This window comes from Nostoc sp., assembly GCF_036917155.1.
Classification (GTDB): Bacteria; Cyanobacteriota; Cyanobacteriia; order Cyanobacteriales; family Nostocaceae; genus Nostoc.
Genome location: NZ_JBALDZ010000176.1, coordinates 1 through 48,700, shown reverse-complemented (window position 1 = coordinate 48,700; position 48,700 = coordinate 1). Strand labels below are relative to the sequence as shown.

The window sequence follows — 48,700 nt, the reverse complement described above, 5'->3', positions numbered from 1 at the left end:
CGATGGCGAGGCAACTTTACTATCACTAATTTTTTACCGATGGTAGGTGTAATATCAGCTTACCTGCTTTGTATACCAATTAGATAGCTAGGGGTTAGAGCGTATTTCCGTGGAAATGGTGAAACGCCGTTTATATTTTTTCCATCGCGCACGATGCCTACGGCGGGCTACGCCTACGCACAATTCACAACTACAACTGATTCCTTGGCTAGTTGAGCATCAACGTTCTATGGGTCTTGTGAAAGCTGTTCGTCAGCGACACCGACGCAACGCCGCCAGGTCGCTTGACATTTGGGCTTCTGCCTTAACTTGACACCAATGATTACAGTTTCAGCCTTGTTTCGTCCACGAGGGACGAGGTTTTAAACCAATATTCATCCGCCAGTCGCACAGAATTCAATTCTGAATTCTGGCTCCTGACTTCTGAATTCTTCTTCATTGGCAACTGCGATCGCTGAGTTACAAGATTTCATAGCAGCTTGTCGTGATGCCCGTGAAGCAAGAAAAGCTTTGGCAGTTAAATTGATTGTGCCTTGATTATTTGTACGAAGAAATCCAAGCTATTCTAGATGTGTCTTTAGGCTCTATAACAGGCTGGAAACAAGCCTATGAGCAGGATGGAATTAATGGACTGTGCTTGAACTACACTCGTGAGAAAAAGCTACCTGAGTGCTGAACAGCGAGCTTCGAGTGATGGAGCGAAAACTGATACGATAGAGCCAGCACTGATCACATATACAACCAGGCGTTCGCCCCTGGCGTTGGCGTAGCCATCGCCCTAGACTAAGGAGTGCGTTCGCTTTTATTTTTTGACTATTACCTGTGGCTTCTTAGTAGTGAAAGCCCATGCAATTCTTAGTGCAGCAGTCGGATTGGAGTGAGGCATCACTATCAAACTATCAAACTATCAAACTCCCATAAATCCCTATCCGGTACAAACCTAGCTTTCATACCGATGTAATGGTGTTTAATCAGGTCTTCAGTTGTTGTATTGGGATTGTTATTTGGCGAGCCTAGAGAATCATGCCATAGCATAGGTACGTGTATAGACTAATATTGATGCCCGGATTATACGCAATACTTGTCGGGTTTTGGGTCAAAGGTTTTGGGAAAAGGGAAAGAAAAAACCTTTAACCCAACCCCAAAAACCTTTGACCCAAACCAAATTCTGAGTTCAAAATGCACAAAGCTAGTAGTATTGGGATTATACGGAATTGTTAATCCATTTTTTACGTGTTTCACCTGTTGAATTTTCGTCACAGGGAAATTTTTTATCTTGACGATGATGGTATTTGCTTCATTTGAGTTTCTAGCAGAAGTATTAAACTCCCAATTTCTACTTTTATATCCTTGATATGAAACACCATATCTTCCCATTTAAAATATGGTATATTCATTAACTCTTGGGCTTTCTGCATTAAAGCTGTAATTACTTCTATGGAAATTCCCCCTCCTTCAGTACAGTTAAAACTCTCCAGCATCGCGGGTTGTGAATGAGTCCGTGGACGTGCGATCGCAGTGTAACCGAAAGGGCGAGTATTTCCCATTTCCTTTAACAGCACTTTTCCCCTATATTCTATTTTGCCATCACCAGGTAAAAATACCTGAATTTGCTGCGGCTCAAAACTCACAATTTTGCCATTTACATTTAACTCCAAGTTTTGCATCTGGGTGCGAATAAAATCTGAGGACAAGGCGTGGTTAATATCTACTTCTGTGAGTATAATTCGAGCTATAGCATTTACCGGCTCATTGAGTTCTATTTGACCAAAAAGAGCGCTGAAGGGATTGATGGCAATACTATCGGTTTGCAGTTTTATTTCCTGTACGCGAATGCCTTCTTGGATAACTAATCCTTGGCCGGCAATTGAAACTCTATCCGCCTGTCCTTGAACTATTTTCAAGAAATCTGTTTGTACATCTATTTCTATTTTTTCGACTTCATCTAGCTTTTCGGATATTCTTTTTTCAGCTTCCTGGGATATAAATTTCTCTTCCAAACGATGCTCATCAGCCATGAATTATTAATCTCCTAAATTTCCTATCATTCTTTACTGTTAGGACTTACGCACACTCTATGAATTCTCGGCGCTCTTGGCGTCTTCTCTACGAGACGCTGCGCGTTGGCGTCAGCCTCTCGAAGAGAAGGCGGTTCGATAAATTAGGCTTTTTGGCGATTTTTGCGTAAGTCCTAACTGTAAAGGCTAATTTTGAAGAGTAAATCTATATTGGGATATATCTAAGTTGTGGAATTAAAGTAATTCGTAATTTGCAATATAGATATGTATGGCTCTTATATTTTTGTGACTAGTTTTTAGCCTTCGAGCGCCGAATTCAGCGGCGAATGCTGTTGTATAAAATAGAACGCTTGCAGGATTATGCCCAGTATACACAACAGAATCTTAAGGGGGGACAAAAAGGGCTAGGATGCAGATAAAATAAGCCTCATAGCTCTCTGCCCTTGTTGATAATACTTCCGCTTATTAGGAGCTAGTGTCATTAATTCAGCCACCAATTCATAAGAATTTTCCATAAAATTGACCCAGTTAGACCCATATAATCCAATATAAAAACTGCTATGACGGCGAACTGTCCTTAAGAATTCTTTGATTCGACCGACATATTTTTGAACACCCATACGTTTAATTTTTTGACCAGATATAGTTGCAGCGGTATAGGCAAGTGAGATTAATAATATTAGGGAAATTAGCCTTTGACCTTTCTTTCTTCTACTTTCAAAAAATATGGGGATAGGTAAAGCAGTAGCCAGTGCTTCAATGCTAACAGTTTTAATAGATTGTAATAAATTTATCAGGATTTTTAGTAATAAATATTCTGCACGTCCCAATTCTCGCTTGAGGTTTGTCTCGTAGAATTCTGGTAATATTATCATTAAATAGAGCTTGTTGCGAATGAAGACTCTTTTTGTTTTACCACAAATTGCTACACTCGTTGCCCTATATCTATTTCAGGATATTTTGTCCCCCCTCAAGGTACACAAGAAGTTTAGACTTTTCATCTCCATTCTAGCTTTTATTGATTTGTTGACACCATTCTCAACTACTGAGACGTTCGTTCTATCGCTATTGACTAAAAGAAAATTCATCTTTTGCGATCGCAAGAGAGCGGGTGCTTGCACCATCGCTCAATTGAGAGTATCCCCAAACAGGATCACCAAAAGTGGACAAGACCCTTAATCCTGGCTGACGCGCAATTATAGTTGCATTTAATCCTGGCTGAGAAATGTCTTGATTGCAGGTCTGAGCGATTAGCATTGCAGGTCGTTACAGCTAGAGAGTTTAGGCTTCATACCCTGGATGACATTAATTTGGCACAGCGACAAATAAAAAGTCACTGTACAACTTCATTGTAAATGCGTCTGACGGTGTATGTTTCAAAACACACCTTAGTTAGAGTCTCCATGCCAGATTACTGTGATAGGATACGGCTCATTCCTGTTGTTACTTGTAGGAGACAATTATGGAAATCAGTAGACGCAGCTTATTAAAAACTGCTTCTGCTTCGGGATTAGTGGCGGCAGGACTTGCAGTTTCGGAAGGATTAATGATAGTACAGCCATGAATCCAGCTTGGCTAGGGTAGATATTAATACTATCTTTAATCGTTTTATTTACGCAGCGATGTCACGGTGCGTGGTGCAAAAGCTGGGAAGCACATTTTGTGTGAGAAGCCAATGGCAACCACAGTAGAAGATTGTGAACAGATGATCGATATACCCCTGGTGAAGAAGGTTTGCAAGACCAAAAACTGACAGCGGTGATTTACGAAGCCGCACAAACAGGCAAAACCATCACTCTCCCTCGTGTATCAGGGTTAGATACCACTCGTGGCCCCGTTCCTCGAATGCTGAAGTAAATATGTGCATACCGCAGTCATGACAACCTCTGCTTGGAGTCCGCTCCGTAAATCTTTGTTTCGCGATCGCTGGATTGCCTCAATTGTCTCCAACATTGGTGGTTGGATGGAGGACACGGCGGCAACTTGGCTAATGACTTCTCTCACCACCTCTCCCCTATTGGTGGCACTTATGCAAACAGCCGCAACTTTGCCGGTGCTGCTGTTAGGATTACCAGCCGGAGCAACGGCAGATATTTTTGATCGCCGTCGGTTACTCCTGTTTTGGCAAGCCTGGATGCTGATTGCTGCACTCATCTTGAGTGGATTAATTTTTGCAGGTAGAATTACACCGTGGTCACTATTGGGGCTGACGTTTTTCCTCAACTTGGGAGCGGCAATGAATGGCCCAGCTTGGCAAGCTATTGTCCCAGAATTAGTACCGCGATCGGAACTCATGGCTGCCATTGCTTTAAATAGTGCTGGGTTTAATATTGCCCGAGCAATTGGCCCTGCGATCGCAGGTTTTATACTGGTGGCAGCCAATGCGGGAGTCGTCTTTTTGATTAATGCCCTCTCTTTTGTTGGGGTAATTATCATCCTTTATCGTTGGCAACGCAAACCATTTTACGAAAGTGCCCTCCCCGCAGAGCGAGTATTAGGTTCGATGCGGGCTGGTATACGCTATGTCCGTTTCTCTTCAGCCCTGCAAGCTGTGTTAATTCGAGGGGGTGTTTTAACTAGTTGTACCAGTGCTTTGTTTGCATTGTTGCCTTTAGTGGCACAGCAGGATTTGCAACAAGGAGCAGGTGGCTATGGTTTATTACTCGGTAGTTTTGGATTTGGGGCGATTATCGGTGCGATTTTGATGCCACAAGTGCGTCAACATCTTACAGCCGATGGAGTTGTGATTGTAGCAACTCTGGTGTTTGCGATCGCTATATTAATTCTGGCATTCATTCACAACGTACCTTTGGTGTTGCTAGCTTTGGTGGCGGCTGGAATTGCTTGGACAAGTATGACATCCAGCTTGAATATTACAGTGCAGCTTGCTGTTCCGGCTTGGGTGCAGGCACGGGCGTTAGGAACTTATCAAATGGTATTTCAAGGAGGTTCAGCAATTGGTAGCATTGTTTGGGGTGTAGCGGCAGAACATTGGGGAACGTCAAGTGCCTTATTCGTTGCTGCCCTTGGTTTAATTGGGGGAACTTTCACCGCGTGGCGTTACCCGTTGCTGTCAGGAAAACTTGATTTAGCTCCAGCATTACGACGAGCTGAACCACTAGTAGTAATTGAATTGCAACCAGAAGAAGGGCCAGTTTTAGTCACACTTGAATATTTTATTAACCCAGAGCAAGCAGAGGAATTTATAGCAGCAATTCATGTTTTGCGAGTGGTGCGGTTACGAGATGGTGCGATTCGCTGGGGCATCTTTCATGATACATCTGAGCCGAATCGCTACTTAGAGACATTTATCGTCGAGTCTTGGGTAGATCATTTACGTCAGTATGAACGCTTTACGGTAGCAGATCGAGAGATTCGCGAAAGGGTTTTTGCCTTTCATCAAGGCGAAGAACCTCCGATTATTTCTCACATGATTTATGCTCACCAATCCTAAGCAGCCGTCAACCACCCACTTTTTATTCTTATTTGGACGGGCAATTAGATAAATTTTGCCAATCGCATCGTGGGTACTTCTGCCGGGGCGGAATCCATAGCTGCTGCCCTCAAATTTGGATTCCCAGTACGGTTCCAGTGCGTTTTTAACAATCGCCTGTAGGCAACGGTCAATTATGCTAGGTATTCCTAAAGGGCGTTTTTAGAGATTATGGCATGGTGTGAATCTGAAACTGGAATTGATTATGTGTTTGGACTTCCTGAAAATAATCGCCTAACCCAACTATCTCAATCAATTAAGTATCGTGCATCCCAAGAATACTCAAGAAAGATTGAGCCTGTAGTTGAGTTTTTTGAAAGCTTATTTCCGGGAACACCGGATTTAAAAAAAGATGCGGCAGAATTTGTTGATAACTCAGTTTGGTATTGCTCTCTTGACTATCAGACTTTAGACAGTTGGAGCCGTAGTCGTCGTGTTGTTGCCAAGGTCGATTATAGTGATGAAGAAGTTAAGACTCGCTTTGTTGTGACTTCGCTCCCGATTAAGAAAATTCCTCCTGGGAAACTTTATACTCAAAAATACTGCCCACGAGGCAACATGGAAAATTGCCTCAAAGAACAAAAATTAGATTTACAAAGTGATAGAACTTTTTCCCCATACATTTGCAGGGAATCAATTGCGTTTATGGCTGGCAGCGATTGCATACATTTTAATGAATGCCATGCGAGAGAAATGTTTAGTCAATACAGAATTCAAAAATGCAACGATTGGAACTATACGCACAAAATTATTAAAGCTAGGGGCTGTGATTACAATTCTTCAACGACAAGTCTTAATTGAAATTAGTAGTGCTTGCCCTTACAAGGAAATTTTTGCAAAGATTTATGAGTTTTTATCTCGACTCCCTTGCCCCGGATAATGAGAAAATTTGTTTCATAAGTAATAGCTAATTCTGATTTTAAATAACTATTATTGGTGTTGTTTTGCTTAACTTAACCCAACAAATTGTCATGTCAATTTTTCTCAGTATTTTTTACATATTTAAGTAGGGGCTGCTCAAAATGTATTTTATGTATCTTTTCTATTTCGGTTTTTACTGCTGAATCCTTTTAACCTACGGGGAATTTAACAATGTATCAATTAATTTATCCTAAGTCTGGCTAATCCAGGTGTTTTTTTCTCCCTCGTGAGAAATCCGGGTTGTGACAATGCCAATAACTTGACCGCGACGTAGAGAGATTAGTTCTGGGATAACTACCCCCATCCCTTGGCAAAATTCTCTCGCTAGCTGGTACTCTTTCTTGGTACAGGTTTTTGCAGCGTGAATCAGAATGTCGCCGCGATAATTGATAGGCCAACCACGGTTTTCGATATCTTTGAGAGCATGCTTTATCACAATATAGTTAACTCTCATGAAATCGAATGTTAGCAACTTTTATTCGCTACCCCGACTTATTGAGCCGATACTTTATTTTGTCAATCTATAGCTTCAAAATCTTTATTTAAACGCTTGTTCTAATTCTTCAGGTGTCAGAGATTTTATTAAACTTAACGGTAGTGGCTGGTGACTAATTGTATTGACGTAATCTGTACTCAAATAAGGAAGGTAACTCGACTGTTCAGCAACATACGTTTCAAAAAAGGGAACACTCAAAGCTTTAACATAACGACGTGCCAAAGCAGGACTTGAGCCGATTACTTGTGTAGGAACAGGTACGGTTGCATTTGGTGATTCTGCAATAGTAGAAAAATGTGTACCGCCATTGATAAGTACTAAATATTTACTTGGAGTTGTTAACCAAGTAAAAGGCTGAATTTGTTCTGGTAAAGCCGGAGCAACTGTATCAGAACTGCCAGATACAATCATCGTCGGAATTTTGATTTGGCTGAGACTAGCTTGACCAAAAATACTACTATCAACAGGATCGATCGCAATTACTGCTCTTACCCTTGCGTCAGATAAGTTATATTTAGCATTTGGTAAATTGAGCGCTAAACACTGAAGTAAAAGCGAAACATTTAACGTATCTTCCAAAGCTGGACAGTCAGCTTTCAGTTGCTCAAAATTAATCTTTGCACCCGCCAACGCTAATGCTGTATATCCACCAAATGATTGCCCTACTACGCCAACTTTTTGTAAATCTAAACGTCCCCTAAATGTTGAATCAGACTGTGATAATCTAGTGAGTTCATCTAGTAAAAATTTAATATCTAAAGGTCTATCAATTAGTTCTCTAGGATTAGTAACTCTATCTGCTGTACCCGCTAATAATGCTTGTATTTGTTTTGAATTACTACCAGGATGTTCTGGAACAGCAACCACAAAACCATAAGATGCGAGATGTTCAGCTAGATATGCAAAACTGGTTCTATCAGAACCAAGTCCGTGTGAAATGACAATTATCGGACGAGGAGTTTGAGCAGTTGGGAGGTAAATATCAGCAGGAAATCTCCTCTGACGTGAGAGGTCATTAAGTGTAATAGTTTGCTTTGAGAAGCGAAAACTTCCGGTTTTTCCCAAGTCCATTAATGGAACAGTCTTAAGTGTAGAAGCTGTAGTTACCTTTTTTTGAGATTCTTGGTTAATAAGTGCTACTGCATTTTGAGTTTGATTTACTAAATTCTGTAATGACTCTGCTATTGCCAAACTCTGGCTTAAGTTAATGGAAATTGCGCTTGCTGGAAACTTACGTAATACATTTAAAAGTGTAAAGTTTTTTTGATCTGCGGCTGACAAAATCAGTGCTGCACGAATTGCATAGAACCCTGATAAGTGAGATTCTGTCTGAATAACTTTCCCCAAGTTTTCTAATAATCGCTCACCAATAGGTGTATAAAGAAATTGCGAAATTTCTACTTGATTTAAAGGAATAGGAGTTAGTAAAACCTGACGCAGTTGAGCTAGTTGTTTTTTGTCTACATAATGACTATATCCAGCTAAATCATTGTCTACTTTGCCTGTTTTAGCATAGGTTTCGAGCGAACTAATTGGGATAGAGCTTTCTAAAAGACCATAATTAAATTTTAGGCGCTCTGCACCGAAAGCGGGATAAGCAGTTAGTGTAGGTAGCAATCCTATACTAAAAATTCTCAAAGCCAATTTTAGCCAAACAGTTTTTTTATCTATCAAATGAGTCATGGTATGTCAGTTAAAATAGTACATTATGCAACAGTAAAATTAGCGGATAATAAAAGTTGATAGAGATTAATATCCCTTTCAACTAAGCAAGCATGACCGCTATAAGGTAAATTTATTATCTGAGAATTAAGGAAAATATGACTTAAATATTGTGCTTCTGCTTCTGAAGGTAAAAGTCGGTCATTTCTACTACCAATTAGTAAGACAGGTTGAGTAATTTGAGATAATTTATTCTCGTCAACATCAAATTCTCTCATCAGGGATAATCGCTGATTAGCAGTTTCTTGTGGTGCGGAACTAGTCGATTTTGAAAGAGCAAGGCTTGCAGTAGGTGAAATTCGACTTAAATTAGCTAGAAAGGGTAAAGATAAAAACGACGATATTTTATAAAAAAGTTGAGGTGTGTAAGGAAATAAAAGTGAACCTAAGTTTAACCAAGGTACTCGATGAAATGAAGAAGCAGAATTAATTAAAATAATCTTTGTAAATAACTGAGGAAACTTTTCTAATACTTTCAGTGCCAAACAACCACCGAATGATTCTCCACAAAGATAAACGTGCGATTGCGGTACTTTTTCTAGTTCTATCTTGGTTAAAGTTGCTACTTTTTCTGTCATTTCATCCCAACTTGTTAGAACATCAGGGGGAATGACAAAACAACGTACATCAAAAGCTGCTTCTAAACCTGCTGTTTGAATGTACATCAATTCCTTGCCAGTCTCATCCATTCCAGGTAGAAATACAAAGAGTGGATAATTAGAGTTAGATAATTCGGGAGTTAAAAAATAAGGATGACTATGAATTTTAGATGGCATAAAGAAACTAATTTACGAGAACAAGAGTGATAATTTCGATAAGTTAGTAAAAAATTTTTAGCTACGACTCAATTAACTCAGAACTCAAGCTGTTTTTATCTACATCTTTTTGGCTATTGACATCATCAGTAGTTGCTTGCAAAGAATCTTGATCTATTTGATCTACTAAACGTAAATTAAGCAGACTGGCGACCCAACCAGCCGTCAATCCTTGGAAAAAAACTGTCATCATTATTGTCAAAAATACTAAGGCTTTAATTGAATCACCGCCATTGATACCCTCTTTTGTAAGTGAAACTGCAAACAAAGAGGCTAAAGAAGCAGCTACAATTCCACGAGGAGCAACCCAAGATAAAAATAACTGCTGTTGCCAGTTAAAACCTTGATTCCACGTAGATATTAAAATATTAATAGGACGCACTATTAGCATCAGCGCTAGAACTGTCAGAATACTACCCCAACCTAAAGCAAAAACACTGGCAATTGATAAGTCTGCTGCTAACAAAATAAACAAAACCGAATTAGCTAAAATGCTCAACTGTTCATTAAATCGACGCAACAAAGATTCTGAAGGTAGGTTACTAGCTCTTAAAACTATCCCCATAACTACAACAACCACCAAACCAGACTCACTACGTAACACCTGTGCCAAACTAAATAAACCCCAGACACTAGCTAAAACGACTAGATTTTTTAACTCTTGGGATAAGAATTGATCCTGTTTGATAATTTGGGATAGTAACCAGCCTCCAGCAATACCAATAACTACGCCTATACCCAAACGCAAAACTAGACCCTTAATTAAAATGAGCGGCTCCACATTTCCACTCAAAACAAAGTGAAGCACAATCACAGCCAAAATTGCACCAATTGGATCGATAAAAACACCCTCTCCTTCTAAAAGTGTTGAGACTTTTTTTTCTACACCAATTTGTTTGAGGAGTGGATTAATTACTGTTGGGCCTGTCACAACTACTAAGGAGGCATAAAGAAAAGCAATTGACCAGGGAAATTCACTCAGCCAGTGTGCAGCCATTCCAGCACCAGTTAAGGTAATCAGCACTCCCAAAGTGACAAGATTACGAAGACTACTAGAAACCTCTTTTAACTCTCCTAACTGTAGATTTAAACCACCCTCGAATAAAATAAGTGCTACTGACAGCGAAACCACAACTTCTAAACCAACGCCCAATAAAGATGGATTTAAAAAATCAAAACCATCTCGTCCCAGAAGAATCCCAAACAGAAGTAGCAAGACTATACTAGGAATGTGAAAATAACCAGCTAGAACTTGAGCAGCAATACCAGCCACAACTGTTGCACTGATCAGAATAGTAATGGGCAAGGATTCTTCCATAGAAAAATTAAGTCGTGCTATACAACCTCCTATAACTGAATCTTCCTAAATTATGAGGTTTATATTTCAGGAAAAAATATAGCTATTTACGCTGTGCTGTACTAGCTTTTTAACAGGCTGATACTGGCGCGACAGGCGGGAGCATAGTTTACTTCACCAAAGGAGTATACTAACGCACTGCTAGCGATCGCCACTAACTCAATACGCTTGGGTTAAGGGCTACTGGCAACAATTTTGGGTTTTCGAGACGCGATAAATCGCCGTCTCTACAAATATTTTGTTGCTCATTCTGAACTGTATTGGCTACTAACTCACTTACCTAAATCTACAGGATTGCTCTATAGTCGGAGTCTCTTCAAATTGCACCATTATTAGAACAGCTGGTACATCGCCTACTGTTCCAGATAAGTGACCCTTATGACCTTGCGCGTCTGTTTTCGTACCCTGATCTTCTCCAAAGGAAATTTCGCCTTCCCCCATCTCGACTCGCTGTCCGTCCATAGTCTCCACAAACCAGCGTCCCGACAGTGGGATGATCCACTGGGGTTTCGGGTTCTCATGCCAGTTACCAACCCATCCCACGGGTAGCACAGTAAAGGTGATTGTAGCACCGGACTGTTTCAAATTAGAAAGCCACTGCGGTGAGGTATCCGGGGCTATGCCTTTTTCCATGAAGTCTTCAATTTGACAACGGGATTGGTGACTTATACCGTCGTTGTCAGTCCAGACGTGCCAGTATTCAATTGTTGGTTTGGGTGATGAGTTATTCGGCATAATAATGGCTCTTTTTGATCCGAAATGTATTGAAAGGCGATCGCTATTATTGGATAATTCCTGGTCTAACTCTTACTTCACCTGTACAAGGGTTAATTTTTTCAGGAAGAGTAAAGTGCTGGTAGGCGTTCGGCGGTGTGATTTCAATCTTCACAGAAGTGGGACAAAACTGACCTCTTTAATTTTTGACTCAGTAGCTACCAATTTACTGGATAAATGCTCACAAAGGCATCTAACTAAAGTGTCAAAACCTGACAATTAATCTACCTCCAATTTAATTGAAAACTACGATTTTTCAGGTAGATGTGCTTGATAGATCGGTCTATTTATTTCTCCAATTCGATTTAGAGGCCAAAAGCGCAAAATTGCTCTACCTACAATTTTATTACGAGGAACAAAGCCCCAATAGTGACTGTCATAGCTATTATTCCGATTATCTCCTAGAACTAAGTAAGAATCTGTTGTAACTATCACTGGGCCCCATTGATAATCTGGTTTAGCTTCAAGATAATTTTCTTTTAATGGCACATCGTTAATATATACCTTGCCATTTTTTACTGCCACTTTTTCACCTGGCAAACCAATTACACGTTTAATAAAAGCGTCGTGAAAATTTTCTAACGTGAATTTTTTAGTGGGATTAAAAACAATAATATCACCTCTCTTAGGAGAACTAAAATCATAGCTAATCTTATCTATAATTAATTTATCATTGATTTGGAGTGTAGGCTCCATTGAACCAGAAGGAATATAACGTGCTTCTGCAACAAAGGTGCGAATTCCTAAGGCAAGTATTAAACTCAAACTTATGGTTTTTAGTCCTTCAGTTAAAAAAGTATTTCTCGGTAAATCTTTTTTGGCTTTGTCTTTGGAGAAATTAAACATGATTTTCAATTGATAAAACAAAAATTAAATAATATTTAATTGTAGTCAAGAAGTAGCTGATTTATTACTATTTTTAAACCGCGTCTACTTGAAAAATGTAGTTCTTTGTCATGAGGGTAAAGCTCAGAACTCAAGCTATGACCTAATAATACACTCTCCTGAAAAACTCCAGGTTTCAAAATGTACATCGGTGAGAGGTTAAGATAATCTTCCTTTTGTCAATTAGAAATTATGCTGAAAATTTGGAAAAAGCAGAGGTATTAAGTTAACTCTTGTACTGAACTTATAGGTCAAGAATAAAGATGCGTATTCAGATTACGCGATCGCCCGCTCAAAAATTGTGTTTCCAACCCCAGTTTTCAGCCATATTTTGAGTACTCTTGCTTATTGACAAATGGTATCTGACCTTAACCTCTCACGAATGCAAAATGTATGAGGTTTATTAATAAATAAATTCCCAGCAGCATCATTCTGATAAACACAGTAAATATCAGGTGAATTCTCAAGTTTTCCTGTGAAGGCAAAAGTATTTAAACTTTGCTTACATTCATTTACTTTCGCAGATGTTACTAGATTTTTTTGTTGTAGAACTGCCCAATCATTGTTACCAAGCCCCTTCGGGGCGGGAACAGGGAAGAGGGAACAGGGAACAGTGCAAGAATTAGCCCCGAAGATTTAGGGTACAAGCCCCTAAATTTATTTATGAAAGAAATAAAAACATTTTTTAAGGGGACGCGTAGCGCAAGAAAAAATACGTCCTTGTACAAATCCCCTAATTTTAATTATGGGGATTTCCCTGTTCCCTGTTGCCCGTTCCCTGTTCCCTTTTAAGCAATACGCATCCAGGCTGCATCCTTGGCTGTGTCACATAGACTTTAAAGGGATTAAAAGTGACAAAAATATGAGCATCTGTAACTATTGCACTGGCTCCATACTGTACACAAATATCTGCATTAGGTGCAGCTATAGGGTAGGCAATGCTACCCACCCTACGAAAATCGCTAACTCAGGTGTGATAATCTGATAGATGAGCAACTGCAATCGTATAATTATGTAACCATTATTACCTCTACCTCCAACTTCCAGATGTGGCGCACACAAAGCGTATAGCTGAAGTTGGGAAATAAAATCGCTATTTCCTGTTAACTTTGTATGTTGTAAAATACAGGATAAATGCGGGTCAGCAATTACTTCTTTGATGACAGCATAACGCCCTTGTGGATCGGAATTAGTGATGCGATATCCTAAACCATGAGTCCACATCGGTTCAACTTTTGATTCGAGATGGCGTTTCTCTTCGTGAAAAAAGCTTTTTCCATCAGAAATTAGATACTGTAAATCCCGAACTTGGGGTTTATCTACTGTGGGATGGTAGATTTCAGTGACAACACCATTCCAAATAGTAAACCAAATGTTACTAGAGGTAGAGTAAGCTGTTCCGACTCCATCTTTGTTGGCATGAGTCCATCGAGGCTCGATACCCGGTGAGCCAAAAGCCTGTCCTTGACCAAGAATTTTTACCATAATTTGTTGTGCAGTTCAGAACTGTAGTTGATATTTAGGAAAAGCTTCACCAATTCCAGAACTAGCACCCGTCACAAGTGCTTTTTGACCTTTAAGTAGGTAAGGGGAATAACTCATAATACTTTTTCAGAATTTTTGCTATGTATTTTCATTTGCAAAGTTTGAGGATAGCTGATATTGAAAACTTATGATTGAATCCAAATTGAAGCAAGCTGTCCTACGTTGAAATTTTTATACTAATTACACATTTTGCTTATGTGTTTAATTTTTGACAGCTATTTTGATGATTCTGGCATTACTTTAGAGGTTTGCAAGAATGAACGCTTCTAGCTATTGGAATAATAAATATAGCAATCCTAAATGAGTTGTGAAAAATTACACATAACGATAAGCTGGATCTAATTAATATAGAAAATACACAACTCCCTATATGAAAGAATTGATAGATTTTATCCAAGGGAACCCAGATAAAAGAGAATTGAAACGAGCGCTGGCTGTACAAATGGTGATGGAAAGTTACACTCATTCTCAGATTACAGAAATTTTGCACGTATCTTTAGGCTTTGTCAATAAGTGGAAATATATTTTTGTGGAACAGGGGGTTGCAGGGTTAAAACTTAAATATCAAGGTTCGAGGGGTTATCTTGATAGCAAACAAAAACAAACAGTAATTGAATGGCTTAAACAAAAAGATTACTGGCATTTAAATGAACTAAAAGAGTACATAGAAGAGAGTTTCAATATAGCATTTGAGTCAAATCAAAGCTATTATGACCTATTTAAAGAAGCATCTATAAGTTGGAAAAAAACACAAAAAAAGAACCCACGCAAAGACGAGGAGTTAGTAGCAAAAAAAAACTAGAAATTACAGCATGGCTCAATGCACATCAAAGTGAGATTGTGTCTGGAGAAATGGTTGTATTTTTTGAGGATGAGTGTCATTTGTTGTGGGGAGACATCTGTGGTTATATTTGGGGTAATACTCAAGAAAGAATTGAAGTTCCAGTTCTTAACGAAAGACAAAGACAGACATACTTTGGCGCACTGAATTATTACACACAAGAATTTTTAATTAAGCCGTTCAAAAAAGGTGATTCTAAATCGGCAATTGCATTCGTAGAATACCTGCTTAGTCAATATCCTAAAAGCCGCATTAGTTTGATTTGGGATGGAGCTAGTTATCACCGTTCAGTTGAATTTCAAGATTATTTAAAATCTGTAAATCAGGGGCTAAACGAGAACGAATGGAAAGTTACTTGTATTCGCTTCGCTCCTAATGACCCGACACAAAACCCAGTGGAAGATATTTGGTTGTCTGCTAAAAAGTTTGTTAGAGAATTTTATCATCTATGTAAATCTTTTACTATTGTCAAGCGTTTATTTGAACTCGCTGTTCACCATGAAATATTTAATTTCCCAAAAATATTTATGTATGATTGATTTTCACAAATGATTTAGGATTGCTATATCTCTACCGAAAGAACTATAAAAATTTCATCACGATTTCATTATTGGATGAAATATTTAAAGGATGAAGTCAATGAAGAGGAAAAGGTCAGGGGGCAGGGGGAAAACCCCATAAATAAATTTATTAAAATTGGAAATTGGAGGAATTTAGCTAACAGGAAATCATAATTTATTTTTAGATAAGTCATCCCTAAGATAGTAGCTTTTTGCTCTATCTTTTAGGTATTGATTGTTAGGAATTCTAAATCTTGTCAGCATATGCAAAATTAAAAATCTCCAAACGGTCAATACTGAATCCTATTTTTACAAAATATCTAAGTAATCACGGCGCCTGATACCCCAAGGAAAAAGCGATGTCTGCCTTACCTCTCAATAGCCAGAATCTACCATACCCCGATCCTTTGCACCCAATTATCGTTCACTTTGTGATTGCGATGGTGTTTTTTCTTTTTTCTGTGATGTGGTGGGATATTTCACCCGAAATGCGCGTTTATTTGAGGTGAGTTTCTGGAATATGTTTGTTGCTGCGATCGCAATTTTCTTAGCGGTGATCTTTGGCTAGTTTGAAGCAGGACTAGCACAAGCCCTCAACCTGGCATTGCCAATGAAAGGAAGCAAAATAATGACACATGATTTTAGTCAAGAGATTACCGAGGATCGAGAATCGAAAAATTACCAGAACCAAGAGGGTAATACTTGGCGGCAATATTTCAGCTTCAACACCGATCATAAGGTGAATTTTAAGGAGTAATGTGATGAATCTATTCTTACAAGAAATATCACCGTCAGAACGCGCCCCAAAAACAATTCAAGAAACTCCAGCACCAAATCAAGATCCATTAATTGCACACGGGTTACAAAAAGAGCAATATGTTGGCATTATTGGACTAGCGATACCTTCTCTGCGAGACGCTGCGCGAACGGTAAGCTCCGCTAACGCTCTGATTGCTGCTGTCGGATTTTTTAGTCGCAGAGTTGAATACGCTATTGGATTTGCTGTGTTCCTCAGCGCTATTTTGATAGCTTTGTTTTTATTCATCTAGTAGAAGCTCTCATTAATCAAACATCCTGATTTAACAACATTTGTGAGGGATTTTATGAACAGCCCAGTTTATCAAACTGTGATTGTCGGCGGTGGTTTTGCAGGGCTATTTACAGCCTTACATTTATCTCACAAAAACTATCCTCGCTCTGTTATCTTGATTGATAAAGACGAGCGTTTTTGCTTTAAACCATTACTTTACGAATATTTCGATGGCGAAATGGATAGCTTTCAAGTCGTACCGCGCTTTTCGGAACTACTTAAAGGTAGTGGTGTCATCTTTGTTCAAGACACAGTACAATCAATAGACTTGCATCAATGGAAAGTTAAATTAGCTTCGGGAAACTCCTACAATTACAGCAATTTAGTATTAGCTTTGGGCAGTGTTGCTGGCTATCATCAAGTTGAGGGTGCTAGAGAAAATGCCTTTCCTTTCTGGACGCAAACAGATGCGATCGCTCTTGACCATCATTTACGTGACTGTTTGCAAAAAGCCATCCAAACTGAAGATGTAGAACAACGCAAAAAACTATTAACAGTAGTTATAGTTGGTGGTGGTGCAAGTGGTGTAGAAATGTCCGCTACTTTAGCTGATTTTCTCCCACATTGGTATAGCGCTTTGGGAGGAAATTCAAGTGAAATTCGTGTGGTACTACTCAATCATGGTCAAAAAATCCTTGATGGCGATATTAACGATCCACTGCGCTCAATTGCTGAGAAAGAATTACAAAAACGCACTATACCAATTGAAATCCTCACGGGAGCAGAAGCCACTGCTATTCACCCTAATACAATTGAATATAAGACCAATAATCAAGTTAACACACTGCCAACATACACCACAATTTGGACTGCTGGCACTTCCACTCATCCACTCATTCAAGACTTACCAATTCCCAAAGAGCATCGGGATCATCATAACCGTCCCCTAGTCACTCCCACGATGCAACTACTCGACTTTCCAGAAGTTTTTGCCGGCGGTGATTGTGCAGCAGTTCAGGATAGTTCACTACCACCTACGGCTCAAGTGGCTTATCAACAAGGAGCCAATATTGCCCAGAATTTGAAAGCGATCGCTCTAGGAGAAGACCTAAAGTCAGCAAAGGTAAATATACGCGGAACTCTCTTAAAATTGGGGTTAAATGATGCTGCTGCTAACCTTTTCAATGTTTTTGAAGTTGCAGGAGAATCTGGGCATTTAATCCGTCAAGGCACTTATTTAACGCTATTACCAACACCAATTCATGACTTTAAAGCAACAACGGAATGGGTGGATGAAGAGATTTTCCATCATCACCTTAACCCTCAAGATGTAGGTAAAAAAATCGTGCAAGCAGTGGAAGTCGTTGGTGCAGGAGTTGTAGGTGTTTTAATTGCCAGAAAATTATTAAAAATGTTGGGAGACGAGGAAAAAATAAATAAGTAGTGGGGAGTGGAAACAAGCTTTTAACCTTGACATAATCTCCTTTAATAAGCAGATTTAAATTAATACAAATATTTTGTAGACGTATACTTAATATCGTGCAACCAACTGAGTACGCCACGGCGAAAATAGAGCAACCATTTAAAACCCCTAAAAAGCTGATTCCATAATACTTTTGACTTTTGACCCTTCTCTGCGAGACGCTACGCGTAGCTTGCTTCCACGAAGTGGTACGACTGCGCTCAGGATCAAGACTGAGCGAAGCCGTTGGCGCAGCCTCTCGCAGAGAAGCCTTGACTTTTGACTTCCGGCTTGCGGTACTGAGTGTAAAATTTCTAGCTATTTTCATCAGTTACTAAATATAATATTGAAGCTAGTTATTATAAAACTAACAGCCTTAATTCGATTGCGGGAGCGAGATTTTGAAAGGGTAATTCATAAAGGAGGAATTTCTCCAGAATGGCCTTTAAAGTACTCAGATTTTGAGCCATACTACACGCAAGCAGAAAAGCTATATGACGTGCATGGTCAGCAAGGAGAAGACCCCACCGAACCACCTCGCAGCGAACCATATCCCTATCCGCCAGAGGTAATGTACTTGCCGATATGATTCCCGGAGAAGCACCTCCACTTATGGCTCCATTTGTCAAGCTGATTCCTCATTTTGAGCGCCATTTGCTGGCCGAGCGATCAGTTGGCTGGTGGTTGCAGACAGAGGATTTACCAGATCCGAATAATCGAGTTCGGGTGGTGGGCGATAAGATTCATGTTGACTATACACTGAATAATATCGAAGCAAGCGATCGCTTAATTCACCGATGGACATCTGTACTCAAGTCAATCCCTCACTCTGCTAAACACGTCTTGCCATTTAGCCTTTATCCCCGCACTCATCTACCAGAACAAGCAGTAGCCCATCAATGTGGTAGTTGTCGATTTGGCACAGATCCCAAAACCTCAGTTCTTGACATCAATTGCCGTACTCATGATGTCGATAATCTCTATGTGGTAGATAGTAGCTTCTTTCCGTCAAATTCTGGTGCTAACCCTACACTCACGATTATGGCAAATGCGTTGCGTGTTGGCGCTCATCTAGCTGAACGTTTGAAGTAGAAAGTTTATTATTTCTAGGATGGACAAATTTATGAACGATCAACAGACTGATTTAGAAACGCAAAATCAAAACTCAAGAGAAACATCATCTTCTAATACTCATCCGATTGCGACGGGATTGGGAGTTGTAGGAGGTGGGATTGCTGGAGCCGCACTAGGTCGCTCAATTGGTGGTAAAGTTGGTGCCGCGATTGGTGGAATTGCGGGTGCGATCGCACTTGGAGTTGCAGCCAATGAACTGGTTGTTTATGCAGAAGAATTTATTGAGGAACTTCAGCCGACTATTAGTTTGGGATTAGGTGCCGATCACAAACCAATTGAATTACCCCTTCATTACAGTTGGGAAGAATTACAAGCACTATCAAAACCCCAAGGCGGTTTTTATTAGTCACCACCTCATTGAGCTATATCAGCCAATCAATACGCTTAAACCTGTCGATGAAAATATTTGGATCGTAGATGGGTCAGCTGTCCGAATGGCAATGTATGGAATGATGATTCCGTTTTCGACTCGTATGACGATTGTGCGGTTGAATACAGCACTTCCGGCAGCTATGAGGTACATCCTCATAGCTGAAAGCTATGATAGGAGAGGGGCAAGAGGAAAACTGTATTGCATAATAGCCGGAAGCGCTGTAACGGTGAATTGTGGTGTCATTCCCCAATCGCACTGACAGAAGGATTGAAAACAGAGATTGATTCACTAGGCTTAGTCCGCCATCTCATCTCACCTAACAAAATTCATTATGTTCACTCAGCACTTGGGCTAAAGCCTATCTAGAGGCAACAACTTGGGCATCACCGGGAGTCCGAGAACGCGCTACCCAGCAGAAGATTCAAGTCGCTTTCAATGCCGACCTGACCGACAAAGCACCGTCAAATTGGGCAAATGAAATTGACCAGTTGATTTTTCGCGGTAGTCGATTCATGGATGAAGTGGTTTTCTTTCACCGCAACAGTGCTAGCCTAATTCTAGCTGACTTGATCGAGAACTTCGATCTCAACAAAGTAAGCCAGAATATGCGTTGGCTGATAAAGCTGGCTGGTAGTGCCGATCCCGATGGTAAAGCTCCACTAGACTTGCGATTAACGTTGTGGGGACGCAAGGATCAAGCACATCAATGTGTTGAGCAGATGTTGCAATGGCAACCAGAAAGAATCATTCTGTCGCATGGTCGCTGGTATACATCTAATGGTGTTGCTGAACTACGTCGTGCTTTTCGTTGGCTGGGGAATTTTAGATAATATAAAAAGTACTTTAAAATTTCATAGTTATTTCACTTTTGTGTGAAAGCATAATTAAAGAAGGCTTTTAGCATTGGGTTGACCTTTTTTTAATTAAAAATTAAAAGTTAAAAATTAAGAAGGATAATAATTTTTAATTAATTAATTTGGGGTACAGAGCTAACACTGATTGCAATTTTTAATTAATAATTTTTAATTGGAGCGAAGCGACTTGACTATGCGGCTGATATTAGTTGAGGATGAAGCAGATTTAGGTTCAGCAATCAAACAAGTTCTGAGCCATGAGGCGTATATAGTTGACTGGTTTCTAGATGGTACTCAGGCATGGCAATATTTAGAAACTGGCTGGACTGAGTACACACTTGCGATTTTTGATTGGATGCTGCCTGGAGTATCGGGGATAGAGTTGTGTAAATGGTTGCGATCTCGCCAATTAACTCTGCCTGTATTAATGCTAACGGCTAAAGACCGAATGGAGGAAAAGATTATTGGTCTAGATAGCGGTGCAGATGATTATTTGGTTAAACCCTTTGATATGGCAGAACTGCTGGCAAGATTGCGGGCATTACAACGGCGATCCTCTTACGTAGGAACAATGCTGACACCTCAAGTCCAACCCCGCCGCTTACAAGTAGGTTGTCTGACACTCAATTACAGCACTCATCAACTTACTCGTCAGTCTGGTCACGTAGAAAATCAAGTATTCTTTTTAACTGTCAAGGAATTTCAATTGTTGGAATATTTCATGAGACATCCTAACCAAATTATCAGCCGCGACCAAATTATTAATCAGCTTTGGGAAATTGGTGCAGAACCAGTTAGTAATGTCGTAGCAGCACAAATTCGCTTATTGAGACGCAAATTAGGAGAAGAAGAGAACGAATCTTTGATTGAAACTGTTTATGGTGTGGGCTATCGTCTCAATATTCAGGCTGCGGAAATAAGCAGATGATTTCTGCTAACTGGACAGCGACACTTTCAGCAAGGTTATAGAAATATGGAACGCAATCCCATTTTCCACCAGACTCGGTTGCGCCTAGCAGCTTGGTATACCCTCGTCATGGGCGGTATTTTAGGGCTATCTAGTTTGGGAGTTTATAGTGTGGTTGCCCATGCCTACTATGAAACCATAGACCAGGGATTGCAATCAGTCGCAAATGCACTCCATAAAAGCATTGAACCGGCTTGGCAACAACCCGGACAATTACAACGCCTGAATCAAGAATTTTCTTTAGAATTATGTGTGGCTCAGACAAATTGTTTGTCTAAAACAACAGCTATTAAAAAATCAATCACAGAGGCGGCGAATCCAGTTAATTACTATATACGCTTATTGGATAGCTCAGGAGAACTTTTTGCTAGTGGAGGTATGGAATTTGACAATTTACCGATTACCTCAAAATTACAATATTGGCAGATATTAACAGATGACTCTGGCGCTCGATACCGCGAAATCACTTTACCTTTGTATACTCAAAAACAGGTTTCGGGTTATCTACAAGTGGCGCGTAGTATCACAGATTTAGACCAACACCTGGCTTATTTAAGATTAGCTTTGGTGTTGGGATTACCAATTTCCATGATTTTCGTTGGGTTGTCTAGTTGGTGGTTGGCAGGAAGGGCAATGCAACCTGTATATCTTTCCTACCAACAAATGCAACAATTTACTGCTGATGCTGCCCATGAGTTTCGCACACCTTTAGCAGCAATGTATTCTACTATTGAAGCTGCTATTAAGTTACAGCAAGAACCAAAATCCAATGGTGGAATTTTAGATGTACTTAAACGCCAAAATCGGCGACTATCACAATTAGTCGGAGATTTGCTGTTATTAACGAGGATAGATCAAAAACAACTAACAGGAGAATATCAGTCTTGCTGTTTAAATGATTTAATTAGCGATTTAACTGAGGAATTAGCATTTTTGGCAGTAGAAACTAAAGTAAATCTCTCTAAACAGGTGCAAGTCTCAGAAAAACTGTATGTGATGGGAAATGAAGAACAGCTTTATCGCTTAATTTCCAACTTAATTGCTAATGCAATTCAAGCTACATCTAGCGGTGGAAAAGTCACGGTTTTTTTAGAAAAGAGTGAGCTTTACGCCATGATTAAAGTTGAAGATACAGGAATTGGTATTGCTGTTGAACATCAACAGCGAATTTTTGATCGCTTCTACCGAGTAGATCGCAACCGCTCTCGCACCTCTGGTGGTTCGGGTTTGGGATTAGCCATCGCAATCGCGATCGCCAGAGCGCATAAAGGTAATATTCACGTTCAAAGTCAACCTGGGCTAGGTAGTACATTTACAGTTCGACTTCCTCTTTCATCGTGAATTCTTACAATAAATGTTGCTATCTAGTGGATTATTTATCTTGATAACGATATTCTATGCTAAGTAAGTTGGTGGGAATAAATCAAATTATATTACGGAACAGAAATATGCTTAAAACCCTTACCAATGACCAATGACCAATGACAAAGGACTAATGACAATCACCGCCATTTAGCTTTAATTACACCGACTTACTTAAAGCTTTTGTTTAAAATCCAGAATCTAAAATCATTTGATTTGGAGGAGTTTTGATAAATAATATTCGCGATCGCTTTAGGGGTTTTAAGCGCAAAAGGGTTGAACCATCACAACTCAAACAGTTAGTACATGAATTGTTGTCAGAGTCTAGTCTCGACGCAACATATTTGATTTTGATTATTGGCTCATGTGCGTTAGCGAAGCTCCTCCGAAGGAGATCGCTACATTTGGTCTACTTGCCAATAGCACTGCTGTAATTATCGGCGCAATGATTATCGCACCTCTAATGTTGCCAATTCGAGGTTTAGCCTTTGGTGCATTAATTGGAAATATCAACCTATTTCGTAAAGGCGTAATAGCAGTATTCTTAGGCACATTACTAGCACTTTTAATTTCTTGCAGTATCGGTTGGATCGTTAATCTACCTAGTTTCGGCAGTGAAGTGCTATCTCGCTCCAAACCTAACCTGCTTGATTTGGGTATTGCGATCGCAGCAGGTGGTATCAGTGGCTACGCTAAGGTTAATTCAAAAATCTCTGCTAGTGTGGCAGGGACAGCAATAGCTGTTGCCCTTATGCCCCCAATTTGCGTCATCGGTTTAGGTCTAGCAAAATTTAACTTGTCACTCAGCTTAGGAGCAACTTTGCTCTACCTAACAAACCTTTTGGGTATTAGCCTTGCTTGTATGCTGACATTTTTATTCACCGGCTATTCTCCTGTTGATCGCGCCCAAAAAGCGCTGCTATGGGCATTGGCGTTAACAGGTGCTTTATTAATACCTTTAACTGTGAGTTTTACCCGATTAGTTAGACAAGCAGAACTCGAAACCCATTTGAGAAAGGCACTCCTGAACCGAACTGTAACATTTGGGCGTTTGGAACTACTGAAAACTGATACTAATTGGCTGAGTAATCCGCCCCAAGTTCGCTTGAGTGTTAGCGCACAATCACCTGTAACATCAAAGCAAGTAAGTCTGTTAGAAGCGTTTCTTGAAAAAGAAACTGGGCAACGTTTTTCCCTGATTTTTGAAGTTAGTCAGGTGAAAGAAGTCAGAGGAGAAAAATCAGATTCTCCTCACAAATAAAATATAGGACTCATATTTGATTTCTGAAAATATTCAGTACAACTCAAAGAGGCTTCTTGACTGTAGCAAGATTGCCTATTGACCTTTTTTTAATTAAAAATTAAAAGTTAAAAATTAAGGAGGATAATAATTTTTAATTAATAAATTTTAATTTTTAATTTGGAGCATTCGCACAGCGTCTCGTAGAGAAGCGACTTGACTCTTGCCTCCTACGCAAATAATTTCAGAAATCAAAGCGGATTGCTATAGATATCGACCGAATTTAAATAGGCGTTATTCTGAACTCTTCTATAGACGTAGCAGTGCTACGTCTATACATTCATTTTCACTCCTATGTCTAATATCTAAAATCCTATTATCTTGCCCTAAAATAAATTTTTCATCCTATTTATAGATAGGAAAAACTAACTAAAGGTGGAGTTAGATATCAGGATATTTTTATATGCTTATTAAGGTTGACTAATTAAGCAAGTAAGATCATGAATGCAGATATATCCGCACTCTGGGACAGAATCCAGGGAATGATTAACGGATTCATTGTCCTACTGCCGAATATCGTGCTGGCATTGATTGTCTTTGCAATCTTCTTGGCGGTGGCTAGAGCGATTAAGAGAGTAGTTAAACGATTGACTCGCGATCGCCATCAAGCTCGGAATCTAGGACTAGTACTGGGACGCTTGGCGCAAGGTACAATACTGTTAATTGGGCTATTTGTTGCTTTGTCGATTGTAATACCGACATTTCGAGCCGGAGATTTGATACAACTACTGGGGATTAGCGGCGTAGCGATCGGCTTTGCCTTTCGTGACATCCTACAAAACTTCTTGGCTGGGATTCTGATCCTCTTGACAGAGCCGTTCCAAATCAATGACCAAATAGTTTTTAAAGACTTTGAGGGAACTGTAGAAAATATTGAGACACGAGCGACAACAATTAGAACTTACGATGGTCGTCGCATTGTCATTCCTAACTCAGAATTGTTCACTAATTCGGTAACTGTGAACACTGCCTTTGACAGTCGCCGACTACAGTATGATGTCGGTATTGGTTACGGCGATGATATAGACCGAGCCAAGGAGTTAATGCTTGAAGCATTGCATAGTGTGCCGGAAATACTGAAAGACCCTGCACCTGATGTGCTGCTCATGGAACTTGCCGAAAGTACCGTTAATATCCGCGTTCGTTGGTGGATTAACCCGCCACGACGTGCAGATGACCTCGCCTCACGGGACAAGGTGCTTTCTACAATTAAGAAAACGTTAGTTGAAAACGGCATCGATTTACCCTTTCCCACACAGCAAATTTTATTCCATGACCAGACAGAAGAGATAGATGGCGATCGCTCCCGTCAGCGTGAAGGTTGGCCATCTGGTATTTGTGTGTTTTGGGGCAATTTTCTAGAAATTGATCCTAAATATTCTATTTAACTGGAATCCCCTAATGGTCTTAGATTCTACCACGAGTGAAGTCGTAATTGCAGAACAACTCAAGCAATTTCTACTAGTACTATCTGTCTCATTGGGTGTAGCAACACTACCACAAATTTTTAGTTGGTTGCGCCGTATTCCTTATACACTCTTACTAGTCATAGTGGGATTAGGATTAGCATTCGTTAATGTACGATTGATTAATCTCTCTCCTGAATTGATTCTGATGATTTTCTTACCGCCACTGCTGTTTGAAGCTGCTTGGAATTTGAAATGGTCTGACTTAAAGCGGGATTTGTTCCCTATTTGTCTGTATGCAGTAGTTGGGGTGATAATTTCTATTGCCGGAGTAGCAATTGGTCTTCATCAATTCGCTGGACTTGAACTTAGCATTGCTCTATTAGTTGGAGCTAGTCTATCAGCAACCGATCCGGTTTCGGTAACGGCTCTATTTCGGGAACTAGGAGCAAGCAAACGTCTAAGAACGCTGATGGAAGGAGAAAGTTTATTTAATGATGGTATGGCCGTTGTGGCTTTTGGCTTATTAGTTGCTCTGCCGTTAGGTACTGCCAAACTTGATTTACAGTCTGCAATATTCGAATTTTTTCAAGTAGTAGGCATTGGTATCAGCGTAGGAGGACTAATTGGGTTTGGTATTTCCTATCTAACACAACGTTTCGACTTACCATTAGTAGAACAATCTCTTACCCTGGTTTCTGCCTACAGCACTTACCTAATTACAGAATATTTGGGTGGTTCTGGAGTGATTGGAGTAGTCACCACAGCTTTAATTTTAGGCAACTTTGGCTCGCGTATTGGCATGAACCCGCGCACGCGGATCATTGTTACTGAATTTTGGGAATTTCTAGCTTTTTTTGTAAATTCGATTGTTTTTCTCTTAATTGGCGATCAAATTCGCTTTGCTGTTTTAGGAGATAACCTAAAAACTATTGCAGTGACGATCGCAGCTATGTTTAAATTCTGTCTTCATTTGCTCCAGCCGTCAAAAATGCTATCCGTTTAAAAGCTCCCAACAACAACCACAGGTAATTGAACACTCACTTTAGTACCTATCACAGTGTCAGACTCAATAGATAATTCTCCACCATGAGCATTGACGATACGTTTGGTAATGGCAAGCCCCAACCCAGTACCGCTTGGTTTTGTGGAAAAGAACGGCTGCGTTAGCTTTGACAAAACCTCTGAAGGAATTAGCTCACCACCATTGCAGACATTAATGCAGATTTTATCAGGAGACGAACTATCCACTTCCCATTTAATCACATCTCCTGCTGAGACTGCCTCACAAGCATTGCGAACAATATTAATAAACACTTGTTTTAGCTTATCTTTATCTCCTAAGATTTTGACTGTAGGTAACGCTGGAATAAATTCGATTTGCCGTGAGAGCGCTTCTGGCATCTCGCACATTGGCATCAGTAATTCACAAATAAATTCATTCACATCCAATTCACACAGTTGCAATACCTGGGGTTTGGCATAAAGCAAAATTTCACTCAGCAGATTTTCTAGCCGACTAGCCTCACTAAGTCCCAGCGATAATCGCTCAAGAGCGGCTTCAGTCAGAACAGTTTTCTTAAAATACTTCAATCCCATAATCATTGTTGTTAGTGGATTGCGAATTTCATGGACAATCATCGCCGCAAATTCACCAATAGCTGCCAGCCGTTCCTGTTCTAAAAGCTTGGCTTGGGCTGCTTGTAGTTCTGCGGTACGTTTTTCTACCTCAGTCTCCAGAAGTTGATTAAATTGGCACTGCTGCTGGTAAAGATGGTAATGGTCGATGGCAGTAGCAGCACGTTCGGCGAACAATTCCACAATTTGGATTTCTTCTTTTCTAAATTCCCTCGCTTGCCGATGAAAAGAGCAAACAGTACCGAAGACTTGACCTTCGGTAGTTTGTAAGGGTATACCTAAATATGCTCGATAACCTGGCGCAGGTTTACCATATTCTGGATTAGCCACAGCATCCTCAACAGCTAATGTGCGCCCAATTTGCAAAACTGTGGCAATCAATCTACCATGCAGTGCATAAACACGAGGTGTATCTTCGGACATTTCCAGACTACTCCCTAGAATAGTTTCAAACCCTTCTTGGCAAAAGGTAACAACCGTCCAATCAACTGCAATCAGTTCGCTAACTCCGCAGGCAATATTGTGTAAATAGCTACCTATCTCACCAGTGCGATAGTTCAAAGAGGACAAACGTGCTATTATCTGCCGCTCACGCTGCCAAGGCTGTTGCAACAACATTTCTTCATCATTGGCTTTGCTCATGGATGCTTGTTGCATGGTTTCGCAAAATAAGTTAAAAAATCAAATATGAAATATTGGATTTTCCAGGTGTTAACTCTGGATATCCTAATAATTTTGATGGGGATATTTTACTAGATAAATGTGCTATTTAGGCATAAACAGTATGCATTTTTACTTAAATAAATGTAAATTTATACAACAAATAGCAAGCAAAAATCAGGTTAGATATTGACGCTCATATATTTTTATTTACATCTAATCATCCGTAAACTAAAAATTTAAATTTGGCTGAGAAATCTGTAAGAAGTTTCTAAGGAAAATATCAGTTTTTTAGATATCAATCCTTATCTATTCATAATTCTTAGATAAATTATTTAAACAATAATCAGTTTAAAGTTCAAGCCAAGAGCTATATTGCTGATTGAGGCATTGAGGAATCGTATCCTTTAAAAAACGGAGATTATTTTATCCTAGCTCCGTTACAAAAATATAGTGGCGCTCAAACATATTCCATTCCTCAAAACATTAATTTAGCAGACTACAAATCCATCGCTATCTGGTGTCGCAAGTTTAAGCTGACTACATTACAGGTAGCACTTTCTTTGTGGATGGTGGACTACTTTGGAACTATCAAGAACAGTAGGGAGAAAAACTATGTCAGATTCATCCTTATTTATTCCAGTTATCCTTGGTACTTCTCGTCAAGGTCGCCAGAGTGAACACGTTGCTAAATTTATCGTTGAGCAGGTTGCAGAACGCGATCGCCTAGAAACCGAACTGATCGATATTAGAAATATGGCGATCGCTAATGATGATGCAGGTGAACCACTCAAAGACCCTCAATTTTCTGCAACAATTAAGCCCTGAATTACTTCAGGCGGAGATCGTTGAAACAGGAATCACGCGACAATTCCTGTATTCTGACGACTGACGCATGTATTCTGATTGATAATTTTTAAAAGTCATTATCCGTAAAGGGAACTATGGATGGTGAAAACCTTTTCAGCGATGAGTCAAATTCTAACGTTGCTGCATAATCATCTGTTTGTGAGACGGACAGTTCAATTGTTTGCTGATTTTTTTCATCAAAGAGCAATTGGATTTGATAATTTGTCCAGAATTGCTCACCTAGTTCATCTTCTAAATCGAAAAGCCGTTCTTCATCACCCCATATATTTGACCAAAGTCCGATCCTATTAGCACGAAAATGATTTTGACCTGTTGTATCTGCAATGACAAAATATGCTTCGACATTTAAATCAAATCCCAAATCATCGGCTTCTGTGTCTGCTATTTGACAGTTAACCACTATTAAGGTATCGGGGTTAACGTTTACTACCTGTTCTTGACGCTTTAATAATTCTTGTAGCACGAAATCAGGCAATAACTGGGAACTCTCCTGAAGTAATTGTTTTTGAGTTTCTGGGGAGTAACGAGTTTTTAGTTCTTGGGTGATTAAAGTTAAAATATCTTCACTAGCTAAATTGACAACTATCTTTTTATCTGCGGTATTAAGAAAACTTCCAACATTCAGATTAATGTGTTTTTTAATTGCCAATAGAAGTAGTTACAGCTACTAATTTGACTATTGGCTCTCAAACCGCTAGAGCATGGTTTGGTAGAGATCCAACGAGCGATAAACGTGTAGATGTCACCCAACAGCAGCTGCAAATTCTGAGTTCAAAATATACATCAGATGATCGTGAGTTACCTGTTTCAATTGTTGAAGAACGTCGCTTCAAATTAAATGTCAATCTTTCTCAAGATTAGAGGAAATAGATTGCGCTTTCATAAAATGAAACAGGAAAGCTATTAGTTGAGCAAATTTGTCATCTCCACATTCTCAAACTCCAGCATCACGCCTCGACGCTCACCACTCTTGCCCAAAGGAATAATTCTATTGCCCATCTCTTCTTTTGAGTGATGGTGCTGTTTCGCCCGCCTTCTTGCGATCGCAAGCAGAGGTTAAAAATGCTTTTCAAAAGCTCAAAGTAAGAAACTTTAGAGTTTAAGTTTTTACTTGGGTTGCCACAATGGAGTGATATCAAGGTTTTCAGCAGCAGATACGGCATTTATAACCTCCGTCGGTACGGTTTACACCCCTTCGATTTTTGTAAAGGCATCGTAATATTTATTTATATAAAGCAATGTTTGCTTAATATAAGCAAACCTAAATAAAAGAGTAGGTAATAAAAGCTGTCAGAAACCCCAGTCCTAAAGGACGGGGCTTGAAAAAGTCCCACATCTGACCAGATTAAGGCTTAGTTGGCTACATGAACCAACCCATTGAATTATCTTTAGAACAAGAATTTAGCCTTAGAACTTTCGCGGATCAAGTGAAGCAGATGTCCCGTGAACAAGCTCAAGAATTTTTGCAGGTGCTTTATAAGCAGATGATGATAAGGGAAAAGACTTACCAAGAATTGCTCAAACATCAGTGGGAAGTTGGTTCAGGTTCAATCTTGGGTTAAGACAAACTTGTTCCCGTTACTTTAAGCGACTCAGAAGATACAGCGCTTCCGGCTATTATGCAATACAGTTTTCCTCTTGCCCCTCTCCTATCATAGCTTTCAGCTATGAGGATGTACCTCATAGCTGCCGGAAGTGCTGTAACGAACACACAATTGTTTTTTTCAATGGCTTGGCAATAAAGATTATTTGCTCCAAACTGCGAAAGTGCTTGCATAACCGACTCACATTTTCGGTTTCGATGGAATAGTGAACTACTTTGGCCTACACCGCAACCAACCAATCGCACCCCACAGACTTACACCCCGAAGCAAAGTTAACCCAAAGGAGCCACTGTCCCAGATAGGCATTCCAGTAAGGCTCCCCATCAGCAACACCGACAGCCTCATTTGATGCTTGGAGTTGGATATCACTATTTGTCAGGGATCACCTGACTCGGGTTGCCCGATTATTGCCGCCAGATGCTTGAGGATTTGTAATACGCGCTCCAGATCATTATCTTGCCCGAGAATAAATTGCCGCGATCTGGCATAGCAGGGAACCTCCTGAACCATTAGCTTTAAGAATACAAAATCTGTTCCATTGGTGACTAAGCCATACCGAGGGAAATTGCCATTAGGGGCAGCCAACATATAAGACAATACTTGAGGAATGCCCACTTTGGGTGAAAACTCGGCTCGTTTGGACTCAATTACCAGCACCCAAAACTGACCTTGTAATACCAGGATATCGATTCGACCTCGCACAACCATAGTTTCATTAGCTGCTTCAATTTCTATGGAGTCTTCGGTGCTGACATAGAACGGAGGTAAGAACAGTCCTGATAAGTCGAGTAAAGGAGCGACCACTGCTAATTTGACAGTATTTTCTAATACCGACCGCCGCTCCAGGTTCGCCACAATAGCCTGAACTCTTAACAGCCGTTGCTGTTCTGCTTGTGTCAGTGCAGGGAAGTCTGCCTGCCACTCTAAGAAAAAGGACGGGTCTTCAGTTTGCTGCAACCGGAACTGATGTTCCAGATCGTAGAGAGTTAGTTTGTCTGCTGCGATCGTTTGCACCATTTGCCTAGTCCCCTATCTCTGCATCTAGTTCCATGTTAGACGAGACGAAAGCATTTACTAAATATAAAGAAGCGGATCGCTTCACCCCATCCACGCCACCCACTGGGGCGCAGATGTCACCAATTGAGCAAACCCATCGGGGCAAACCTCCTCAACCATCACCCCCCACCTTTTATCGCTCGTCAGCATACTGAGTATTTTTTGTACCATGCCAACTCCCTGTCCCCAAATCCATGCAGGGGACTAATCAAGGGTATCGATGGTGTCCGTCATCGACGAGAACGAAAATTATTAATGCCACCCTTTCATGGAGAGAAGTTACAGGCTTATCCCTGTTTTGTCACTCCAGGAAAAGAAAAATCAAAGCCAAATTTTGAACTGTAGATAGAACGGTCATTTGAGCGTTTATTTTCTAACACAATGGCTGAAATCATGGTTTTTTGGTAAAAGTCTTATGCTGTAAGCATTCGAGATTATTCTCTCCCGAAAAGGATTAGCGGATTTAGTCCAGCCCAATTTGTCTTGAATCCATGCCCGAATGCCGATGGTGTTGAATGAACGGCATACCAATCTGGCTTGTTTAGTGCAGTATCGTCCTGCCTCGTAAGCGTAGTACTCTAAGATAATTGCGATCGCAACATCTGGGATACCATTAGTTCTCCATTCGTTCAGGTCGGTAGCTTTAAACCCTTGCAACATAAGCTCTTTGGCTAATTTTGAGGGTACTGGGTCGGCGCTTGATTTTAAAGCTTTTCTGATAGATTCGTCATCAACTCCAGCTAGTCGTGCAGTAGCTTTGATGCTGGCTTTACCATGACCATTGGAGTCTACTTCAATCTCTTGAGATATTTGCTTTATGATTTCGGTGATTTCAATTGCTGACATAATTTTTGGTTGTGTGATAATTTGCAGTTGTGTGATTAGAAAGAATTAGACATTTACGCGCACCAAACTTTTTTCACCTACTAGTGAGAAACGATTCGATATAGTCGGTGTCTTAATTAACGTTGGCGACATTAATTCAACCATGTAAAACCAAGATTTATGCACCAGCGCAATTCCTAGAATCAGACGTTGTTTTGTTCCTTTATCGTGAGAACAGAGGATCACTCTTTCACCCATAACATTTTGAGGCGGGTAAGGCACTGGCACAATTGCGCGATCGCAGATTGTACCGCTCGACCCACAAGACGTTTGAGGAATATTGCCGGGAGAGATTTGGCCATAGTCGTCGCCAGTCCTATCTTTTAATGGATGCGGCTGTTGTTTTTGATAACTTGGTTGAAATTTGTGTCCCAATGGTTATATCCACCTAAATAAATACTTGAAGAAGAATTCAGCTATTCTGAATTCAGGAGTCAGAATCAATCAGTGGGGGATTCAGACCCGCCACTGATTGAAGACCACTAAATCGAAGATTTAGTGGGGGTCTTAAACCCCTTGATTCATCCGCCAGTCGCACAAAAAACATTGCTGAATTCTGGCTCCTGACTCCTGAATTCTGTTTTGATAATAATAATCAAATAAAGAGGGAGGAGGCGAGTTTCCCACACACGATTATCATTCTTATTAAGACTATTTTGAGTATTTTAACTGATTGACAAAATGCACTTTATCTTAACCTCTCACGGATGGGCGATCGCTAAAAAAGTTTCTAATTTTGCTTTATCAAAGCTGTCACTGGCAATAAAATTCCAAATATCCAATAAATCAGCTTGTGCTAACGGTTTTATAAGAATTGTCGCCATTATGGGGATTCTCTGGTCTGCCGTTGTTGTTTCGCCAATTCGATAATTTGATCCATGTTTAGCGGCGTAGATTCTCCGCTATCAATCCCCTGCTGTATCTCCCTACGTAACTCGGCAAGGCGTATTGCTTTGAGGGCATCCTGGTCTTTGAGCAGCCGCAGACCTTCACGGATTACTTCACTAGCCGAAGATGATGTTGTAGCAGTAGCTAGCGCACAAAATCTCACTTTGAAACAGATTTACCTGATGCCAGCAAATAATCTTTCAGTAGTGTTTCAACGTTCTGTATAGTGAATAAATTTTAAAAATCATTATCCGTAAAGGGAACTATAGATGGTGAAAACCTTTTCAGCGATGGGTCAAATTCTAACGTTGCTGCATAATCATCTGTTTGTGAGACGGACAGTTCAATTGTTTGCTGATTTTTTTCATCAAAAAGCAACTGAATTTGATAATTAGTCCAGAATTGGTCGCCTAGTTCATCTTCTAAATCAAAAAGTTTTTCTTCATCACCCCATATATTTGACCAAAGTCCGATCCTATTAGCGCGAAAATGATTTTGACCATTTGCATCTCCAATTACAAAATATGCTTCGACATTTAAATCAAATCCCAAGTCATCGACCTCTACCTCTGCTATTTGACAGTTAACCACTATTAAGGTATCGGGGTTAACGTTTACTACCTGTTCTTGGCGCTTTAATAATTCTTGTAGCACGAAATCAGGCAACAACTGGGAACTTTCCTCAAGTAATTGTTTTTGATTTTCTCGGGAGTAACGAGTTTTTAACTCTTGCGTGATTAAAGTTAAAATATCTTCACTAGCTAAATTGACAACTATCTTTTTATCTGCGGGATTAAGAAAACTTCCAACATTCAGATTAATGTGTTTTTTAATTGGCATAATTCTCTAAAATCCTTTTGAACAGTTCATACTCATCTACAAATAAAGCGAAGGCAAGGAAAAATATTACCTCAGCTTCAGTTCTCCGTTTTGATCAAGACGTACTTCCGAATAGCAGGTATCTGTGCAACAGATGCAGCAAAAATTATTGGTCGCATTGTTTCAGGAAGTGCCGCAGCAAGTTCATTTAAAGCATTGGCATCAGAGCGATTGCGAACACAGGCATAAACCCCGCCTTCAGGAACTTGGCGGATTGCTTCCCAAGTAAGTAAACCAGTGGCGGCATTTAGATCCAATACTAAGTGATGACGTTGTAATTGAGCGAAAGTGAAAATGCGATCGCGCGCCGCTAGGGGTGCTGATTCTTCAGTTATTTTTGCAAGATGCTGGTCAAATAAATCCATTAGTTATCGGATTATAATAATGATTATATATAAAATTATATATAAATAGGTATTATTTTAGGCTATTAATTGAATCTAATCATAATAATTGATGCCGAATGCCAGATGTTAATTATGAAATTTTATTAACTGTAGTAAAAACTATGAAAATTTCCGAAATATCGACAGAAGCTCTGGAAAAAATCAAGTCAGTTAGGTGGGATAGAATTATTGAGAAACATGAAGGACCAGAAAGTTGGTCATCGGTTTTCAGATATGAAGAACCAGAATTTTTGTCAGTGGAAGAATGCTCAATATTATTACCTGTAGATAAATCACATCATCCGAATATTACTACATCGGTGAGAGGTTAAGATAATCTTACTTTTGTCAATTAGAAATTATGCTTAAAATTTGGAAAGAGCCGAGGTATGAAGTTAACTGTTGTACTGAAATTATGGGTTAAGAATAAATGATGCGTATCAAGATGACGCGTAGGCAAAGCCCAACCTAGGCATCGCCCAATCAAAAATTCTGTTTCTAACCCCGATTTCAGCAATATTTTAAGTACTATTGCTTATTGACAAATTGTATCTGACCTTAACCTCTCACAAATGATATTACTATAATACGTTGTATCTGGAGTGCGGATAAGAATTCTGTAACAGTTTTTCTATCAGATACTACCTATGAAGATGATCCATTCTTTTGGGGATTTATGGCAGTATGCGATCGCCTGAAAAATGAAGAGTTTTTCTTAGCAATTTTATACCATGAATGGTTTATTATTGAAAGAGCCGCAGTTTGTGAATAAAGAGTTTTCAGGAGTTGTTCAAAAATCGGACAGATTCTCAGAAAATTTATGATGACTGCTTCTAGTAGATGATTTTATTTCCGAAAAAATAAATTCATTCAATTGCCAGAGAGAATTTATTGAGCCGATACAAATATTTTGGCTCTCAAACCGCTAGAGCATGGTTGGGTAGAGATCCAACGAGCGATAAACGTGCAGATGTCACCCAACAGCATCTGCAATTTCTGAGTTCAAAATATACATCAGATGATCGTGAGTTACCTGTTTCAATTGTTGAAGAACGTCGCTTCAAATTAAATGTCAATCTTTCTCAAGTTCAGAGGAAATAAATTACGCTTTCATAAAATGAAACAGGAAGATTAATACCCGTTAGCTATCTTGCTCCAGGTGTGGGAATATAAGAAGAAATACTTGAATTATTGTAGGGGTTTTCATCTACTCGCCTCCAACTTCCTTTTACTATTGCCTTCTGAGGCAATAGTAAACTGGCTTTCATGACTGAAAGCAAAAAAGTATACTATGAAAATACGGAGCAATTGAATGAGCATTATTAAAAAACTTGTAGCTATGACAGCTAGCATCACTTTCAGCTACATTGTTACCGGAGTAAGACCTACTCAAGCAGCTATAATTACTTATGATTTTGATGCATCATTAAATTCAGGAGCGTTGCAAGGTACTAAATTCACAGGCACGTTCAGCTATGACAATTCAGAGCAAACAGGAATAGGAGAGGAATTTATCTCTTTAAAAACCTTAGAATTTAGTCTTTTAGGGACTAATTTCACAAAAGCAGATATAAGTCAAGGTGGACAAGTGATAATCAATAATGGAAGTGTGGAGGATTTTACTGCTGCAATATTTTTGCCCTTCAATATTGCATTTGGATTTGGTGGTGAAGGAATTATTGGATATAATGTTCCAGGTGATGTGAATGCAAGTGGTGAAGGAGTTTATACAATTCAAGTAGAAACTGTTCCAGAACCAACAGATATTTATGGTGGAACATTAGCATTAGGGTTTGGGTGGTTAATGAAGCGCAAGCTAAAAGCCTTGAGTGCCAGCAATTCTCATTTTGAAAAGAAAATAAGTTGAAGAAGGCAGCTATGCTGGAGGCAGAAGGCTTTTATGTTTCGTTTAGATGGGGATTCAAACCCAAAGAGTTCGAGAGCCACCAAAAATTCTAGTTTTGTGGGGGTCTTAAACCCTTGCTCACTGAGTGCTGAGTGCTGAGTAAAGAAGATTGAATACTCAGTACTTTTGCACTATGGTAAGAGCAACTCCCGAAGTCAAGCGGAATCAACAATTCGTTTCAGTCCATTGCGGCGCATCGACAAGCAGTTGAGCAAACTTGTCAGGGCTTGCATCTTCAAACTCCAGCATCACACCCAACTGCTCATCAATCGTTAGAGTACTGAGTAATTCAATAAGTGCATCAACCCCGTATTCTACCCGCTCAAAGCAAGCGCTCTTCAAAGAAACCCCAAGGGTTGCGTTGATACGTCAAGAGTTGAGGTTGTCCGGTGTAGAGATCGTTCTTGAGGTGAACTCAAAAAGACTTCATCAGCGTAGTAATGTTTTAGAATTTGGATAGAAGCAAAATATTTTCCCTACAGCTCCTCCTCTTAATATTCCAGCTATGACTTCAAGTACGTACTTTAGCTATGTCGAAGACATCGCGCCAAAAAACACAATTCCTGCTCTGGAAAACGGTGACAGACTGACTCAAAGCGAGTTTGAACGGCGTTATCATGCGATGCCAGACCGAAAAAAAGCAGAATTAATCGAAGGAATTGTTTACATGGCATCCCCACTACGAATTACCCAACATGGTGAACCCCATGCCGCAATTATTGGTTGGTTGATGCTTTATAAAGCCTTAACGCCTGGAGTTCAATTAGGAGATAATTGTACTGTACGGCTTGATGCAGATAATGAACCTCAACCAGATGCACTGCTGAGAATAGAAGCAGGGGGACAATCCAATCTTAGTGAAGATGGCTACGTGGAAGGTGCGCCAGAATTAATTGCGGAAGTGGCTGCCAGTACTGTTTCAATTGATATACATGATAAACTCAAGGTTTATCGTCGTAATCAAGTACAAGAATATATAGTTTGGCGGTTTCAAGACAGAGAACTGGATTGGTTTCGACTAACAGAAGGTAAGTATATTCTGCTGGACTCCAATTCGGAAGGAATCATCAAAAGTGAAGTTTTCCCAGGATTATGGTTAGATAAAGAAGCCTTGAAAGCCCTCAATTTAGCGAAAGTAATTGAGATAGTGCAGCAAGGATTAACAACCGTTGAGCATCAGAATTTTGTGAAGCAATTGTCTCGCCAACAATAGTCAGCGTGAACTGTGTGAAACCAAGCAGCATTTTCAACCTAACAACTAAAGTGGTTAATAGTAAGCCCCACTTTCTCACCCCATCCACTCGACCCAATCGGGCGCAGATGCTATCAGTTGAGCAAACTTGTCCGGGTCAATGTCCTCAAAGTTTAGCATCACCCCACAACGCTCATCACTCGTCAACGTACTAATTCTTGCGATCGCCTGTTGGACAATGTCTTCTTATTCCCACTCTGTACTTTCAGGAAGCTTCTTGTTGAGAAAGCGATCCATGCAGCGCTCCGCAAGAGCCGCGATAGTTAGGGATGGGTTGCTGCAAGCAGTGGAACCAGGAATGAGAGAACCATCAACAACAAATAAGTTAGAATAGCCGTGGACTTTTCCGTAAGTATTGCATACAGCACCGATAGTTGCACCACCAAGGGGATGTGCTGTAGCGCTAAAGTCAAGCGGTGCAGCAAAAGTGGTTGCATTAGCAAGATTTAGTCGTTGGTAAGTATACTGATTAGCCTGGGTAATTTTCTGATTGTTGGCTGAGTTTTTCGGCCAGAAAAGATTAGCTGATTGGGTAGAAGTATTGTAATTCAGGTAGCCTTCTGGCTTGACGATGGCGAGGCTCAGAGGAGCTAATACACCTTGTGGAACTATCGGAAAAGGAAGTTGCTCGATAACTAATGGAGCGATGGGATTGTCTAAGTCTTCAATTACTACCGATGCTGGGCCGCCGAGTGTGGCATTAGTTTGACCAGAAGTAAGGATAGCACTGACTCCATCACCGTTAGTTCCCCAGAATTTTCCGACTTGATTGTTGAGGCGAGGCAATGTCCCTTCGTGCTTGGCACGTAAAAGCAATTCGGTGGTGCCAATGGAACCGGCTGCTAAAAACAGATAGCGACAGATAAAGGATTTTTTAGCCAGTACAACTCCCTGCTGATTAATTTGATTGCAGGTAACTCGGAAACGCCCAGCATGATATTCCTCGATTGTATGTACCACATGTAGGGGTCGGATTTCCACCTTTTTAGTAGCTTCTGCCATGCTGAGATAATTTCGATCTAAGCTATTTTTGGCACCACTGTTAAGACCGTAGTAAACTTGACCTGCGATCGCGGAAGGAACCTTCTGACCCGCGATTTCTTGTCGAACGATATCCCAATCAACATAGTTTTAATTCCAGCTTCACCAAGGCGCAATGCTGCGACGGCTCCACCAAAACCGCTACCAATAATCAGCGCTTCGAGACATTCTTCACCATGATAGGTGGCAGAAGCAATGCTAGGCACAGCGATACTTGCCGTTGCTGCCAGCGTTGCCTGAATAAATTGACGACGTTTAATTACGCCCGACATAATTAATCTCCTGTATGAGTTGATTATGCACCGACACTTTTACATCTCAGTTGAAATCACTAGCTGCAATTGATGTCTTCAAGGAATTACAGAAGTAACTTCAAAATTTCGACACCTCGTTAGGGCAACTTCTGCTACACTTGTTGCACAATCCCAAAAATACCAGTATCAAAAATAGTTGATCTGCCAAATTGCCAAAAACATCAGCTAATGGCTCTCTCTTTTATTGAACAGCGAAAGTCATTTGGGCAAGCCAATACTTCTCATTGGTGAAGTAAGACCAAAAATGCAAGGCACAAGCTCTTTTAGAAGCACTTTTGAAATCTGGGAAGATGCCACCAGATGCCTAAATTTATCCGATTCATAGTAAATTTTGTTAGTTGCTTTTTTTCTTGATCAATTTTGGCTCAAAAATAGGAGATGCGGTTGAGGGTGTGAGATATTTATCGTACCAAGCTAAATAACGTTCTAGGACATCACGTTGATAACTCGGTTTGCTGATGCCGTGAGACTGTCCAGGATAAACCACTAATTGAGTATCAATTCCCAGACTTTTGAGTGCTTGATACATCTGTTCCGAGTTATGTAGTGGTACAGAAAAATCCCTATCACCTCCCATAAATAGTGTTGGTGTAACAATGCGGTCAGCGTGAATAAATGGGAAAGAAATTCGTAGCCAGACATCGAGGTTCTTCCACGGTACACCAAGCTCTTGTTCATAGTCATCAATATACTCATCAGTACCATAGGTCGCCAGAATATTTGATTCACCAGCCCCACTGACTGCGGCTTGAAAGCGGTGATCTTGAGCAATAGTGTAGTTGGTTAACATTCCGCCGTAACTCCAGCCACCAATTCCCAAGCGTGATGGCGAAGCAATTCCGGTAGCGATCGCATAATCAGCACCAGCAATAATATCTTGAGCGTCTTTGTTTCCCCAGTCTGCATAAATCGCTTTGGAGAAAGCTTCACCTCTTCCTGAACTACCGCGTGGGTTAACACCGACAACGACATAACCTTTGGCCGCAAACAGTTGCCAATTAAACTTAAACTGGTTTGTGAACTGGCCGACAGGCCCGCCGTGTAACATTAGCAGTGTTGGGTATTTCTTCCCTGGCTGATAGTGAGGTGGTTTGACAAGAAAGCCATGAATTTCTGTACCATCTTTACTCAAAAAGCTGATTTCATCTGTAGTTGCTAAATTTAACTGCGCTAGTAACTGATCGTTTTGGTGTGATATTAAACGCAAATTTTTACCATTAAAGGCAAAGACTGCATTTGGTTGTTGTGGCGTTGAGGAAAGTAAAGCGATTTTGCCATCGCGTCCTAAATCAAATTTACTAATCTCTTGTCTTCCTGCTAAGAATCGCTCGATTTTGCCACCAGTTACAGGTATTTTTGCTAGGTGAACATTGCCATCATCTTCGATTAAAAACAGTATTGATTTACCATCTGTGGTAAAGCGCGGTTTGGCAACATTGCGATCAAGGTTGGCAGTTAGTAGACGGGGAGTACCACCCTCGGCGGGGATAATGGCGAGATGATGAACTGCATACTCAATAAGTTTGGGTGAACCTCCCTGCAAATAAGCAATTGACTTCCCATCTGGACTCCAAACCGGACGGCTATCCCAATCAGGAGCGGAGTCAGGCCCAATAAAGGTAGTTAGCTGACGGGCTTTGGCTCCCGATTGGGCGGCGATTCCATACAGATCCCAATTATTATTGCGATCGCTCTCTTGACCACGTTTGCTCACAAAAGCAATATTTTTGCTATCAGGGGACCAAGCAGGTAAAGACTGATTAAATGAACCTGGAGTGAGAATATCTGCTTTGCGAGTTGCTAAGTCCAATACATAAAGATGTTCACGACTTTTACCGATAAAACCGACACCATCTTCTAAGAAGTGAAATTGATCAATAACAATCGGTGGTGGGGTTTTCCCATTAAAGGGTGTTTCTGGAACTGGTTCCTCGGCAATTACGGCTAGTCGTCTACTGTCACCAGACCAGACAAAATCGCTAACATCACCAGCAAAGTCAGATATTTTCTCGGCTTCACCGCCTGCTAGGTTGAGCAACCAAATTTGCTGTTTTCCCGATTCCCGGCTGGAGATGAAAGCTAGATACTTCCCGTCTGGGCTGAACCGAGGGTCATATTCACTATCCTTACCGTTAGTTAAATGTAATGTTCGGGAAGCATCCCAAGAAGTCATGTAAATATGGTTATCTTGTGTATCATTTTTCAAGTCGGTATTAGTTACTGTGTAAGCAATCCAGTCTCCAGTGGGAGATAGTTGGGGATCGTTAATTTGGCGAAAGGCGAATTGATCGTCGAGTGTTAGCAGGCGTTTTTCTTGGGCTTGAGCCGAAATATTTATACTGAGTGTCATCGCTAAAACACTACTTGCTAAAGCGATTTTTGTTAGCTTTTTCATAACTAGATATCATAACTGGGGGTTCGCACATTTTTTTGAAGTTAGAGAAATTGGTAAATAACTTGGTCATAAAGCTTTGCTCCAGCATTGCGGCTAGCCCTGGTGGGATGTCCACAATCCGAGTTTTATGCTTACCTTTGGTGGTAGACTTGCTCAAAGCGATAGCACAACATTTGATATCAGTCGTCTGGAGTACTAGTCCCGCATTTCTCACAAGTTTGAAATGCAGAGGGGCAGAGGGGCAGAGGGGCAGAGGGGCAGAGGGGCGGAGGGGATTGAACTTGGCACATTGAACTCTCCTCTGCTCCCCTGCTCCCCTGCTCCCCTGCACAAGCACAGGCTTTGAGCATTGGTGAGAAATCCGGGTAGTGCTTCTGATACTTGACAACCAGTAAAGAGGCAATTTCTTTTCCAGAGCGCGATGGCGTAACCGTCCGCTTTAAGAGCGATCGCTCAACGTGATAAATCCTGACGTGAATAATCGCTTTAGTTCCTCTTGGGTTAAAATCTTGCCTTGTCCGTTGCCGTCTACTTTCGTTTTTCCGAATCAATAGCGATTACACGTTTTGTGTTAATCGTGCGGAATTGGGTTTAGGAGAAAAGTTTCTCCTAAATTAATTTCCATGTCTATCCTGCCGCTCTTTCTCCATCATTATCATCGCGCCCGTGATACATTTACAGGTCTCAAGAAGACCTGTCGTAAGCTTGCCTATTCGTTTTGGCAATACTTAATCTCCCGCTTGAAGGGAGATGAGAATATTCCCTACCTACCTGATGTCATTTGAGCTCATGCTGCTTTAAAGAATGAAGTATTTTCAATCCCTATAGAAGCAACTATTCTCACCTAACTCAGAATTATTTGCTCATTTTTACAGCGGTTATTGAGAAGTTACCAAAAACTTATGCAAAAAAATCTTTTCGGCGACCTCCTACTGCATAGATATTTTAACGACTTTTCCCCCAATAGCCGTTAAAATTGATGTATTGCGCTTCTTGAAAACTTGATAAGTTTTTAGATTACACCTATGCCACAGACTGCTAACCTCAAGGTTAATATCCTGCTAGAAAATAAAAATAATATGGTAATTGCTTCTGCTTTAGAGTTTCCCTCTTATAGAGTGGAAGCGGCTACTCGTGATCTGGCGCTTCAAAGCCTGACTCAGCTCTTAGCAACCCACCTAAAAGATGCAGAAATTATTCCTGTAGAAATTAAGGTGTCTCAAGCAGCAATCTCTGAAAACCCTTGGATTAAGTATGCAGGCTTTTTCAAAGACGATCCATATTTTGCTGAAATTGCTTTATCAATTCGATCCGAAAGGGAGTCAAACGATGATTCAGAGGTTGATCCCTCCTTGTACATGGTTGAGTAGCCTTTTGTTATGAGTCTATTTATTTTGGACACAGACCATGTTTCATTGTGGCTTCGAGGGCATTCCTCAATTTGTGCTAGAGCCGCGCAATTGTCATCCAATATTGCAGTAACAATTGTTACGGTTCAAGAGCTGTTTAATGGGTGGGTTGTTAATATCAACAATCCCTCCCAAACTAATAATTTAGTCGAGCTTTACACAAGGTTCTGGGCAACAGTGGACTTTTTGCAAAACGTTCGGATATTAAATTTTGATGCTGCTGCTGACACGCAATATCGGCAGATAAAAATATTTGAAACGAGATGGCGTAAGCCACTATGTTGCAATGACACGGGCAATTGAGCAGTTGATTCTGACAAGCGATCGCTCCTCAGAATTTACCAGCCGTTTGGAGGCAGTATTAGGTAAAGTAGTTTGATTGCGATCGCTCCCTGATCAAGCGAGGAAAAAAGCGATCGCACTGGTTTCTTAGAGGAAAAAAAGTTAATACTGCGTAGCTTGCAGCCGTTGGCATCGCCCCAATCAAGCGAACGCGAGTAGCGTCTCGTAGAGAGGAAATTCCAAGCGGGAGCAGCCGTAGTGAATGTTTTATTGATCAACCTTGGCTATCAAATTCACCAATTTCAGATCCAGCGACTCGGCTATCTTGGTTACTTCCGCATTGCCAAACTGCCCGAACAGCGACGAGGGTAAATCATATTCAACATAAACCGACTGATCCGCTGCTTCATACACCAGCAGGCGTAAGGGCGCGTACAGCGCCGCTCGGATGTCGTGCTGTGTCATTTGAATGGCAATCAACGGATTGCCTACCACATACTGCTTGGCCTTTTTAGGCGTACCCACTATAGTCAACAGCTGTCCGTGGTTTTGAATATCAAACAGAATTAAGTCCTCTTCGCCCCCCCTAAGCTTCAGGTGCGCTTCGACGAATGCCGGTTCTGCTCCTACTTTTTGAATAATCGTTGGGTCTAGGCGACCCAGCGCAACTTCAAGGTTTCGGGTAAAATCGTCAAAGGTCGAAGTCACTTTTACCATTTGATGGTTCATGTCAATGATGGTTCTCATGGCTGTTAAGCTGTTGTATAACCGAATCTAGTTTTTAAACAGACGTATTTTGATTTGTGATGAATCTGATGAGAATATCATCACCTTCTGAGTAGAATAAGCGATCGCTTCCCGCTTTCAATAAATAACCAGCAGACCAGCACTGATAATAAAAATCACAACATCGTTATTCATTGGTAAAGCAGCAAAGCTGTTGGGTAATCTTGCTAACTCTACCAATTTTTGAGAGCAGCGATAAAAGCGGGCTGTGATCGCGCCAATCAAGCGAGGAAAAGAGAGCGATGCCTGCGGCGGTAAACTACGCACTTGTGCTAAGTGGTGATTGTATTGTAAATTGCTTATTCTCTCTGCTAATTTCACCATCCATATTTCTGAATGCCTATAGCGGACGGGTACGCCATCGCACCCATTTATGAGAACGGTATTAGAAGATATAGGGTGCGATCGTGGGACTGAACTACCCCATAGATAAATCTGTGGGGTAGTTCACACTTATTCTCTGTTAAACAGATTTTCAGAGTCTTGGATCATTCCACCGAAGCCTTTGTTAACTTCAGTGTTGATCTCGTTATTGATAACTTGGTCAACTTCTGTGTTTAGCATTTGCTCAAATCCCTCAGCGCCAGGAACGTGAGAAGCTACACCGTCAAGAATTGGGTTGATCAGGTTATCTGCGGTTGTGTCGATGGCTGCATCAACGCCGAACTCTCCTGCTTGCTGTGCAAAATTTGGATCTGACATTTGACTCAACTTCCTTTTGAAAATAAGTAATAATTGGTCTACAGTAAAGTCAAAGAGTCCTCAACAGTCAATAACTGTTGACTATTGACCACTAACTATTGTTTGTAATTAACTTTACTTTCGCCAATGTATCTATCATAGGGGTGAAAAATCCGGGTTAGACCAAGCCCCAAAGCTAACGCGAATTGGGTAATTCTCTTGTTCAGGGGTGCAAGCTCTAATTCAAGCGAGGATAATTTACCAGCGATGCCCAACTCTTAGAGACGCTACGCGTAGCTTGCTTCCCCTCCGGGGTACGGCGCAGGCTCAGGGTAAGACCTACGGTGGTAACAGAGCCTGATAGAGCGCTTAGTGACTTTAGTCATGTTTAAGTTGTGACATTTGCTAGATATCTTTTCTTGATTATGTAGAATATATTGGCAACATATAAGTTAAGTAAAACTTGGACTAAAGAATATATGAACCGCTTAAAATCTCTGATTCTTGGTGGTTTATTAGCTTCTGTTTCAATTGCTGCTCTTTCAACTCATGCTAATGCTTCTGTTGTGAATTTCCGAAATCTGTGCCACTAGCCTTGTATTCCAAATTAAATATATATATGGGTTAATATCATGTCTCACAACCACGGACATAACCACGGACAAAATCACGGACAAAATCACGGACACAACCACGAACAAAATCACCACCATCAAGAAGGTCATCGTCGCGAGTTAGAGTACTACGAACCACGTCATCACCACAAAGGTATCCTACAAAGAATTTTTAGATTTTTCTGGTAAACGGTTTGGGATTAATACGTCCTTAATCATTTCCCCTAAATTTATTTATGGGGATTAGAGTCAGAATCAATCAGTGGGGGATTCAGACCCGCCACTGATTGAAGACCACTAAATCTTCGATTTAGTGGGGGTCTTAAACCCCTTGATTCATCCGCCAGTCGCACAAAAAACATTGCTGAATTCTGGCTCCTGACTCCTGAATTCTGTTTTGATAACTGTTGAAGTGCGCCGTTCTTAGAGGAAATATCGCAGCAGGAGCGATCGCCCCACCTAATTCTTAGCCCTGTTCTGTCACTTTCGGAAAACAATAATCGTAGCGAAACATTGGAACCTTTATCTAATCAAGCTTTGAGCCTTTCTTTTCTAAGAGAAACTAAAATTTCAAGCCAAAAGCTGAAAAGTAAAGCTCCGAAAGGCTTTCAGGGATTAGCTTTTCCCAGTTTGACATAAGCTGTTTACGGACGCGCTCGCTTCCGTTATGGATGGAAGAAACAAGTCAAATCCTCTTCCCTTCTGCCTCCTGCCTCCTGCCTTGTTTCTTAGGAGAGGGTTAGAGGAAACCAAGCGATCGCCCCCGCCAAATTCTTAGAGGAAAAAAAGCGATCGCCCCACCTAATCAAGAGAGGATCCGGGATTTCTCACCAATGCTCAAAGCCTGTGCTTGTGCTCTTGAGCAGGGGAGAGTTCAATGTGCCAAGTTCAATCCCCTCCGCCCCTCTGCCCCTCTGCCCCTCTGCATTTCAAACTTGTGAGAAATGCGGGAGGATGCATGGCGATCGCTCCCTCACAGGCAATTGCTACAAAAGAGCTTGGTCATCTCATAACCAAGCTCTTAGCTATCTCAATCAATCATTGGAGGATTCGTAGTTTCGCACTATGCAGCAGGTTGTTCCAGATTAACCTTGACAACTTTGTTCTTTTCTTCTTCAGCTTTTGGCAATGTCAAATTCAAGATACCGTCTTTATAATCTGCGGTGACATTGGTGTTTTGAATCCGAACAGATAGAGGAATTACACGTTGGAATTTACCATAGTAGAATTCACTCTTGGTAGTGCCATTGTTTTCGGTTTTAGTTTGGGACTTGCGCTCACCGAAGACGTGAACAGCATCTTGGGTGACTTGAATATCTAGGTCTTTAGCCTCTAATCCTGGGAGTTCTAGCTTCAAATGAATAGCATCATCAGTTTCGTGCAACTCAGCCGCCGGAACTTTGAGAAAATCTCTGTCAAACCGTGCAGGTGCTACTCTGGTATCTCCAAGTAAGCCATTGATGTGACGTTCTAAAGCGTTCAATTCTTGCCAGGGGTTGTAACGAACTAGTGCCATAACTCTTTCTCGCATTAAGTAGTTCTTGTTTAATCGTTTTTGCACTTGGTTTTGTGCTTATGTATTCATAATAAGTATGGTTAAAACTTCTGTAAATTCGGTGATCATCACCTAATAATATGATGATTACCGCACTAAGTTAGGCAGTAAAAAAGATTACGGTTTACTCTAATGTTGTGGTTCGGTAAACCAGAATAATAACTATTAATATCAATAATAATCAACCAACTATTCTGCTATTGAAGGGCATAGTACAGTTAGGCGATCGCTTATATCCCCAAAACAACAATCACACTCGCTCTACTCACTTCGCCATCGCACTATTGAATGAGCAGATTTAATCATCTGGAAACTGCCAAGATGAAATACTTTCTACATCTTTGCTGTCGCATTTGACACAAGTAGTATCAAATCTTGAATACATCCACTCATAACCGCAAGTACGACAGTGGCAGAAAATATTATTGCGGTTGGCATCTTTTATACCCTGATGCCATTGCTGTAGTTGGTCTGGATGTTGAAAAGGTAAATTATCAGACATTTTAGTCAATCCTAATATTTTGTCATGCACTTTTAAGTTCGGTTTCTACAATTAAGCGCAAATCATCTGTAACCTCGATTTCCAATTTTTGGGCTATATAGTTAACTAATTTGGGCGTGATGCCTGCGGCGGGGTTTAGGGGAGCGATGTCTACTTTAAGGGGCTGCACCTACGGCCTCATTCTTAGAGGATAAACGGCAGAGCAATGCCTATAGCGGACGGGTACGCCATCGCACCCATTTATGAGAACGCTATTTGCCCTATGCTAAAGCGAAAAGTAAAAACAACAGTTATGAAATTTGCACAAAATCTCACCCACCGCCAAAGCTTACTGAAAGCCTTGACTCTAGCAATCCTTGTATTGGCATCCGTAATGCCCCCAACTGTTCTAGCCAACGAAAGCCAAAAAGCGACATTCAACAGCACAACCACACTCCAAACCATACTAAAGAGCAGTCATCGCTCAGAGCCAAATCGTGACCGAGACAAGTACCGCCACCCAGCCCAGACTTTGCAATTCTTCGGTCTGCGCCCAAATATGACCGTAGTTGAATTGTGGCCAGGGAACGGCTGGTATACTGAGATATTAGCCCCATTTCTAGCGGCAAAGGGGCAACTCATAGTTACTAACTTTGCTTCTAGCACAAGTAAACCCGCTTTGGCTTTTCAAGAGAAACTAGCAGCTAATCCAGAGGTTTTTGGTAAGGTCAAAGTAGCCCAAATCAATCCCCCAAATGAACTTACCCTAGCCCCAGACAACTCTGTAGACATGGTTGTTACCTTCCGCAATATTCATAACTGGGTTAAGGCTGGATATGCCGAGCAGGTTTATGCAGCAGCTTACAAAGCACTCAAGCCAGGGGGCATCTTAGGGGTGGAAGAACACCGCGCCAAAGTGGGGACTTCTTTAGAAGAGAGTATTAAAACTGGCTATATGTCGGAAGATGGGGTAATTGCTGCTGTGGAGAAAACTGGCTTCAAATTGGTGGGCAAATCAGAAATTAACGCCAACCCAAAAGATACCAAGGACTATCCGGGCGGAGTTTGGACACTACCTCCAACCTTAAGCCAAGGTCAAAAAGATAGGCAACGCTTCCTCTTGATTGGAGAGAGCGATCGCATGACCCTCAAGTTCATCAAACCCAAAGCCCCCTAATTAGATATAGGGTGCGATCGGGAATAATGTATGTCGTCTGCTGTGGTGGTTTGCTCTCTCTCACTTGTTGTTGATAGTCAAAAATCTGAGATTTCCACTTCAGCAGCCCCTCTTAGCTCATCACCAGCCCCTCTGTCATCAGGAATTACCCTTAAAGCCGAAGTATACAATAATACAATTGTTCATGTTTGGTTTTCACCAATTGAATGCGAATTTGTTTTTATAGATGAACTGGAATTTCTTTAAGATTTGCTCGATACTACTTACACCAGACATAGACTTTCTGGAGCGATCGCTCTGTTTCCTCTAAGAAAAAGCGGGGATAAGAAACTATACTTCCATTTTTCAGCTTCTTATTCTCAAGATACTTATACAAACAACCTTTGCGTTGTCTGTGTTTTGGTTTCTCAGTAGAAGTTGTAGCAGGTTCAGTTTCCTCTAAGAAATTTTCGGGTATCCATCCACACACCCCACACCCGGATTTCTCACCACATCTCAATAATTAAATAAGTAATGAGTAATGAATCTTACTTATTACCAAGCCCCTTCGGGGCGGGAACAGGGAACTCTTAACAGGGAACAGAAAAAAAATTAGCCCCGAATACAGGGTTTAAAGCCCCTAAATT

General features: G+C 40.6%; 59 protein-coding genes and 8 pseudogenes. 35 read left to right on the top strand and 32 right to left on the bottom strand.

What is annotated here, in order from left to right; all coding sequences use genetic code 11:
• The first annotated feature begins 115 nt into the window (after window positions 1-115).
• Complete coding sequence (locus V7K67_RS23470; RefSeq protein ID WP_335168626.1) at window positions 116-313, top strand: hypothetical protein; 198 nt, start codon at window positions 116-118, stop codon at window positions 311-313.
• 131 nt (window positions 314-444) lie between these two features.
• Window positions 445-680: pseudogene (locus V7K67_RS23465) on the top strand (helix-turn-helix domain-containing protein); the annotation flags it as partial.
• 591 nt (window positions 681-1,271) lie between these two features.
• Here the strand turns inward: V7K67_RS23465 and V7K67_RS23460 are convergent.
• The 3 genes and pseudogenes from V7K67_RS23460 to V7K67_RS23450 all read right to left on the bottom strand — a co-directional run bounded on the left by V7K67_RS23460 (window position 1,272) and on the right by V7K67_RS23450 (window position 3,275).
• Window positions 1,272-2,018, bottom strand: coding sequence for an LmeA family phospholipid-binding protein (locus V7K67_RS23460; RefSeq protein WP_334729885.1), 747 nt, complete (start codon window positions 2,016-2,018; stop codon window positions 1,272-1,274).
• Between the two features lie 404 nt (window positions 2,019-2,422).
• Window positions 2,423-2,716 (bottom strand): annotated as a pseudogene (locus V7K67_RS23455) (IS4 family transposase); the annotation flags it as partial.
• 367 nt (window positions 2,717-3,083) lie between these two features.
• Complete coding sequence (locus V7K67_RS23450; protein ID WP_334729884.1) at window positions 3,084-3,275, bottom strand: hypothetical protein; 192 nt, start codon at window positions 3,273-3,275, stop codon at window positions 3,084-3,086.
• Between the two features lie 205 nt (window positions 3,276-3,480).
• On the opposite strand from V7K67_RS23450, the gene V7K67_RS23445 reads away from it, so the two are divergent.
• The 4 genes from V7K67_RS23445 (at window position 3,481) to V7K67_RS23435 (ending at window position 5,472) form a co-directional block, all read left to right on the top strand.
• On the top strand, window positions 3,481-3,582 hold the full coding sequence (locus tag V7K67_RS23445) for a twin-arginine translocation signal domain-containing protein (RefSeq protein WP_334729883.1): 102 nt from the start codon (window positions 3,481-3,483) through the stop codon (window positions 3,580-3,582).
• 66 nt (window positions 3,583-3,648) lie between these two features.
• Window positions 3,649-3,771: a Gfo/Idh/MocA family oxidoreductase gene (locus V7K67_RS34570; protein WP_442943909.1), complete on the top strand. Its 123-nt coding sequence runs from the start codon at window positions 3,649-3,651 to the stop codon at window positions 3,769-3,771.
• On the top strand, window positions 3,753-3,875 hold the full coding sequence (locus V7K67_RS23440) for a hypothetical protein (protein WP_334729882.1): 123 nt from the start codon (window positions 3,753-3,755) through the stop codon (window positions 3,873-3,875). The genes V7K67_RS34570 and V7K67_RS23440 overlap by 19 nt, the downstream gene beginning before the upstream one ends.
• 4 nt (window positions 3,876-3,879) lie before the next feature.
• Window positions 3,880-5,472 (top strand): MFS transporter, encoded by a 1,593-nt coding sequence (locus V7K67_RS23435; protein WP_335168624.1) that lies wholly within the window; start codon window positions 3,880-3,882, stop codon window positions 5,470-5,472.
• Here V7K67_RS23435 and V7K67_RS34565 read toward each other — a convergent pair.
• The gene (locus V7K67_RS34565; protein WP_442943910.1) at window positions 5,353-5,610 is read right to left on the bottom strand and encodes a hypothetical protein; all 258 of its coding nucleotides are present in this window, start codon (window positions 5,608-5,610) and stop codon (window positions 5,353-5,355) included. The two genes, V7K67_RS23435 and V7K67_RS34565, sit on opposite strands and share 120 nt — an antisense overlap.
• Window positions 5,611-5,676: 66 nt before the next feature.
• Here V7K67_RS34565 and V7K67_RS34560 point away from each other — a divergent pair.
• A pseudogene (locus V7K67_RS34560) lies at window positions 5,677-6,391 on the top strand (transposase); the annotation flags it as partial.
• A 231-nt stretch (window positions 6,392-6,622) separates the two neighbouring features.
• Here V7K67_RS34560 and V7K67_RS23415 read toward each other — a convergent pair.
• The 9 genes and pseudogenes from V7K67_RS23415 to V7K67_RS23375 form a co-directional block, all read right to left on the bottom strand.
• Entirely contained in the window at window positions 6,623-6,868 is a 246-nt protein-coding gene (locus V7K67_RS23415) for a hypothetical protein (protein WP_335168622.1), read from the bottom strand.
• Window positions 6,869-6,970: 102 nt separating this feature from the next.
• Window positions 6,971-8,611: an alpha/beta hydrolase gene (locus tag V7K67_RS23410; protein ID WP_335168620.1), complete on the bottom strand. Its 1,641-nt coding sequence runs from the start codon at window positions 8,609-8,611 to the stop codon at window positions 6,971-6,973.
• 23 nt (window positions 8,612-8,634) lie between these two features.
• Window positions 8,635-9,426 (bottom strand): alpha/beta fold hydrolase, encoded by a 792-nt coding sequence (locus tag V7K67_RS23405; RefSeq protein ID WP_335168618.1) that lies wholly within the window; start codon window positions 9,424-9,426, stop codon window positions 8,635-8,637.
• Window positions 9,427-9,598: 172 nt separating this feature from the next.
• Window positions 9,599-10,783, bottom strand: a pseudogene (locus V7K67_RS23400) (cation:proton antiporter); the annotation flags it as partial.
• Between the two features lie 315 nt (window positions 10,784-11,098).
• Window positions 11,099-11,557 carry a cupin domain-containing protein gene (locus tag V7K67_RS23395; protein ID WP_335168616.1) on the bottom strand — a complete coding sequence of 153 codons (459 nt, stop codon included), beginning with the start codon at window positions 11,555-11,557 and terminating at the stop codon, window positions 11,099-11,101.
• Window positions 11,558-11,842: 285 nt separating this feature from the next.
• Window positions 11,843-12,442: a signal peptidase I gene (lepB, locus tag V7K67_RS23390; protein WP_335168615.1), complete on the bottom strand. Its 600-nt coding sequence runs from the start codon at window positions 12,440-12,442 to the stop codon at window positions 11,843-11,845.
• Window positions 12,443-12,826: 384 nt separating this feature from the next.
• Entirely contained in the window at window positions 12,827-13,117 is a 291-nt protein-coding gene (locus V7K67_RS23385) for a DUF3172 domain-containing protein (RefSeq protein ID WP_335168629.1), read from the bottom strand.
• A 103-nt stretch (window positions 13,118-13,220) separates the two neighbouring features.
• Window positions 13,221-13,430, bottom strand: coding sequence for a DUF3172 domain-containing protein (locus V7K67_RS34555; protein ID WP_442943908.1), 210 nt, complete (start codon window positions 13,428-13,430; stop codon window positions 13,221-13,223).
• Complete coding sequence (locus V7K67_RS23375) at window positions 13,406-13,966, bottom strand: hypothetical protein (protein ID WP_335168613.1); 561 nt, start codon at window positions 13,964-13,966, stop codon at window positions 13,406-13,408. Before V7K67_RS23375 ends, V7K67_RS34555 begins: the two co-directional genes overlap by 25 nt.
• Before the next feature lie 430 nt (window positions 13,967-14,396).
• On the opposite strand from V7K67_RS23375, the gene V7K67_RS23370 reads away from it, so the two are divergent.
• The 14 genes and pseudogenes from V7K67_RS23370 to V7K67_RS23310 all read left to right on the top strand — a co-directional run.
• Window positions 14,397-15,406 (top strand): IS630 family transposase gene (locus V7K67_RS23370; RefSeq protein WP_335168611.1). Its coding sequence is split into 2 segments (ribosomal slippage): window positions 14,397-14,817 and window positions 14,817-15,406, totalling 1,011 coding nucleotides; the frame shifts between segments, so codons are not numbered across the junction.
• 380 nt (window positions 15,407-15,786) lie between these two features.
• Window positions 15,787-15,992: pseudogene (locus tag V7K67_RS23365) on the top strand (DUF2231 domain-containing protein); the annotation flags it as partial.
• A gap of 63 nt (window positions 15,993-16,055) precedes the next feature.
• Entirely contained in the window at window positions 16,056-16,184 is a 129-nt protein-coding gene (locus V7K67_RS23360) for a hypothetical protein (protein WP_334729876.1), read from the top strand.
• A 4-nt stretch (window positions 16,185-16,188) separates the two neighbouring features.
• On the top strand, window positions 16,189-16,476 hold the full coding sequence (locus V7K67_RS23355; protein WP_334729875.1) for a hypothetical protein: 288 nt from the start codon (window positions 16,189-16,191) through the stop codon (window positions 16,474-16,476).
• 54 nt (window positions 16,477-16,530) lie between these two features.
• Window positions 16,531-17,901: an NAD(P)/FAD-dependent oxidoreductase gene (locus V7K67_RS23350; RefSeq protein WP_335168609.1), complete on the top strand. Its 1,371-nt coding sequence runs from the start codon at window positions 16,531-16,533 to the stop codon at window positions 17,899-17,901.
• Between the two features lie 364 nt (window positions 17,902-18,265).
• Window positions 18,266-18,508, top strand: coding sequence for a hypothetical protein (locus V7K67_RS34550; RefSeq protein ID WP_442943907.1), 243 nt, complete (start codon window positions 18,266-18,268; stop codon window positions 18,506-18,508).
• 23 nt (window positions 18,509-18,531) lie between these two features.
• Window positions 18,532-19,011, top strand: coding sequence for a GMC family oxidoreductase (locus V7K67_RS23345; RefSeq protein ID WP_442943906.1), 480 nt, complete (start codon window positions 18,532-18,534; stop codon window positions 19,009-19,011).
• 31 nt (window positions 19,012-19,042) lie between these two features.
• Window positions 19,043-19,399, top strand: a complete 357-nt coding sequence (locus tag V7K67_RS23340; protein WP_335168607.1) for a hypothetical protein — start codon at window positions 19,043-19,045, stop codon at window positions 19,397-19,399.
• Between the two features lie 539 nt (window positions 19,400-19,938).
• Complete coding sequence (locus V7K67_RS23335; RefSeq protein ID WP_335168606.1) at window positions 19,939-20,256, top strand: hypothetical protein; 318 nt, start codon at window positions 19,939-19,941, stop codon at window positions 20,254-20,256.
• Between the two features lie 217 nt (window positions 20,257-20,473).
• Window positions 20,474-21,208: a two-component system response regulator RppA gene (gene rppA, locus V7K67_RS23330; protein WP_335168604.1), complete on the top strand. Its 735-nt coding sequence runs from the start codon at window positions 20,474-20,476 to the stop codon at window positions 21,206-21,208.
• A gap of 45 nt (window positions 21,209-21,253) precedes the next feature.
• Window positions 21,254-22,588: a two-component system sensor histidine kinase RppB gene (rppB, locus tag V7K67_RS23325; RefSeq protein WP_335168602.1), complete on the top strand. Its 1,335-nt coding sequence runs from the start codon at window positions 21,254-21,256 to the stop codon at window positions 22,586-22,588.
• 385 nt (window positions 22,589-22,973) lie between these two features.
• The gene (locus V7K67_RS23320) at window positions 22,974-23,870 is read left to right on the top strand and encodes a DUF389 domain-containing protein (RefSeq protein WP_442943905.1); all 897 of its coding nucleotides are present in this window, start codon (window positions 22,974-22,976) and stop codon (window positions 23,868-23,870) included.
• Between the two features lie 479 nt (window positions 23,871-24,349).
• Complete coding sequence (locus tag V7K67_RS23315) at window positions 24,350-25,297, top strand: mechanosensitive ion channel family protein (RefSeq protein WP_334729871.1); 948 nt, start codon at window positions 24,350-24,352, stop codon at window positions 25,295-25,297.
• Window positions 25,298-25,310: 13 nt separating this feature from the next.
• Window positions 25,311-26,270, top strand: a pseudogene (locus V7K67_RS23310) (cation:proton antiporter); the annotation flags it as partial.
• Between the two features lie 47 nt (window positions 26,271-26,317).
• Here V7K67_RS23310 and V7K67_RS23305 read toward each other — a convergent pair.
• On the bottom strand, window positions 26,318-27,595 hold the full coding sequence (locus V7K67_RS23305) for an ATP-binding protein (protein ID WP_335168628.1): 1,278 nt from the start codon (window positions 27,593-27,595) through the stop codon (window positions 26,318-26,320).
• Between the two features lie 416 nt (window positions 27,596-28,011).
• Here V7K67_RS23305 and V7K67_RS23300 point away from each other — a divergent pair.
• Together V7K67_RS23300 and V7K67_RS23295 are read left to right on the top strand one after the other, a co-directional pair.
• A pseudogene (locus tag V7K67_RS23300) lies at window positions 28,012-28,155 on the top strand (DM13 domain-containing protein); the annotation flags it as partial.
• A 73-nt stretch (window positions 28,156-28,228) separates the two neighbouring features.
• Window positions 28,229-28,441, top strand: a complete 213-nt coding sequence (locus V7K67_RS23295; RefSeq protein WP_334729870.1) for a hypothetical protein — start codon at window positions 28,229-28,231, stop codon at window positions 28,439-28,441.
• A gap of 88 nt (window positions 28,442-28,529) precedes the next feature.
• Here the strand turns inward: V7K67_RS23295 and V7K67_RS23290 are convergent, their stop codons facing one another.
• The gene (locus V7K67_RS23290; protein ID WP_334729869.1) at window positions 28,530-29,132 is read right to left on the bottom strand and encodes a hypothetical protein; all 603 of its coding nucleotides are present in this window, start codon (window positions 29,130-29,132) and stop codon (window positions 28,530-28,532) included.
• Here V7K67_RS23290 and V7K67_RS23285 point away from each other — a divergent pair.
• On the top strand, window positions 29,126-29,344 hold the full coding sequence (locus V7K67_RS23285) for a hypothetical protein (RefSeq protein WP_334729868.1): 219 nt from the start codon (window positions 29,126-29,128) through the stop codon (window positions 29,342-29,344). The two genes, V7K67_RS23290 and V7K67_RS23285, sit on opposite strands and share 7 nt — an antisense overlap.
• Window positions 29,345-29,847: 503 nt before the next feature.
• Window positions 29,848-30,045, top strand: coding sequence for an NblA/ycf18 family protein (locus tag V7K67_RS23280; RefSeq protein WP_334700039.1), 198 nt, complete (start codon window positions 29,848-29,850; stop codon window positions 30,043-30,045).
• A 417-nt stretch (window positions 30,046-30,462) separates the two neighbouring features.
• Here the strand turns inward: V7K67_RS23280 and V7K67_RS23275 are convergent, their stop codons facing one another.
• Window positions 30,463-31,104: a restriction endonuclease subunit R gene (locus V7K67_RS23275; RefSeq protein WP_334729866.1), complete on the bottom strand. Its 642-nt coding sequence runs from the start codon at window positions 31,102-31,104 to the stop codon at window positions 30,463-30,465.
• A 123-nt stretch (window positions 31,105-31,227) separates the two neighbouring features.
• Between V7K67_RS23275 and V7K67_RS23270 the strand changes: the two genes are divergently transcribed.
• Entirely contained in the window at window positions 31,228-31,488 is a 261-nt protein-coding gene (locus V7K67_RS23270) for a hypothetical protein (RefSeq protein ID WP_335168630.1), read from the top strand.
• 21 nt (window positions 31,489-31,509) lie between these two features.
• On the opposite strand, the gene V7K67_RS23265 is transcribed toward V7K67_RS23270, so the two are convergent.
• The 4 genes from V7K67_RS23265 to V7K67_RS23250 all read right to left on the bottom strand — a co-directional run bounded on the left by V7K67_RS23265 (window position 31,510) and on the right by V7K67_RS23250 (window position 33,079).
• Window positions 31,510-31,989 carry a hypothetical protein gene (locus tag V7K67_RS23265; protein WP_334729865.1) on the bottom strand — a complete coding sequence of 160 codons (480 nt, stop codon included), beginning with the start codon at window positions 31,987-31,989 and terminating at the stop codon, window positions 31,510-31,512.
• 45 nt (window positions 31,990-32,034) lie between these two features.
• A complete protein-coding gene (locus V7K67_RS23260; protein ID WP_334729888.1) occupies window positions 32,035-32,226 on the bottom strand; it encodes a DUF1392 family protein in 192 nt (63 codons plus the stop codon).
• A 503-nt stretch (window positions 32,227-32,729) separates the two neighbouring features.
• A complete protein-coding gene (locus V7K67_RS23255) occupies window positions 32,730-32,852 on the bottom strand; it encodes a hypothetical protein (RefSeq protein WP_334729864.1) in 123 nt (40 codons plus the stop codon).
• Window positions 32,852-33,079 carry a type II toxin-antitoxin system ParD family antitoxin gene (locus V7K67_RS23250; protein ID WP_334729863.1) on the bottom strand — a complete coding sequence of 76 codons (228 nt, stop codon included), beginning with the start codon at window positions 33,077-33,079 and terminating at the stop codon, window positions 32,852-32,854. The genes V7K67_RS23255 and V7K67_RS23250 overlap by 1 nt, the downstream gene beginning before the upstream one ends.
• Here V7K67_RS23250 and V7K67_RS34545 point away from each other — a divergent pair.
• Window positions 33,042-33,143 (top strand): annotated as a pseudogene (locus tag V7K67_RS34545) (DUF938 domain-containing protein); the annotation flags it as partial. The gene V7K67_RS23250 and the pseudogene V7K67_RS34545 sit on opposite strands and share 38 nt — an antisense overlap.
• 10 nt (window positions 33,144-33,153) lie before the next feature.
• On the opposite strand, the gene V7K67_RS23245 reads toward V7K67_RS34545, so the two are convergent.
• The gene (locus V7K67_RS23245; protein ID WP_335168598.1) at window positions 33,154-33,756 is read right to left on the bottom strand and encodes a hypothetical protein; all 603 of its coding nucleotides are present in this window, start codon (window positions 33,754-33,756) and stop codon (window positions 33,154-33,156) included.
• A 77-nt stretch (window positions 33,757-33,833) separates the two neighbouring features.
• Window positions 33,834-34,160, bottom strand: coding sequence for a hypothetical protein (locus tag V7K67_RS23240; protein ID WP_334729861.1), 327 nt, complete (start codon window positions 34,158-34,160; stop codon window positions 33,834-33,836).
• A 98-nt stretch (window positions 34,161-34,258) separates the two neighbouring features.
• Here V7K67_RS23240 and V7K67_RS23235 point away from each other — a divergent pair, with 98 nt between their 5' ends.
• The 3 genes from V7K67_RS23235 to V7K67_RS23225 all read left to right on the top strand — a co-directional run bounded on the left by V7K67_RS23235 (window position 34,259) and on the right by V7K67_RS23225 (window position 36,048).
• Window positions 34,259-34,513, top strand: coding sequence for a hypothetical protein (locus V7K67_RS23235; RefSeq protein ID WP_334729860.1), 255 nt, complete (start codon window positions 34,259-34,261; stop codon window positions 34,511-34,513).
• 559 nt (window positions 34,514-35,072) lie between these two features.
• Window positions 35,073-35,282 carry a hypothetical protein gene (locus V7K67_RS23230; protein WP_334731092.1) on the top strand — a complete coding sequence of 70 codons (210 nt, stop codon included), beginning with the start codon at window positions 35,073-35,075 and terminating at the stop codon, window positions 35,280-35,282.
• 211 nt (window positions 35,283-35,493) lie between these two features.
• Window positions 35,494-36,048 (top strand): PEP-CTERM sorting domain-containing protein, encoded by a 555-nt coding sequence (locus tag V7K67_RS23225; RefSeq protein WP_334731093.1) that lies wholly within the window; start codon window positions 35,494-35,496, stop codon window positions 36,046-36,048.
• Window positions 36,049-36,252: 204 nt separating this feature from the next.
• On the opposite strand, the gene V7K67_RS23220 is transcribed toward V7K67_RS23225, so the two are convergent.
• The gene (locus tag V7K67_RS23220) at window positions 36,253-36,429 is read right to left on the bottom strand and encodes a hypothetical protein (RefSeq protein ID WP_334731094.1); all 177 of its coding nucleotides are present in this window, start codon (window positions 36,427-36,429) and stop codon (window positions 36,253-36,255) included.
• Between the two features lie 163 nt (window positions 36,430-36,592).
• Between V7K67_RS23220 and V7K67_RS23215 the strand changes: the two genes are divergently transcribed.
• Window positions 36,593-37,300, top strand: coding sequence for a Uma2 family endonuclease (locus tag V7K67_RS23215; RefSeq protein WP_334731095.1), 708 nt, complete (start codon window positions 36,593-36,595; stop codon window positions 37,298-37,300).
• A gap of 225 nt (window positions 37,301-37,525) precedes the next feature.
• On the opposite strand, the gene V7K67_RS23210 is transcribed toward V7K67_RS23215, so the two are convergent.
• The 3 genes from V7K67_RS23210 to V7K67_RS23200 form a co-directional block, all read right to left on the bottom strand.
• Window positions 37,526-38,341 (bottom strand): GMC family oxidoreductase, encoded by an 816-nt coding sequence (locus V7K67_RS23210; RefSeq protein ID WP_335168595.1) that lies wholly within the window; start codon window positions 38,339-38,341, stop codon window positions 37,526-37,528.
• Between the two features lie 17 nt (window positions 38,342-38,358).
• Window positions 38,359-38,652 carry a hypothetical protein gene (locus tag V7K67_RS23205; protein WP_335168593.1) on the bottom strand — a complete coding sequence of 98 codons (294 nt, stop codon included), beginning with the start codon at window positions 38,650-38,652 and terminating at the stop codon, window positions 38,359-38,361.
• 376 nt (window positions 38,653-39,028) lie between these two features.
• The gene (locus tag V7K67_RS23200) at window positions 39,029-41,089 is read right to left on the bottom strand and encodes a S9 family peptidase (protein ID WP_334731097.1); all 2,061 of its coding nucleotides are present in this window, start codon (window positions 41,087-41,089) and stop codon (window positions 39,029-39,031) included.
• A gap of 1,025 nt (window positions 41,090-42,114) precedes the next feature.
• On the opposite strand from V7K67_RS23200, the gene V7K67_RS23195 reads away from it, so the two are divergent.
• A complete protein-coding gene (locus tag V7K67_RS23195) occupies window positions 42,115-42,459 on the top strand; it encodes a hypothetical protein (RefSeq protein WP_334732745.1) in 345 nt (114 codons plus the stop codon).
• Window positions 42,460-42,751: 292 nt separating this feature from the next.
• The gene (locus V7K67_RS23190) at window positions 42,752-42,877 is read left to right on the top strand and encodes a hypothetical protein (RefSeq protein ID WP_335168591.1); all 126 of its coding nucleotides are present in this window, start codon (window positions 42,752-42,754) and stop codon (window positions 42,875-42,877) included.
• 170 nt (window positions 42,878-43,047) lie between these two features.
• Here V7K67_RS23190 and V7K67_RS23185 read toward each other — a convergent pair whose 3' ends face one another.
• From V7K67_RS23185 to V7K67_RS23175, 3 genes are all read right to left on the bottom strand, one after another.
• A complete protein-coding gene (locus tag V7K67_RS23185) occupies window positions 43,048-43,527 on the bottom strand; it encodes a DUF302 domain-containing protein (protein ID WP_334732743.1) in 480 nt (159 codons plus the stop codon).
• 117 nt (window positions 43,528-43,644) lie between these two features.
• A complete protein-coding gene (locus tag V7K67_RS23180) occupies window positions 43,645-43,890 on the bottom strand; it encodes a hypothetical protein (RefSeq protein WP_334732742.1) in 246 nt (81 codons plus the stop codon).
• A gap of 129 nt (window positions 43,891-44,019) precedes the next feature.
• Window positions 44,020-44,268: a hypothetical protein gene (locus tag V7K67_RS23175; RefSeq protein WP_334732741.1), complete on the bottom strand. Its 249-nt coding sequence runs from the start codon at window positions 44,266-44,268 to the stop codon at window positions 44,020-44,022.
• Between the two features lie 611 nt (window positions 44,269-44,879).
• On the opposite strand from V7K67_RS23175, the gene V7K67_RS23170 reads away from it, so the two are divergent.
• Entirely contained in the window at window positions 44,880-45,050 is a 171-nt protein-coding gene (locus V7K67_RS23170; RefSeq protein ID WP_335168588.1) for a hypothetical protein, read from the top strand.
• An 874-nt stretch (window positions 45,051-45,924) separates the two neighbouring features.
• On the opposite strand, the gene V7K67_RS23165 is transcribed toward V7K67_RS23170, so the two are convergent.
• The 3 genes from V7K67_RS23165 to V7K67_RS23155 form a co-directional block, all read right to left on the bottom strand.
• Window positions 45,925-46,377, bottom strand: a complete 453-nt coding sequence (locus V7K67_RS23165; protein ID WP_334732739.1) for an Hsp20/alpha crystallin family protein — start codon at window positions 46,375-46,377, stop codon at window positions 45,925-45,927.
• A gap of 337 nt (window positions 46,378-46,714) precedes the next feature.
• Window positions 46,715-46,918, bottom strand: a complete 204-nt coding sequence (locus V7K67_RS23160; protein ID WP_335168586.1) for a hypothetical protein — start codon at window positions 46,916-46,918, stop codon at window positions 46,715-46,717.
• A gap of 22 nt (window positions 46,919-46,940) precedes the next feature.
• Entirely contained in the window at window positions 46,941-47,087 is a 147-nt protein-coding gene (locus tag V7K67_RS23155) for a hypothetical protein (RefSeq protein ID WP_334732737.1), read from the bottom strand.
• A 123-nt stretch (window positions 47,088-47,210) separates the two neighbouring features.
• On the opposite strand from V7K67_RS23155, the gene V7K67_RS23150 reads away from it, so the two are divergent.
• A complete protein-coding gene (locus V7K67_RS23150) occupies window positions 47,211-48,074 on the top strand; it encodes a class I SAM-dependent methyltransferase (RefSeq protein WP_335168584.1) in 864 nt (287 codons plus the stop codon).
• The last annotated feature ends 626 nt before the right edge of the window (window positions 48,075-48,700 follow it).

Excerpts from the sequence above, each read along its gene's own strand:
- V7K67_RS23470 (WP_335168626.1), top strand. The coding sequence starts at position 116 with ATGGTGAAACGCCGTTTATATTTTTTCCATCGCGCACGATGCCTACGG.
- V7K67_RS23460 (WP_334729885.1), bottom strand. The coding sequence starts at position 2,018 with ATGGCTGATGAGCATCGTTTGGAAGAGAAATTTATATCCCAGGAAGCT.
- V7K67_RS23450 (WP_334729884.1), bottom strand. The coding sequence starts at position 3,275 with ATGCTAATCGCTCAGACCTGCAATCAAGACATTTCTCAGCCAGGATTA.
- V7K67_RS23445 (WP_334729883.1), top strand. The coding sequence starts at position 3,481 with ATGGAAATCAGTAGACGCAGCTTATTAAAAACTGCTTCTGCTTCGGGA.
- V7K67_RS23410 (WP_335168620.1), bottom strand. The coding sequence starts at position 8,611 with ATGACTCATTTGATAGATAAAAAAACTGTTTGGCTAAAATTGGCTTTG.
- V7K67_RS23405 (WP_335168618.1), bottom strand. The coding sequence starts at position 9,426 with ATGCCATCTAAAATTCATAGTCATCCTTATTTTTTAACTCCCGAATTA.
- V7K67_RS23395 (WP_335168616.1), bottom strand. The coding sequence starts at position 11,557 with ATGCCGAATAACTCATCACCCAAACCAACAATTGAATACTGGCACGTC.
- lepB (WP_335168615.1), bottom strand. The coding sequence starts at position 12,442 with ATGTTTAATTTCTCCAAAGACAAAGCCAAAAAAGATTTACCGAGAAAT.
- V7K67_RS23375 (WP_335168613.1), bottom strand. The coding sequence starts at position 13,966 with ATGGTAAAAATTCTTGGTCAAGGACAGGCTTTTGGCTCACCGGGTATC.
- V7K67_RS23360 (WP_334729876.1), top strand. The coding sequence starts at position 16,056 with ATGACACATGATTTTAGTCAAGAGATTACCGAGGATCGAGAATCGAAA.
- V7K67_RS23355 (WP_334729875.1), top strand. The coding sequence starts at position 16,189 with ATGAATCTATTCTTACAAGAAATATCACCGTCAGAACGCGCCCCAAAA.
- V7K67_RS23350 (WP_335168609.1), top strand. The coding sequence starts at position 16,531 with ATGAACAGCCCAGTTTATCAAACTGTGATTGTCGGCGGTGGTTTTGCA.
- V7K67_RS23345 (WP_442943906.1), top strand. The coding sequence starts at position 18,532 with ATGGCTCCATTTGTCAAGCTGATTCCTCATTTTGAGCGCCATTTGCTG.
- V7K67_RS23340 (WP_335168607.1), top strand. The coding sequence starts at position 19,043 with ATGAACGATCAACAGACTGATTTAGAAACGCAAAATCAAAACTCAAGA.
- V7K67_RS23335 (WP_335168606.1), top strand. The coding sequence starts at position 19,939 with ATGGATGAAGTGGTTTTCTTTCACCGCAACAGTGCTAGCCTAATTCTA.
- rppA (WP_335168604.1), top strand. The coding sequence starts at position 20,474 with ATGCGGCTGATATTAGTTGAGGATGAAGCAGATTTAGGTTCAGCAATC.
- rppB (WP_335168602.1), top strand. The coding sequence starts at position 21,254 with ATGGAACGCAATCCCATTTTCCACCAGACTCGGTTGCGCCTAGCAGCT.
- V7K67_RS23320 (WP_442943905.1), top strand. The coding sequence starts at position 22,974 with ATGTGCGTTAGCGAAGCTCCTCCGAAGGAGATCGCTACATTTGGTCTA.
- V7K67_RS23315 (WP_334729871.1), top strand. The coding sequence starts at position 24,350 with ATGAATGCAGATATATCCGCACTCTGGGACAGAATCCAGGGAATGATT.
- V7K67_RS23305 (WP_335168628.1), bottom strand. The coding sequence starts at position 27,595 with ATGAGCAAAGCCAATGATGAAGAAATGTTGTTGCAACAGCCTTGGCAG.
- V7K67_RS23295 (WP_334729870.1), top strand. The coding sequence starts at position 28,229 with ATGTCAGATTCATCCTTATTTATTCCAGTTATCCTTGGTACTTCTCGT.
- V7K67_RS23280 (WP_334700039.1), top strand. The coding sequence starts at position 29,848 with ATGAACCAACCCATTGAATTATCTTTAGAACAAGAATTTAGCCTTAGA.
- V7K67_RS23275 (WP_334729866.1), bottom strand. The coding sequence starts at position 31,104 with ATGGTGCAAACGATCGCAGCAGACAAACTAACTCTCTACGATCTGGAA.
- V7K67_RS23265 (WP_334729865.1), bottom strand. The coding sequence starts at position 31,989 with ATGTCAGCAATTGAAATCACCGAAATCATAAAGCAAATATCTCAAGAG.
- V7K67_RS23260 (WP_334729888.1), bottom strand. The coding sequence starts at position 32,226 with ATGGGTGAAAGAGTGATCCTCTGTTCTCACGATAAAGGAACAAAACAA.
- V7K67_RS23255 (WP_334729864.1), bottom strand. The coding sequence starts at position 32,852 with ATGGCGACAATTCTTATAAAACCGTTAGCACAAGCTGATTTATTGGAT.
- V7K67_RS23245 (WP_335168598.1), bottom strand. The coding sequence starts at position 33,756 with ATGCCAATTAAAAAACACATTAATCTGAATGTTGGAAGTTTTCTTAAT.
- V7K67_RS23240 (WP_334729861.1), bottom strand. The coding sequence starts at position 34,160 with ATGGATTTATTTGACCAGCATCTTGCAAAAATAACTGAAGAATCAGCA.
- V7K67_RS23235 (WP_334729860.1), top strand. The coding sequence starts at position 34,259 with ATGCCAGATGTTAATTATGAAATTTTATTAACTGTAGTAAAAACTATG.
- V7K67_RS23225 (WP_334731093.1), top strand. The coding sequence starts at position 35,494 with ATGAGCATTATTAAAAAACTTGTAGCTATGACAGCTAGCATCACTTTC.
- V7K67_RS23215 (WP_334731095.1), top strand. The coding sequence starts at position 36,593 with ATGACTTCAAGTACGTACTTTAGCTATGTCGAAGACATCGCGCCAAAA.
- V7K67_RS23210 (WP_335168595.1), bottom strand. The coding sequence starts at position 38,341 with ATGGCAGAAGCTACTAAAAAGGTGGAAATCCGACCCCTACATGTGGTA.
- V7K67_RS23205 (WP_335168593.1), bottom strand. The coding sequence starts at position 38,652 with ATGTCGGGCGTAATTAAACGTCGTCAATTTATTCAGGCAACGCTGGCA.
- V7K67_RS23200 (WP_334731097.1), bottom strand. The coding sequence starts at position 41,089 with ATGAAAAAGCTAACAAAAATCGCTTTAGCAAGTAGTGTTTTAGCGATG.
- V7K67_RS23195 (WP_334732745.1), top strand. The coding sequence starts at position 42,115 with ATGCCACAGACTGCTAACCTCAAGGTTAATATCCTGCTAGAAAATAAA.
- V7K67_RS23185 (WP_334732743.1), bottom strand. The coding sequence starts at position 43,527 with ATGAGAACCATCATTGACATGAACCATCAAATGGTAAAAGTGACTTCG.
- V7K67_RS23180 (WP_334732742.1), bottom strand. The coding sequence starts at position 43,890 with ATGGTGAAATTAGCAGAGAGAATAAGCAATTTACAATACAATCACCAC.
- V7K67_RS23175 (WP_334732741.1), bottom strand. The coding sequence starts at position 44,268 with ATGTCAGATCCAAATTTTGCACAGCAAGCAGGAGAGTTCGGCGTTGAT.
- V7K67_RS23170 (WP_335168588.1), top strand. The coding sequence starts at position 44,880 with ATGTCTCACAACCACGGACATAACCACGGACAAAATCACGGACAAAAT.
- V7K67_RS23165 (WP_334732739.1), bottom strand. The coding sequence starts at position 46,377 with ATGGCACTAGTTCGTTACAACCCCTGGCAAGAATTGAACGCTTTAGAA.
- V7K67_RS23160 (WP_335168586.1), bottom strand. The coding sequence starts at position 46,918 with ATGTCTGATAATTTACCTTTTCAACATCCAGACCAACTACAGCAATGG.
- V7K67_RS23150 (WP_335168584.1), top strand. The coding sequence starts at position 47,211 with ATGAAATTTGCACAAAATCTCACCCACCGCCAAAGCTTACTGAAAGCC.